Below are 57,671 nucleotides of genomic sequence, written 5' to 3' on the forward strand. Positions count from 1 at the left end.
CGCCCCGGAAAATTTATCCTCATTACCGGAGAAAAGCCGTCCCCAGCGGCTGGTGAAAACCCCCACCTGCACCGGTTCGCCGGCTTCATCCCGTAAAGTCTCTTTTTTGTCTGCTTCCGCTGCAGCCGTTGCGGTGGCGGCCGATAACAGCACGCAGGCCAGCAAGAATTTCTCACGCATACTGCCTTTCCTTAGTTAGGGATCCAGCGAGCGGCGACGTTGTATTTCGCCATCAGCCATAACACGCCCAGCGCGGCCGCGTGAATGAGGGTGTTTTCGATCCATGCCTGCCGCCATAAATCGAAGGTCACAAACTGGCTCACCAGCAGCACCACATAGACATGCAAAATGAAGGTATAAAGCGAGCGTTGTCCCAGCGGGATCAGAAACCACCCCGCCACACGATAGATCGGCAGCCAGCACCAGCTGAGCAGCAGATAGACCGTCACCATCAGACAAATATCGTTCAGCACCCGCACCGGCCCGAGGCCGTTTTTCGCCGCCCAGGTATGATAAAAGGCGTTGAAATCGGCAGGGGAAATCACATGCATCAGCAGGGCGTGCGGCATAAAGGGGTTGGTATGGTTCTGGGCGACAAAAGCGAGGATAAGGGCGATCACCACCATGGCAACCACCACCACTTTGCCGGAGGGCGTGCGGGCAAAAGAGAGCAACTCTTCTTTGTACCAGCCGCTGCACATGCCCAGCACAAAGATAAATTGCCAGGCCAGCAGCGGAAAGGCGAACTCAAATTCGGACGGCGTAACGCGCAGCGGCCAGCGCTGCCAGCAGCCGTACACCAGCAGTGAGAGGCTTAACAGCCAGTACACTTTCCCTTTACTCAGCATCCCCAGAAATAGTGGGCTTAACAGCAACAAAAAAATATACAGGCCGAGAATTTGCGTCTGATGCGGGCCTATCTGCAAATAGAGAATGATATTAAACCAGGTTTCTTTGATTTGCGGTGTGACCGGATAAAGGGACCAGGTGGTACCGGAAAAGCGATCGGTAAAATGGGTGACTTCAAAAACATTGATAAACGGCAAATACCCCAGCAATAAGAAGGAAACTATAATAATGATATTTACGCGATATATTTTCCATGCCCGCAGATAAAGTCCCCACGATACAGTAAGCAATACCACTTTCTGCAGACGGGCGCGATTTAACATGCCAAGCATAAATCCTGAAAGAATAACAAAGCCTTCAGCACCGGTAGTTAAGCCGAATCGTTCCCAGGTGAAAATATTAAAAACAGAGAGTAATTCGGTATGCGCCACCACCATCATTACCAGCGCAATGCCACGCATCAGGTCAATACGCAGATCGCGGTTGCCCGGGATCGCATAGCGCCATGACACTGATTTTTCAGTTTCTTTTTTTGGTAGCGCTGGCGCAATCTGGCTCATAGGTTTCCCTTACACTCATCCCAAAAAAATGTTTCAAATTATTTATTTAGCTTAAATAAATGGTTCTGGCAATTATTCATCGGCACTCATTCTTTATTTAGTGACAATGATAGTAAGTTAAGCCCGGCTAAATTATGGCAATTTATTCTGCTGGACACTTTTTTACGGGCTTCTACACTTAATTTACTTTTCGTTTTGTTTTGACTTTACTTTTCCGGGCAGGCCGGTGCCTGTAATGCATCAATAATTCATCATCACGGAAGCAGGATATCCACCGCTATGGATTTTTACTTTTCCCGTTTTGAAAATCGCAGGCCGCCTGAACCGCTTAAAACACCGCGCTGGGTGATGATGACCTGGCAGGTATTAGCGGTAGCGGCGCTTATTCTGGGCGGCAATTATATTTACTGGCGCTGGACTGCCTCTCTGAATACCGATGCGCTGTGGTACGCCGTGCCGCTGGTGCTGGCGGAAACTTTCGCCTGGATCGGCACAGTATTATTTACCATCAATATCTGGAAAGAAGAGGATCCGCCGCAGAACCCGCCGCCCGCGGAGATCAACGACTGCCTGCTGGCTGAAGACGCGGTGGAGCAGCGGCCGGTAAAAGTGGATCTGTTCATCGCCACCTATTCTGAGGACGTCGAGCTGGTCAGGCTGTCCATCCGCGATGCGATGAAAATGCAGTACCCCTTTCCGATGGATTATCAGGTGCATGTGCTGGACGACGGACGGCGGCCGGAGATGAAAGCCGTCTGCGATGAAGAAGGTGTCAATTACATCACCCGTCAGACCAATATCGGTTATAAGGCCGGCAATCTGCGTAACGGCCTTGAGCAAACCGACGGCGATTTTATTGTTATCTGCGATGCGGACACGCGGGTCTTCCCGACGCTGCTCAGCCATACGCTGGGCTATTTCCGCGATCCGGATGTCGCCTGGGTGCAGACGCCGCAGTGGTTTTACGACCTGCCGGAAGGGGAAAGCCTGGCGCGCTGGCTGGGGCGTAAAGCGGGCAAGCCTGGCTACGGCCTCGGCTGGCTGGCGCAAAAAATCGTCGGCCCGGTGACCATTGGCCGGGATCCTTTCTTTAACGATCCGCGCATGTTTTATGACGTGATCCTGCGGCGGCGTAACTGGGCTAACGCCGCTTTCTGCTGCGGCGCGGCGTCCATTCATCGCCGCGAAGCGGTGATGCAGGCGGCGTTACGCAGCTATGTATGGACGGTGGAAGAAGAGATTTCCCGCCACACCCGCGACATCCGCGATCCCGCCACGCGCGAAGCCTTGCAGGATGCCATGCGCCCGCACGTCGCCTTTGATACAGAGCTGACGCCCTATAAATTTCACGTCTCGGAAGATATTTACACCTCCATCCTGCTGCACGGCGATGCGGCGCGCAACTGGCGCTCCGTGATGCATCCGCGCATCGAATCCAAAATGCTCTCGCCGCAGGATATGCTGACGTGGATGATCCAGCGCTTTAAATACGCCGCCGGATCGCTGGATATTCTCTTCCATGACAACATCTTCAGCCGTCGCCGCTTTAAGCTGTCGCTGCCGCAAACGCTGATGTATGCCACCACCTTCTGGTCTTACATGGCCTGCGTGTGGAATACGGTATTTCTGATCTCGCCGATTATTTATCTGTTCACCGGCATTCCGCCGGTTTCCGCCTGGTCAACGCCCTTTTACCTGCACTTTTTACCTTTTTTCATTTTCTCGGAGCTGGCCTTTATGTTTGGCACCTGGGGGATTTCCGCCTGGGATGGCCGCGCCTCTTACCTCTCCTTCTTTTCCATGAACTTACGGGCGCTGGATACCGTGCTGCGCGGCGAGCAGATCAAATTCCACGTAACGCCGAAAGAGCGGCAGACCGGCCGTTTTCTCTATCTGGTGAAACCGCAGATCGCCATCGTGGTGTTAACCCTGGCGGGGCTGATCTGGGGCGGGATCCAGGTGGCGCGCGGCCAGGTGGATGACCCTTCCGGCTACGTGATCAATATTTTCTGGGGCGCGGTGAATATCGCCGCCATGTTGCCCCTGATCCTCGCCGCCATATGGACACCTGCTGAAGAGGAAGCCAGCCAATGAGAACGCGTGACGCCCTGCTTTCCGCCCGCAGCTATCTCACCATCCTGCTGGGTTTTCTGCTCGGGTTTGCCATTGTGGTATGGGTGGAGCACCAGATGCCCTCGCGCGTTGAAAGCAGCGGCGGGCTGAGTCTCAGCAAGGATTTTCCGCCGCTGCCCGCCTCCCGCGAGCTGACCTTTGATGAGGCGATCTGGGCGCGGGTGGCCTGGCAGTATTACGTCAACAACACCCAGCCTAATGGCCTGGCGAACGCCCACGATCGCGAACCCTGGTTCAGCCTGTGGAGTACCGGCAGCTACCTGTTTGCCCTGAGCGCGGCAAAACAGCTTAACATTCTGACTGCCGCCGAGTTTGACGAGCGCGTTACTGCCGCCCTCTTTACCCTCGGTCAGTTGCCGCTGAATCCGCAGGGCGTGCCCGCCGCTTATTACCACGCCGACACGCTGAAAATGCTGGGAAAACCGGATACCTCCGCCATCGGCATGGGACGATTGCTGAACGCCCTGCAAACGCTGCTGTGGCGCTATCCCCAGCACGCCCCCGCCATTCGCGATCTCTTTAACCAGTGGAACACCGGAGCGATGGTGATCACCAGCACCGCCACCCAGGCCGCCGCGCCGCTGCATCACTGGGCGCTGAACACCGACGAGCCGCGCAACAGCTACGGCTACCGGCTGTATGCCAGCCACACGCTGCGGCTGATCGACAGCGCCGCCGGGCTGGCGGTAACGAATCCGCCGGAAGGACAGCAGATGATCGACATCGATGGCGTGATGGTGCCGGACGAAGGGCTGCGCACCCCCTGGGGCAAACAGCCGTCGCTCATTAGCCTGCCCTATCTGTTAACCGGCCTCGAACTGGGCTTTGACGCGCAAAGCGCGGAAATCACCTGGCGCATTATGCAAATTCAGCAGCGCCGCAACAGCCTGCGGGTGCGTAAACCGCCCATCAGTACCGATTATGCCGAGCCTGCGCCGGACTACGTGAACGATCTGCCGGATCGCCAGCCGTTGCAAAACAGCGCCCTGCTCGATGCCACCCCGGAGCAGACTGCCATCACCTCCACCCGCTCCGCCTTTGCCTGGTATGCCCTGTTCCGCAACAGCTGGAGCGAGGCGTTACGCCAGCAGGTGCAGCCGTTACAGGTACCCGGCAAAGGCTGGCAGCGCGGCCTGAATCTGAATAACAGCGTGAATAAAGTGATTGACGCCGATACCAATGCGGTGGTCCTTGAAAGCCTGGCGTACATCGCCCACGGCCAGATGCTGTGCCTGGCCTGTTTTAACGACGCATCCCGATCCACTTCTTCAGCAGGAGCTACGCCATGAAGCTGAAATGCTTGTTCTTTTTCCCACTTTTGGCCGGATTGGTGGCGTTCTGGCTGGCGATCTCGGGCGCAAGGGCGGCTACTGAATTGCCTGCTTCCGGCTACGATCCCCGCAGCGGCGAGCTGAGCGCGCGGGAAATGGCCATCGCGAAAAACGCCTGGCAATATTTCGTCTCCAACTATCAGCCCACCACCGGGCTGGTGAACGCGGTAAACAAATACCCGTCCACCACCATGTGGGACAGCGCGTCTTATATGGCGGCGATGACCGCAGCCCGCGAGCTGGGGATTATTGATAAGGCGGAATTCGATCGGCGCATGATCAAATTGCTTGCCACGCTGAATAAACTGGTGCTGTTCCGTGATGAACTCCCTAACAAGGCCTACAACACCATCAGCGGGCAGAAGGTGAACTACCAGAACAAACCCGGCGAGATCGGCTTTTCAGCGCTGGACATTGGCAGGATGCTGATCTGGTTGAGGGTCATCAAAGAGCGTTATCCGGAATATGGCAACAGCGTGGATAATATCGTGCTGGGCTGGGACTTCAGCCATGCCGTGGATCCCTGCGGCATGTTATACGGCGCTTATCTGGAAAACGGCCAGCCCAAATATGTTCAGGAAGGACGTCTGGGCTATGAGGAATATGGCGCGGCGGGCTTCCGTTTATGGGGATTCAGCACCTGCCAGGCGAGCCGACCGGAACCCTATGAGCTGGCAGAAATTTACTGCGTGCTGGTGCCGTACGATTCACGCGATCCCCGTCGTACCAGTCAACATAACTATGTGGTAACCGAATCCTACCTGCTTTACGGCCTGGAGTTTGGTTTCGATAACCCGACGGATCGCGATAACAGCCCGCGCGATTATTCCCTCGCGTGGATGAAAGACTTCGCCGACCGTGTCTATCAGGCGCAGGAGAACCGCTACGCCATTACCGGCATTTTAACCGCCCGTTCGGAGCATCAGCTCGATAAATCGCCGTACTTTGTCTACGACACCGTATTCAGCGATGGCTTTAACTGGAACACCATAACCGATAAAGGACAATATGTTCCTAATACCGCTGCGGTGTCGCTAAAAGCGGCCCTCGGCATGTGGGCGCTATGGGATTCGCCTTACACGGATCGGTTACTCACCACCATTGAAAACGCCAACGAAGAGGGCAAAGGCTATTACGAAGGGCTGTATGAAAACGGCGACGGCCCGATTAAAGAGTTCACCGCCAACAATAACGGCATCATGCTGGAGGCGCTGCTGTTCAAAAAAGAGGGCAAGCTGCTGCAATTTAACAGCGATAACCCGAAAGATCGCCAGTTCGCGCCCTCCCTGTGGGAGAAGAAACTTGTCGATCAGTTTGAGGAGAACAACACCAAACGGAATCGTCCGTTCCTGGAGAGTACCCCGGCGGTGAAAACCTGGTGCGAACAGACCGGCACCAGCCAGCGCACTAAACCTGCGTGCCAGGCCTGCCAGTGCTCCTCCTGTAAGGCGGATGAGCCCGTGAAACTTCCTCCGGTGACGGCGCAATGTTTAAAACCCTGAGCCGCTGGCTGGCGGGAATTTTGATTGTCCTGCTTATCGCCTTTGCGCTTTTTAGTCGCGACGGGGCGGGATGGCGCTGGCTGACGAAAGGCGGCTGGCATAGCAGCGCGCGTATTGACCGTCTGACGCCGCAGGAGCAGGAGTGGGCGGGCATCGCCTGGCGCTATTTCGTCAATAACACCCAGCCGCAGACCGGGCTGGTCAACGGCAGCGATAAACAACCCCGCGTCACCCTGTGGCAGATGGGCGACACGCTGATCGCCCTGCTGGCTGCCCGCGAGCTGGATCTGATTAAGGAGGATGAGTTTGATGCCCGTCTGACGCGGCTGCTTGGCACCCTTAATCGCCTGATGCTCAGCGAGCAGCGTACGCCGGGCCGACTTTATTCCACCCAGAGCGCCACTCTTATCGACTTCAGCGGAAAACCGGTAAAAAGCGGCTGGTCCGCCAGAGATATGGCGCGCCTGATGCTGGCGCTGCGCCTCACCGCCGAGCGCGCGCCGCAGTATCGCGAGTATCTGGATAAAATTATCCTGCGCTGGAATTTCTGTCCGGTGATGGATAAAGAGGGCGAACTCTGGTCCTCGTCGCTGCAAAACGGCCAGCCGGTGGTGCGCGAAGAATTGCGGCTGGGGGAAAGTGAATATGCCGCCAGCGCGTTCCGCCTGTGGGGCTTCCCGGTCGGCAAAGCGTTCACTCCGCCATCGCGCAACGTCATCATCTACCAGCGCAGCCTCGCCGTTGACGCCCGGGATCCCCGTACCACCTGGCAGCCGTCGCTCATTACCACCCTGCCCTATATGCTGCCGGGGCTGGAATTCGGCTGGGAACCGCCGGGCCTGCCGTCTGAGTTCCAGAGTACCCTGCGCACGCGGGCCGAGCGGGTATGGCTCACCCAGAAATCACGCTGGGAAACAGACAAAGTGCTGACCGCCCGCGCCGATTTTTCACTCAGCCAGGCGCCCTGGCATGTCGAAGATACCGTGTGGGGTAACGGCTACGCCTGGAATACCCTGGGGGACGATGGCCGGGACTATCCGCGGCTGTCGCAGGTTTCGACCAAAGCGGTCTTTACCCTCTGGACGCTGTGGGACACCGAATATACCGACGCGCTGATGGCGGTGACCCGTCATCTTAACGATCCGCAAAAGGGCTGGTTTGAAGGCCGCGTCGAGGCCACCGGCGACATCAATAAATCCCTTACGCTCTCCACTAATGCCATGGTGCTGGAAGCGCTGCTCTATAAACACAATGCCGGGCCGCTGTTTAAACATGGCCTGATGGAGCAGGACAGCTACTTCTCACGCCGTCTGGCGGATGAATTTAACCCGCCCGGACTGTGCCTGCCGGGTGAACGTGCTGCGAGGGCCGCGCCATGAAGTTTTACCGCGATCTCTTTGAGGCGAGCCTCAACCGGGTGATCCCTGAAAACGATAAAAAGAGTTTTTTTCAGGCCTTTTACGACGCTTTCAAACACATGACGCCCGAGACGGAGCTGCACTTCTCCCGCCAGCCCGATGAGGAAGGGCCGCAGATGATGTACAAAACGTTTTTCGCCATGCTCGCCGTGGACGGCGTGCTGTTTGTACCGGATTTTCTCGAACGCCTCGCCCGCGAGCAAAGTCACGACGGCCTGCGTCTGCCGCCGCGCTTTTTTGCCCTCTGGCGCGAGGCGATGCTGAACACCGTTCACCTTCGGGATCCCGAGTGTGACGACGAGATCCTCACCGCCTGGGCGATGGCGATTGCGCCGGGGCTGGAGTATCTGCGCCGTCAGGCAGAGCTGCACTACCGGGCACAGGAGGTATGATGAACGCATCGTCCTGCTTCGATCTGAATGCGCTGCCGGTGGCGGTGATGATCTATGATTCTGCCGAACGACTGCAGGCCTGGAATGATAAGGTCACGCAGCTTTATCCGGTGATCGGCCCATGGCTTACCGCCGGTGCCACGCTGGAAGAGCTTGCCGAAAAATTTATCGATGCGGTGTACAACATCGACCCCGCCAAACGCCAGAGCCTGCGTGAAACCATTATCCGCAACTGCCGCCAGAAATATCATTATGAAGTGCGCCAGTCCGGGCAGCGGCAGTTATATGTGCAGCATCAGCGCCTGCCGGATGGCGGCATCGTCAGCCTGCACAGCGACATTACCCAGCTGGATCAGGCCCGCCGTTCCCGCCACCAGCTGCATGAAGATTTTTTACTGACCGCCGAGTCGATCCAGATCGGCATCTGGGACTGGCAGGTATCGCAGGATAACCTGCAGGTCAACGATACCCTGCTGGCGATGGTCGGGCAGTCCCGGGGGCAGTGGCAGCATCCGGTGCGTTTTCTGCTGAATCTGGTGCATGAGGAGGATCGCGCCACCCTGCGCCAGGCGCTGGCCTCCTCGAAAAAAGATCATATGCCCGTCTTCGAGTGCGAGATCCGTGTACGTCATCCCGACCAGGGATGGCGCTGGATGCTGCTGTCCGGCCAGGTGGTGACCATGACCATCGATCGTGAAGCGGAGCGGGTTATCGGCACGCTTCAGGATATTACCCGGCGTAAAGAAGCCGAGCTGCTCGCCATTGAAGCGGCAAAAGTCGCGCGCGAGGCGAACGAGGCGAAAAGCGCCTTTCTCGCCAATATGAGCCATGAGATCCGCACGCCGATGAACGGCATTTTAGGCATGACCCAGCTCTGCCTGGACACGCCGCTGACGGCGGATCAGCGGGAGTATCTTTCGCTGGTGATGAGCTCGGCCCAGTCGCTGTTGCATATCATCAACGACATTCTCGACTTCTCTAAAATCGAAGCGGGCAAGGTGGTGCTGGACGAAGCGCCGGTGGAAATTCGCCCGTTCGTCCAGTCGCTGATCCGCCCGCATATGCCCGCCGCCAGCGAAAAAAGCATCGAACTGCTGGTGGATATTGCCCCTACGGTGCCGGAAGTGCTGATGGCGGACGGTACCCGGCTGCGGCAGATCCTCACCAATTTACTGGGTAACGCGCTGAAATTTACCCCGCAGGGGGAAGTGCTGCTGGCCATCGAGCCTGCCGACAGCGCAGGTCACTGGCGCTTCCGGGTGCGCGACAGCGGCATCGGCATTCCGCCGGACAAGCAGAAAGCCATTTTTGAAGCCTTCAGCCAGGCCGATAGCTCAACCACCCGTCGCTATGGCGGCACCGGGCTGGGGCTGACCATCTCCGCCAGGCTGGTGAAGATCATGGGCGGTGAGCTGTCGGTCACCAGTGAACCCGGCGCGGGCAGCGAGTTTGCCTTCACCATTCCGCTCACCAGTCAGCAGGCCTCAACCGCCAGCCGCTCAACCCTGGCGCGCTTTAACGGCGAACGGGTACTGGTAGTGGATGATAACAGCACCAACCTGCGCCTGCTTGATACCATGCTCAGCCTGATGGGGCTGCAACCCACCTGCGTGAATAACGCCGCCGACGCCCTGCGACTGGCGGCGTCGGGAACGCCCTGGCCGCTGATCCTGCTGGATGCGCAGATGCCGGATATGGACGGCGTCTCCCTGGCGCTGGAGCTGTCGGTGCTGCCGCAGACCAGCCACAGCCATATCATTATGCTCAGCTCAATGAGCCGCCATTTCGACGCCAAAATGCTCAAACGCATCGGCATCTCGCACTATTTACACAAACCGGTTGCCCAGCATGAACTGCATCAGGTGATCGCCAGCGTGCTTGCGCCGGTGCCGCCTGCGGAGGAGACACCGCCGCCGCCCGCCCCACAGGCCGCGCCTGAAACCGCGCGCCAGGGGCTGCACGTATTGCTCGCGGAAGATAATCTCGTTAACCAGAAAGTTGCCCGGCGGCTGCTGGAGCGGCTCGGGCATGAGTGCGAGGTGGTGAATAACGGTCGTGAAGCGCTGGAACGCTGGCGCGCGGCCCGCTGGGATGTGCTGCTCATAGATTTACAGATGCCGGAGATGGACGGCGAAACCGCCATCCGCCTGCTGCGGGAAGAGCAGCAGACGCATCAGCCTGCCATCGCCATGACCGCTCACGCCATGCAGGGGGACAAAGAGCGCTGCCTGGCGATGGGCTTTGACGGCTATATCGCCAAACCCGTCACCCAGGACGCGTTGCAGGATGAGATCCTGCGTGTCTGCCGCCCGCCGGAACAGGGGCTGCCGGACGAGGCCCGCCTGCTGAAGCAGTGCGCCGACGATGCGGAGCTGGTGGACGAGTTATTAGCTCTGTTCCGCGAGGGACTGGATGAGGCGCTGGCAGCGATTGTACAGGCCATGAACAGCCATGACCGCGACGGCCTGCGCCGGGCTGCCCATAAACTGCGCGGCGAAGCCATGGCGCTGGATTTCGGGCATCTCACGCAACTGCTGCAACAGCTGGAAAGCGATGCGCAGACGCTGGATGAAGACGAACTGAAAACCCTGCGGGATGGCCTGTACGCCGAGGCCAGTCGCATTATGGCGTGGCTGCAACGCCGGGCGCAGGAGGTAAAAAATGGTGCGTAAGATCATGCTGTTGCTGGTCGCCCTCGTCCCGCTGGCCCGGGCGACCACGGTGCCTGTGACCTGGTCCCTCGCCGGACAGTGGCAGGTGCATGACGCCAATGACAGCGCTTTTGATGGCACCACCGCCTCCACCGCGGGCTGGCGGGCGCTAAAGGTTCCGGCTAACTGGTACAGCGCCGGGTACGATCATCAGGGGGCGCTGATGTACCGCCATGCCTTCACCCTGCCCGCGCAGCCTGCGGATACCATGGCCACGCTGGTGTTTGACGGCGTCGATTACTTTGCGGATGTGACGCTCAATGGTCAGGCGCTGACCCGTCATGAAGGCTATTTCCAGCGCTTCGCGGTGGATGTCACTAAATCACTGCGTCGTCATAATAAGCTGGCGGTAAAAGTGGATAGCCCGTTCGAAGATCCGAAGAAAATCTGGCCGCTGCATAAAGCCTTGATGAAGGGCGTGCTTAATCAGCACGATAGTCGGCCAGGCGGCGCCTGGTCGCCGGAGGGGCAGGATGCCAACTCAGGGGGTATCTGGGCACCGGTGAGACTGCATCTCAGCAGGGGCGCAACTATTGATGAAATCATCCTGCGCCCGGACTGGCGTCAGGGGCTGGACAATCCCGCGTTGCAGGCGACGATCCGCTACCGTGCCCTTGAAGGCGGCAGCGCCACACTGCGCCTGAACGCGGCTCCTGCTAATTTTAACGGCCAGCGCTTTCAGCAGGAATTTCCTGTCACCTTGGAGAAAACGGACGGCAGCGCCCGTACGCTGAATGTGGATCTGCCGATGAAAGCCGCAAAACTCTGGTGGCCGAAAGGCTCCGGCAAACCGCATTTATATCGGTTGCGCGCCTCGCTGACGGATAGCCAGGGGCTCATGGATACCGCCGTCACGCGCACCGGCCTGCGCAAAGTGGAAGAACAGCCGGAGAATAAAGGCTGGCTTATCAATGGTAAGCGGTTATTTATCAAGGGAACTAACTATATAGGCTCGCCGTGGCTCAGCACCATGACGCGGGAAAAATACCGCCGGGATTTCCAGCTGGTGGAGGAGATGAACGCCAACGCCATCCGCGTTCACGGTCATGTGGCGGGCCGCGGGCTGTATGAGGTGGCGGACGAGATGGGGCTGATGATCTGGCAGGATGTGCCGCTGCAATGGGGCTACGACGACAGCGCCGCCTTTGCCGACAACGCGGTACGCCAGACGCGGGAAATGGTGGAGCAGTTCGGCAACTCGCCTGCCATTATCGTCTGGGGCGGCCATAACGAACCGCCGTGGAACTCGCCGTGGATGGAAAAACGCTTCCCCGACTGGCATAAGGATTTAAACCGCGCCCTGACGGATAAAGTGGCGGATGCGCTGGCGACCGATAACTCGCGCATCGTGCACCGCTTCTCTGCGGTGGAAGAGCATTACTGGGCCGGATGGTATTTCGGCACCATCCGCGATCTGCTTGGCCCGGCCAAAACCGCCATTATTACTGAATTCGGCGCGCAGGCGCTGCCGCGGCTGTCGACCCTGAAGACCATTATTCCGCCAGAAGTGCGCTGGCCGAAAACCACCGCCGCCGACGATCCCGGCTGGACGCGCTGGAAATACCACAACTTCCAGCCTTTTCAGACCTTTAAGTTCGCCAAAATCCCGCGCGGCGATAATTTGCAGCAGATGATCGCCAATACGCAGGCCTATCAGGCGCAGCTGGTCACCACGGCGGCGGAGAGTTACCGCCGGCAGCGTTACCAGCCGGTAACCGCGCTGTTCCATTTTATGTTTGTCGAGACCTGGCCTTCCATCAACTGGGGCGTGGTGGACTATCTGCGCAAACCGAAAGCGGGCTATTACGCGCTGCAAAAAGCCTATCAGCCGCTGCTGCCGTCCATTGAACCTGTGACCGCCCAGTGGCAGCCCGGACAACCCGCCACCGTTGGCCTGTGGGCGATCAACGATACCTGGTCTGCCTGCGATCAGTGCCAACTGAAATGGCAGGTGAAGCAGAACAAGCGCGTGCTGGATAAGGGTGAAACCACCCTGACGCTTCCAGCCGATTCCGGGCAAAAGGTGCAGGAACTGACGGTGACGCCTGCGGATAAACAGGACGTGGAGATCAATTTCTGGATCGAAGACAGGCACGGGAAAAAGGTCGGGGAGAATCAGTTGAGGGTGCAGCCGGGGGTGATGAAAGAATAAATCTGGAGCGGGCGAAGGGAATCGAACCCTCGTATAGAGCTTGGGAAGCTCTCGTTCTACCATTGAACTACGCCCGCTTTGAGGTGCGTAGGGCATTATAAACCTTACGCACCGTCTGGCAAGCCGCATGGCGGCTAACCGGCGATATATTAATCGCTTAGCATTTAGGCGGACTGCCCTGCGGCGGCAGATAACGCGCCGGATCGATTGCCGTGGCGCGATAACGCAGCTGGAAGTGCAGCCGCACCGAGTCGGCATCGGTGCTGCCCATGGTGGCAATCTTCTGGCCGATCTTCACGCTCTGGCCGTTATTCACCAGCAGCGAATCATTATGGGCATAGGCCGTAATATAGTCTTCGCTGTGCTTGATCATAATCAGATTGCCGTAACCGCGCAGCTGGTTGCCGACGTACACCACTTTACCGGCACCGGCGGCGTATACCGGCTGTCCGCGCGTACCGGCAATATCCAGCCCCTTGTTACCGCCATCGGCGGAGGAGTACGGCAGGATAATTTTACCGTTCGTCGGCCAGCGCCAGCAGCGTTGACCCACCGGCGGCCAGGAGGCTAAGGGCACGGAAGCTGACGGTCTGGCGGACGCGGTTTTGCCGCCCTTACCCGAGCCGCCGGATTTGCCGCCGCTGTTAACCCGCAGACGCTGGCCGATTTCAATAGTGTAAGGCGGGGAAATCCCGTTCAGGCGCGCCAGCTCTTTGACGCTGGTACCGGTCATGCGCGAAATTTTAGATAAGGTGTCGCCACGCTTAACGGTGTAAGTCTCGCCGTCGGCGGCGTTTTTCGATGAGCATGCCGCCAGCAACAGGCTGAACGCCAGGCAGATAAGAAGTCGACACGGATTTTTCATCAGGCGTCCTGCAATCAAAACACTTCCCCGGAACAAATGAGCATGACTGCATATCATAGCAGCCACAGCCGCGATGCAAAATGCATTAGCGTCTATTACCCAATTCGCTGAATAAATGTCGCTGGTCGTGCCAGATTAAGCGCGCCAGAGCAAAACGTTTTATTGACCCTCACGTATAATAGAGCCGTTATTCTGGCTGGATTGAGAGTGGATAAAGATTATGTTGCAGGAACATGTGATTTTACTTGATGAGCAGGGCATGGCGGCCGGGACGCAGGAAAAATATGCCGCGCACCATGCCGAAACGCCCCTGCATCTCGCCTTCTCCAGCTGGCTGTTCAATGGGCGTGGCGAGTGCCTGCTTACCCGCCGCTCCCTGCACAAAAAAGCCTGGCCGGGCGTATGGACCAACTCGGTATGCGGGCATCCGCAAAGCGGGGAAGATTTTACCGCCGCGGTGATCCGTCGCTGCCAGTTTGAAGTCGGCGCGACCGTCGCCGCCATTGCGCCGGTGTATCCGGAATTCCGCTACTGCGAAACCGATCCTTCAGGCATTGTCGAAAATGAAATTTGCCCGGTGTTTGCCGCGCGCGTCACCACACCGCTGGCGGTGAATGCCGATGAAGTGATGGATCATCAGTGGGTAACACTGGAAGCGCTGTTCTGCGCCGTGGATGCCACGCCCTGGGCGTTCAGTCCGTGGATGGTGCAGCAGGTCGCCCGGCCCGAGGTGCGGGAACGGCTGCGCGTTTTCGCCGCCGCATAAAAAAAGCCCCGGCATCGCTGCCAGGGCTTGTTCGCGTTGCGTGTGATTATTTAACCGGACGCATGGCCGGGAAGAGGATCACGTCGCGGATGGTATGACGGTTGGTGAACAGCATCACCATACGGTCAATACCAATGCCCAGACCCGCAGTCGGCGGCAGACCGTGCTCCAGCGCGGTGACGTAATCTTCGTCAAAGAACATGGCTTCGTCGTCGCCCGCCGCTTTCGCGTCAACCTGATCCTGGAAGCGTTTAGCCTGATCCTGCGCATCGTTCAGCTCGCTAAAGCCGTTACCGATTTCACGTCCGCCGATGAAGAACTCAAAGCGGTCGGTGATTTCCGGGTTCTCATCATTACGACGCGCCAGCGGAGAGACTTCAGCCGGGTATTCAGTAATGAAGGTCGGCTGGATCAGATGCGCTTCGGCGGTCTCTTCGAAGATCTCGGTCACGATGCGGCCCAGACCCCAGCTCTTCTCAACTTTGATGCCCAGGCTTTCGGCGATGGCTTTCGCGCTGTCGAAGTTATCCAGATCTGCCAGATCCGTTTCCGGACGGTATTTCTTGATCGCTTCGCGCATGGTCAGTTTTTCGAACGGCTTACCGAAGTCAAACGTCTGGTCGTCGTACGGCACTTTGGTGCTGCCCAGAATATCCTGCGCCAGGGTGCGGAACAGGGATTCGGTCAGCTCGATCAGATCTTTGTAATCCGCATACGCCATATAGAGTTCCATCATGGTGAACTCTGGATTGTGACGTACGGAGATGCCTTCGTTACGGAAGTTACGGTTGATTTCGAACACGCGATCGAAGCCGCCAACCACCAGGCGCTTGAGGTACAGTTCCGGCGCGATACGCAGGTACATGTCCAGATCCAGCGCATTGTGATGGGTCACAAACGGACGCGCAGACGCGCCGCCCGGGATGACCTGCATCATCGGGGTTTCCACTTCCATAAAGTCGCGGCTTACCATGAACTGGCGAATACCGGCCATGATCTGCGAGCGAATTTTAAAGGTGTTGCGGGATTCTTCGTTAGCGATGAGATCCAGGTAGCGCTGACGATAGCGCGCTTCCTGGTCCTGCAGGCCGTGGAATTTGTCCGGCAGCGGGCGCAGGGCTTTGGTCAGCAGACGCAGCTCGGTGCAGTGAATGGACAGCTCGCCGGTTTTTGTCTTAAACAGCTTGCCGCGCGCGCCGAGGATGTCACCGAGATCCCACTTTTTGAACTGCTCGTTGTAGACGCCTTCAGCCAGATCGTCACGGGAGACGTACAGCTGGATGCGACCGCCAACGTCCTGCAGGGTGACGAACGAGGCTTTACCCATTACGCGGCGGGTCATCATACGGCCAGCCACGGCGACTTCGATACCGAGCGATTCCAGCTCTTCGTTCTCTTTGTCGTCGTAGGCGGCATGCAGCTGGTCAGAGGTATGATCGCGACGGAAATCGTTCGGGAACGCAACACCCTGCTCACGCAGTTGTGCCAGCTTTTCGCGGCGAGCTTTCAGTTCATTGTTCAGATCAACTACGGTTTCAGCGCCCTGTGCTTGTTGTTCAGACATGTTGGTTCCTCATAGCCCTGCTTTCAAACTTGCTTCAATAAATTGGTCCAGACTGCCATCCAGCACCGCCTGCGTGTTACGGGTTTCAACACCGGTACGCAGGTCTTTGATGCGGGAGTCGTCCAGCACATAAGAACGGATCTGGCTGCCCCAGCCGATGTCGGACTTGTTGTCTTCCATCGCCTGTTTCTCAGCGTTTTTCTTCTGCATTTCCAGTTCATAAAGCTTCGCTTTCATCTGCTTCATGGCCTGGTCTTTGTTCTTATGCTGAGAGCGGTCGTTCTGGCACTGCGTGACGGTATTGGTCGGGATGTGCGTAATACGCACCGCCGATTCCGTACGGTTAACGTGCTGACCGCCCGCACCGGAGGCACGGTAAACGTCGATACGCAGGTCCGCCGGGTTGATTTCAATATCAATATCGTCATCCACTTCCGGGTAAACGAACGCGGAGCTGAACGACGTATGGCGACGACCGCCAGAGTCGAACGGGCTCTTACGCACCAGGCGGTGAACGCCGGTTTCGGTACGCAGCCAGCCGTAAGCGTAATCGCCGGAAATCTTGATGGTCACGGATTTAAGACCCGCCACTTCACCTTCGGATTCTTCGATAATTTCGGTTTTGAAGCCGCGGGCTTCGGCCCAGCGTAGATACATACGGGTCAGCATGCTCGCCCAGTCCTGGGCTTCTGTGCCGCCGGAACCGGCCTGGATATCCAGGTAGCAGTCGGCGCTGTCGTATTCCCCGGAGAACATACGGCGGAATTCAAGCTGCGCCAGCTTCTCTTCCAGCCCGTCCAGCTCAGCCACGGCTTCGTTAAAGGTTTCTTCGTCGTCGGCTTCCACGGCCAGCTCAAGCAGGCCAGCGACGTCTTCCAGACCCTGGCGCATTTGATCCAGGGTTTCGACGATGGCTTCGAGGGAGGAACGCTCTTTACCCAGCGCCTGTGCGCGTTCAGGTTCGTTCCAGACGTCCGACTGTTCCAGCTCGGCGTTTACTTCTTCCAGACGCTCTTTCTTGGCATCGTAGTCAAAGATACCCCCTAAGAACGTCCGAGCGCTCCGTGAGGTCCTGAATGCGGTTTTTTACCGGATTGATTTCAAACATGGTCTGTTTTCTTTTATTGGACTTGTCAAAATGCGGTTATAAGAGCGGAATTCTACCGGAATTACGCCCTGTTTTATAGCGAATACTGGCGCTAAATTGGCCAGATGTCGTCGATAATCAGCTGAACGCTGCGATTGCCGCGAAACTCATTTACATCCAGTTTATAGGCGAGGCTTACTTCCCGCACGCCGTTATCCGGCCAGATGCTGGTGTCGACGTTAAAGGCGATGCCGTCCAGCAGCGGACCGCCGCCGACCGGCTCCACCATCACTTTCAGATGGCGTTCGCCAACGATGCGCTGCTGCAACAGGCGAAAACGTCCGTCGAACAGCGGCTCCGGGAACATCTGCCCCCATGGCCCGGCATCACGCAGCATTTCGGCGACGCCAAGCGTCATCTCCTGCGCGTCCAGCGGGCCGTCGGAGACGATCTCCCCCTGTAACAGCGCCGGATCCAGCCATTCGGTCACCAGCGCGCCAAAGCGCTGCTGGAACTCGTCGAAGCGCGCCACTTCCAGCGACAGCCCGGCCGCCATCGCGTGGCCGCCGAATTTGAGCATCATGCCCGGATAGAGCGTATCAAGCCGCTCCAGCGCATCGCGCATATGCAGCCCCTGGATAGAGCGACCCGAACCTTTCAGCAGGCCCTCACCCGCAGGGGCAAAGGCGATCACCGGGCGGTTAAAGCGTTCTTTCAGGCGGGAGGCGAGAATCCCCACCACGCCCTGATGCCATTCGGGGTGATACATTGCCAGCCCGCCGGGAAGGGCTTCGCTGCTGCGCTCCAGCTTTTCGCACAGCGCCAGCGCTTCCGCCTGCATCCCCTGTTCAATCTCTTTGCGCGTCTGGTTTAACGCATCCAGTTCGCTGGCCAGCACGCGGGCTTCGCCAACGTTATCGCACAGCAGCAATGCCACGCCGACCGACATGTCATCCAGTCGTCCGGCGGCGTTCAGGCGCGGACCGAGAGCAAAGCCCAGATCGCTGGCTGCAAGTTTTTGCGCGTCGCGGTTAGCGATTTCCAGCAGCGCTTTAATACCGGGACGGCACCTGCCCGCGCGGATCCGGCTTAAGCCCTGCCAGGTAAGAATACGGTTGTTGGTATCCAGGGGCACCACGTCGGCTACCGTACCCAGCGCCACCAGATCCAGCAGCTCGGCCAGATTGGGGATCGCTATCCCCTGCGCCTCAAACCAGCCCTGATCGCGCAGATGGGTGCGCAGCGCCAGCATCAGGTAAAAGGCCACCCCGACGCCCGCCAGCGATTTCGACGGGAAGGCGCAGTCGCGCAGATTCGGGTTAACGATGGCTTCTGCATCTGGCAGCGTGTCGCCGGGCAGATGGTGATCGGTCACCAGCACCGGAATACCCAGTTCATGGGCGCGCTCCACGCCCGCATGGGACGAGATGCCGTTATCCACGGTGAGGATCAGCTGCGCGCCACGGGCATGGGCCTGATCGACCACTTCCGGGCTTAAACCATAACCGTCGTCAAAGCGGTTCGGCACCAGATAGGCGACATTCGGACAGCCCATCGACTGCATCGCCAGCACGCTCAGCGCGGTGCTGGTAGCGCCATCGGCATCAAAATCGCCGACCACCATAATGCGCAGCCCCTGCTTAAACGCCTGATACAGATGCTCCGCTGCCTTCTCCACGCCGCTCAGTTGCTGCCAGGGCAGCATCCCTTTTACGCCGCGCTCCAGCTCCGCAGGCGATACCACGCCACGGCTGGCATACAGACGGCGTAACAGGGGCGGCAGGTTATCCGGCAGATTTGCCGCTGGATCCGGCTCGCGGCGGCGAAGTTGTCTCTGAAGTTTCACGAAAATTATTTACCGCCGGTCTGTTTTTTATGCTCGTCCAGGAAGGTTTTCATCTCCTGAGGGGCCTGATAGCCCGGCACGACATAGCCATTGCTCAGCACAATCGCCGGCGTGCCGCTCACGCCAAACTGCACGCCAAGGGCATACTGGTCGGCAATGTCGACATCACAGCTGGCGGCCTTCACGCCTTTGCCCGCCATCGCATCGTCAAAGGCTTTGTTGCGATCTTTGGCGCACCAGATGGCCTTCATGTTGTCTGCCGCTTCGCTCTGCATACCCTGACGCGGGAATGCCAGATAACGCACGGTAATGCCCAGCGCGTTGTAATCCGCCATCTGCTCGTGCAGCTTATGGCAGTAGCCGCAGGTGATGTCGGTGAATACGGTAATGACGTGTTTTTCGTTCGCCGCTTTATACACGATCATCTCTTTTTCCAGCGCGTTGAGATGCGTCATCAGCATGCTGTTGGTGGTGTTGATCGGCTGCGGACCGCTCACGTCATACAGCGGCCCCTGGATCATATGTTTGCCGTCTTCAGTGACGTACAGCACGCCGCTGTTAGTCAGCACGGTTTTCATACCGCTGATGGGTGATGGCTGAATTTCCGTGCTCTGCACGCCCAGCTTCGCCAGCGTCTGCTTAATAGCCGCATCGTCGGCCTGAACTGCGGTACTGAACGCCGCCAGCAGGGTGAACATCATCAAACTTTTTTTCATTTCACATCCTTAATAAATCAGCATCACGCGCGTGGGTGGTGCTGTTGATGGAGTTGCCGCAAACGTTCTGTCGCCACATGCGTATAAATTTGCGTGGTGGAGAGATCGCTGTGCCCCAGCAGCATCTGTACGACGCGCAAATCAGCGCCATGGTTTAACAGATGCGTGGCGAAGGCATGTCGCAACACGTGCGGCGAAAGCTTTTCACTGTCTATGCCCGCCTGGATGGCATAATGCTTAATACGATGCCAGAACGTCTGCCGGGTCATTTGTTGGGCGCGACTACTGGGAAACAGCACATCCACTGACGCGCCGTTTAAAAGCCAGGGCCGCCCGTGCTCCAGGTAGTTTTCCAGCCAGTAGACCGCTTCTTCCCCCAGCGGCACCAGCCGTTCTTTGTTACCTTTACCGATCACCCGCACTACGCCCTGACGCAAACTGATGTCGCTCATTGTCAGCCCGACCAGTTCCGACACGCGCAGGCCGGTAGCATACAACACTTCCAGCATGGCTTTGTCACGTAACTCCAGCGGCTGATCGGTAAGCGGCGCCTGCAACAGGCGCTCGACCTGCGCCTCGCTGAGATCTTTTGGCAGGCGCTGCGGCAGTTTTGGCGATGCCAGAACGGCGCTGGGATCGTCAGTACGCACCTTTTCCCGATAAAGATACTGGAAAAAACGCCGCATCGCGCTCAGTAAACGGGCGGAGCTGGTCGCTTTGTAGCCGCCGGTGACGCGCTCGGCCAGCAGCGCCTGTAAATCGTCATGCTGCACGCTGAGCACATCGCTGTTTCTGTGGTGCAGCCACTCGACAAGCATACGCAGATCGCGACGATAGGCGCTCAATGTGTTTTCAGCCACATTGCGTTCCAGCCACAGGGCATCGAGAAATTGTTCTATGCGTGCGAGATCCTGTTCCATCATTGCCCCTTATTTCAACGTCAGGGCATTATGCCTGATTGCGTATTGATTCTGGTACACTGTGCGCAAAGCCACATCAGGAATTGAGACGTTTACGCTATGAACATTGGTCTTTTTTATGGTTCCAGTACCTGCTATACCGAAATGGCAGCAGAGAAAATCCGCGACATTATCGGCCCGGAACTGGTGACGCTGCATAACCTTAAAGACGACGCGCCCACACTGATGGAGCAGTACGATGTGCTGATCCTCGGCATCCCGACATGGGATTTCGGCGAGCTGCAGGAAGACTGGGAAGCCATCTGGGATCAGCTGGATTCCCTTAACCTGGATGGCAAAATGATTGCCCTCTACGGCATGGGCGATCAGCTCGGTTACGGCGAATGGTTCCTTGACGCCCTCGGCATGCTGCACGACAAACTGTCCGCCAAAGCGGTGAAGTTTATCGGCTACTGGCCCACCGAAGGCTATGAGTTCACCAGCCCCAAACCCGTCATTGCGGACGGGCAGCTGTTTGTCGGCCTGGCACTGGATGAAACCAATCAGTACGATTTAAGCGAAGAACGCCTGCAAACCTGGTGCGAGCAAATTCTTGGCGAAATGGCGGAAAACTTCGCCTGAGCTTCAGTGCTTTTCCTGCGCCGGTTGCTGGAGCATCATCCGGCGCAGCTCCCGCCACTCCTGCGCGTCCATACTGTCCGCCGCCAGCCACAAATGCTGCCGTTTGCCGTCCGTACTGCGCCGTAAGCGCAGCATCATGCCGCTGTTTAACAACCAGGGCGCGCCTGTAATATCCCATTCATTGCCCTGCCAGCGCAGGCGCGAATCCATCAGCAGTTTAATTTCACCATGGCTGGCGTTAATTCGGCGCTGGCTGCGCACGCAGTCAAACACCACCAGCGAAAGCAGTAATAACCACAACGGCGTATAACTTAACGGCCAGGGGATAAGCAACACCAGCGCCGCCACCAGACCGTGCAGTAATAAAGAGAGCCATTGCGAGCGCCATGAGACGCGTAAATCAGATTGCCACAGGACCACGTTCCCGATTCCGTGTCTGAATTAACTGGACCATCCTCTGCAATTCCGAATCTGCAGGTTCGCCGTGATTCATCAGCCAGTTGAATAAATCCGGATCGTCGCTCTCAAGCAGGCGGATAAACAGCCGCTTGTCGTCATCGCTTAGCGTATCGTACTCATGTTCGAAGAAAGGCATGATGGAAATGTCGAGTTCACGCATACCTCTGCGGCACGCCCAGTGAATGCGGGCTTTGTTGGTAATATCCATGTTCTTTTCCTGCATAGCGACGTTAAAGATGGCTTCTAGTGTAACGCTTTTTCCGGCCAATCCTCACCGGAATGTTCGGCTTCGGAAGCAAGCTTCCAGAATAAACCTTTAAAAATGTAAGGATTACCATTTTTTGCGCGCAAACTCGCAAGCTGTGCGGTACGTGCGATTACCGCTTGCAATGAACCACGGCTCTTTTAACATTAAGCATTCATACAGCGTTAAGCTTACCAGGACATCACTATGGCTTTTACTCCGTTTCCTCCGCGTCTGCCCTGCGCCTCTGCGCGTTTGCCGCTGACGCTAATGACGCTCGATGACTGGGCGCTGGCCACGATCACCGGTGCCGACAGCGAAAAATATTTGCAGGGCCAGGTCACTAACGACGTGGCGCAACTCACTGAACATCAGCATCTGCTGGTTGCCCATTGCGATGCCAAAGGCAAAATGTGGAGCAACCTGCGCCTGTTCCGTCGCAACGATGGCTTTGCGTGGATCGAACGTCGCAGCGTGCGCGAGGCGCAGCTGACCGAGCTGAAAAAATACGCCGTCTTCTCGAAGGTCACCATTGCCGCCGACGACGAGCACGTGCTGCTTGGCGTGGCCGGATTCCAGGCCCGCGCGGCGCTGGCGAACCTGTTCTCCACCCTGCCCGATCAGCAAACGCAGGTGGTGCAGGATGGCGACACGCAAATTCTGTGGTTTGAGCAACCGGCGGAGCGCTTCCTGCTGGTAACCGATGTCGCCACCGCGGAGCGCATCACCGAAACCCTGCGCGGCGAAGCGCAGCTTAATAACAGTCAGCAGTGGCTGGCGCTGAACATTGAGGCCGGTCTGCCGGTGATCGATGCCGCCAACAGTGCGCAGTTCCTGCCGCAGGCTACCAATATTCAGGCGCTGGGCGGCATCAGCTTTAAAAAAGGCTGCTATACCGGCCAGGAGATGGTAGCGCGGGCGAAATTCCGCGGCGCGAATAAGCGCGCAATGTGGTATCTGGCGGGCAAAGCCAGCCGGGTACCGGAAGCCGGTGAAGATCTGGAAATGAAACTGGGTGAAAACTGGCGCAGAACCGGCACGGTGCTCGCCGCCGCTCAGCTGGAAGACGGGCGTTTGCTGGTGCAGGTAGTGATGAATAATGATATGGAGCCGGACAGCGTGTTCCGTGTGCGCGATGACAGCTTTACGCTGGCCATCGAGCCGCTGCCCTACTCGTTAGAAGAAGAAGCCTGATCCAGGCTGGTTGGCCCGGCGGCGCGTTGCTTGCCGGGCATACATTGCTTTTCCGGCAGTAATTACACTGTGCCGATATACAAATAAATTGCCAGAAAGTGGCAGACGCTGCCGCCCAGTACAAAGCCGTGCCAGATAGCGTGGTTATACGGAATGCGCTGGCAGGCGTAAAAGATCACCCCCAGCGTATACACCAGGCCGCCCACGGCCAGCAGCGTTACGCTGCCAACGGCCAGCTTCATCACCATTTCATAAATCACCACCAGCGACAGCCAGCCCATCGCCAGATAGGTAATTAGCGACAGCACCTCAAAGCGGTGCGCAATGGTCAGCTTAAACAGGATCCCCAGCAGCGCCAGGCTCCAGATAACAATCATCAGCCCCCGCGCCAGCGGTGAATCCAGCCCGACCAGTAAAAATGGGGTATAGGTGCCGGCGATTAATAAATAGATGGCGCAGTGGTCAAATTTCTTTAACCAGACTTTAGCCCGCGGATGCGGAATGGCGTGATACAGCGTGGAGGCCAGATACAGCACAATCATACTGCTGCCGTAAACGCTGAAGCTGGTGATGGCGGTGGCGCTGGCGTTGTTATCCACTGCCTGTACCAGCAGCAGTACCAGGCCGACGATCCCAAACACCAGCCCGATGCCGTGACTGATGCTGTTGGCTACTTCCTCAGCCACTGAATATCCCTTCGTGATAAGCGGTTTTTCAACCATTGGCGTACTCCAGGAAACAAAGGTTACTCACCGCCACTCTGACGCACGATGATGACAAACGCGCGACACTGACGATGACCTCACCAGAGTAACTGAGAATGATTCCAGTGCACACCTGTTCGCTAAAATATATTTCCAGCCGCTTCGCTTCCAGGCATTGCGGGCATTGTTAAGTTTACAGTTGTTCATTTTTCCCGGTGACTGCACCCGGCGTTATGCGATTCCTGTTTTGTCCGTTTTGTGGCAGCATAGAGCCGTTCAGTTGCCCGGAAAGGATCCTGCAAGCCCGTGACCCTGTTTACTCACTCCGCTGTCGCCAGCCTCAATAATCTTGAGATGATGGTTTATCACTACGTCATCAAGAATCGCGACAAGGTGATGTACATGACCATTCGCGAGCTGGCCGACGCTGCTGGCGTCTCCACCACCACCGTACTGCGCTTCTGCCGCAAGCTGAATTGCGAAGGCTATTCGGAATTTCGCGTACGCTATAAATTATATTTAGAGCAGAACGAACCGCCGCAGGCGAATTTTGGCGCCGGGGAAATTATCAGCTTTTTTAAAAGCGTCAATAACGATGAGTTTGATACGCTTCTGGATCAGGCGGTTGATATTATTCTCGCTTCCGAACGTATTATTTTTGTGGGCGCGGGAACCTCCGGATCGCTGGCAAAATATGGCGCAAGATTTTTCTCGAATATCGGAAAATTCAGCAACCATATTGACGATCCTTATTTCCCGGTAACTAACGACATGGCGAAAAACGCGCTGGCTATCGTGCTGTCGGTGTCCGGTGAAACTGAAGAGATCCTGCGCTTCGCCAGCCAGTTCAGCCTGCATAACTGTAAAGTGATGACCATCACCAGCCATGAGCATTCGCGGCTGGCAAAACTGGCGGATTTCAATATCTCCTGGCATGCGCCGCAAATGCGTATCGCCGGGGTTTATGATGTCACCACGCAAATCCCGGTAATTTATATTCTCGAATCCTTAGGCCGTAAACTGGCGAAGAAATTAGCATAAAAAAACAGGCTGTTTTTTCCATGTAACAAGTCACCGCAGCGGTGATTTGTTATATCGTGACATTTCCCCGCCCTTTGTTAGACTCATTTTCAGAGTGAAACTGCCCGGTAACCTTTATTTACCGCACACAAGAGAAAATGATCGATGAAAAAGCTGACATTACCAAAAGACTTTTTATGGGGCGGCGCGGTTGCGGCGCATCAGGTTGAAGGCGGCTGGAACAAAGGCGGCAAAGGCCCGAGCATTTGCGACGTGCTGACCGGCGGCGCGCACGGCGTACCGCGCGAGATCACCAGCGAAGTGGTGCCGGGCAAATACTACCCGAACCACGAAGCGGTGGAGTTTTACAGCCACTATAAAGAAGACATCAAGCTGTTTGCCGAGATGGGCTTCAAATGCTTCCGCACCTCCATCGCCTGGACACGCATCTTCCCGAAAGGCGATGAGGCCGAGCCGAACGAAGAAGGCCTGCAGTTTTACGACGACATGTTTGATGAGCTGCTCAAATACAACATTGAGCCGGTGATCACCCTATCCCACTTTGAAATGCCGCTGCATCTGGTGCAGGAATACGGCGGCTGGACCAACCGTAAAGTGGTGGATTTCTTTGTGCGTTTCTCGGAAGTGGTATTCGAGCGCTATAAGAACAAAGTTAAATACTGGATGACCTTTAACGAGATCAACAACCAGCGTAACTGGCGCGCGCCGCTGTTCGGCTACTGCTGCTCCGGCGTGGTCTATACCGAGCATGATAATCCGGAAGAGACCATGTACCAGGTGCTGCATCACCAGTTCGTAGCCAGCGCCATGGCGGTGAAGATTGGTCATCGCATTAATCCGGAGATGAAAATCGGCTGTATGCTGGCGATGGTGCCGCTGTACCCGTTCTCCTGTAAGCCGGAAGATGTAATGTATGCCCAGGAATCCATGCGTGAGCGTTATGTCTTTACCGACGTGCAGCTGCGCGGCTACTACCCATCCTATGTCCTGAACGAGTGGGAACGCCGGGAATTCAACATCAAAATGGAAGCGGGCGATGAGCAGATCCTGCGTGAAGGCACCTGCGATTATCTGGGCTTCAGCTACTACATGACCAACGCCGTGAAAGAAGAAGGCGGCAGCGGCGATGCGATCTCCGGTTTCCAGGGCAGCGTGCCGAACCCGCACGTGAAGGCCTCCGACTGGGGCTGGCAGATTGACCCGGTTGGCCTGCGCTATGCGCTGTGCGAACTCTATGAGCGTTACCAGAAACCGCTGTTCATCGTGGAAAACGGCTTTGGCGCTTACGACAAAGTGGAAGAAGACGGCAGCATCAACGACGATTACCGCATCGACTATCTGCGGGCGCACGTGGAAGAGATGGTCAAAGCGGTGACTTATGACGGCGTGGATCTGATGGGCTATACCCCGTGGGGCTGCATCGACTGTGTGTCCTTCACTACCGGGCAGTACAGCAAGCGCTATGGCTTTATTTATGTGAATAAGCACGACGACGGCACCGGCGACATGTCCCGTTCCCGTAAGAAGAGCTTTAACTGGTACAAAGAAGTGATCGCCAGCAACGGCGAGAATCTCTGAATCCCCTCACCCTAACCCTCTCCCCAGGGAGAGGGAACAGATCGGCGTGTGTTCTCCCCCTCTCCCTCAGGGAGAGGGCCGGGGTGAGGGTGGCCTTATTTCCCGCCCGCCAGCTCAAGAAAACTTCCCGTCACATAGGACGCCTTTTCGCCGAGCAGCCAGACTATCGCCTGCGCCACTTCTTCGGGCTGGCCGCCGCGCTGCATTGGTAATACCGTCTTCACCCGATCCACGCGCCCCGGCTCGCCGCCGTCGGCATGCATCTCCGTGTAGATAAAACCCGGCCGTACACAGTTCACGCGGATCCCCTGTGCCGCCACTTCCAGCGCCAGGCCGGTCGTCAGCGTATCCACTGCCCCTTTCGAGGCGGCATAATCCACATACTCACCCGCAGCACCTAAGCGTGATGCGGCGGAAGATACATTCACAATCGCACCACCTGCCCCGCCGTGCTTATGGGACATGCGTTTTACCGCCTCGCGGCTGCAAAGAAAATAGCCGGTGACGTTGGTCGCAAGGACGCGGTTGATGCGTTCGGCACTCAGGTTTTCGATAGTGCTCTGTTCAAACAAAATGCCCGCGTTATTCACCAGTGCGGTCAGCGGCGCGCCTTCCCGATCGATACTCTCGAACATCGCCAGCACCTGCGCTTCATCGCTGATGTCCGCCCGCAGCGCAAAGGCGTTGCCGCCTGCTGCGACGATCTCGTTAACCACGTCGGTGGCGGCCTGAATATTGTGGTGATAGTTCACCGCCACGGTATAACCCTCGCGCGCCAGTTGCAGCGCCGTTGCTTTGCCGATCCCACGGCTGCCGCCGGTAACCAGTGCTATTGCCATTACGTTTTCCTTATAAAAAAGCCGGGTGCGCATACGCTTACCCGGCCTACAGAACAGAACGGATCAATTACTCATAGTCGCTCATCGGCACGCAGGAGCAGAACAGATTGCGGTCGCCGTACACATCGTCAAGACGCTTCACGGTCGGCCAGTATTTGTTGTTCAGCCCTGCCGGGAAGACCGCCTGCTCGCGGCTGTAACCGTGCTGCCATTCCGCCACCAGCTCGCGCTGGGTGTGCGGCGCGTTGACCAGCGGGTTATCTTCCAGTGTCCACTCACCGGCCTGCACGCGGTCGATTTCCCCACGGATCGCCAGCATCGCATCAATAAAGCGGTCCAGTTCGACTTTGCTTTCGGATTCTGTCGGCTCAACCATCAGCGTGCCCGCCACCGGGAAGGACATAGTCGGCGCATGGAAACCGTAGTCGATCAGGCGTTTGGCGATGTCCAGCTCGCTGATGCCGATCTCTTCTTTCAGCGGACGAATATCCAGAATACATTCGTGCGCCACACGACCGTCGCGACCGGTGTACAACACAGGATAGGCGTCTTTCAGACGGCTGGCGATGTAGTTGGCATTGAGGATCGCCACCTGGCTTGCCTTTTTCAGCCCTTCCGCGCCCATCATGCGGATATACATCCAGCTGATCGGCAGAATAGAGGCGCTGCCGAACGGGGCCGCGGATACCGCGCCCTGACGGGTCAGCATCCCTTCGATTTGCACCACGCTGTGTCCCGGTACAAAAGGCGCCAGATGCGCTTTCACGCCGATCGGCCCCATGCCAGGACCGCCGCCGCCGTGCGGAATGCAGAAGGTTTTATGCAGGTTAAGGTGCGACACGTCCGCGCCGATAAAGCCCGGCGAGGTGATGCCCACCTGGGCGTTCATGTTCGCGCCATCCAGATACACCTGGCCGCCGAACTGGTGCACGATCTCGCAGACTTCGCGGATGGTCTCTTCATACACGCCGTGGGTGGACGGGTAGGTCACCATAATGCAGGAGAGATTGTCGCCCGCCTGCTCTGCTTTGGCGCGCAAATCGTTCAGATCGATGTTGCCGTTTTTATCACAGGCCACAACCACGACCTGCATCCCCGCCATCTGTGCCGACGCCGGGTTAGTACCGTGCGCGGAGCTCGGGATCAGGCAAATATCGCGATGCCCTTCGTTACGGCTTTCGTGATAGTGACGGATCGCCAGCAGACCGGCATATTCGCCCTGCGCGCCGGAGTTCGGCTGCATACACAAGGCATCGTAACCGGTGAGTTTGACCAGCCAGTCGGAGAGCTGGTTGATCATCTGGTGATAGCCTTCCGCCTGCTCCGGCGGGCAGAACGGGTGCAGTTCCGAGAATTCCGGCCAGGTGATGGGGATCATTTCGGCCGCGGCGTTCAGCTTCATGGTGCAGGAGCCGAGCGGGATCATCGCCTGGTTAAGGGCCAGATCTTTGCGCTCCAGACTGTGCATGTAGCGCATCATTTCGGTTTCGCTGTGATAGCGGTTAAACACCGGATGCGCGAGGATCGCGTCTTCGCGCAGCATAGCCGGCTGAATGGAACGGCTGTCGTGAGCGACGTTTTTATCCAGCGCGTCAATGTCGTGCTGCTCAACGCCGGTGAGCACGGCAAGCAACAGCTGCACGTCTTCGCGGGTGGTGGTTTCATCGAGCGTAATGCCGACCGCGTTAATGATGTCGCTGCGCAGGTTGATTTCACGGGCTTCAGCACGCGCCAGCACTTCGGCTTTATCCGCCACTTCCACGCACAGGGTGTCGAAGTAGTGGGCGTGGCGCAGTTTCAGGCCGTGCTGTTGCAGGCCCGCCGCCAGAATATCCGCCAGGCGGTGAATACGACTGGCAATACGCTTCAGGCCGACCGGACCGTGATACACGGCGTACAGGCTGGCAATGTTCGCCAGCAACACCTGCGAGGTACAGATGTTGGAGTTCGCTTTCTCGCGGCGGATATGCTGCTCGCGGGTCTGCATCGCCATGCGCAGCGCGGTGTTACCGGCGGCATCTTTGGACACGCCGATAATACGGCCTGGCATGGAGCGTTTGAATTCATCTTTCGCAGCGAAGAAGGCCGCGTGCGGGCCGCCGTAGCCCATAGGCACGCCGAAACGCTGGGCAGAGCCGAAGACGATGTCCGCGCCCTGTTTGCCCGGCGCGGTTAACAGCACCAGCGCCATAAAGTCGGCGGCTACGCTGACAATCACTTTGCGCGCTTTCAGTTCGGCGATCAGCGCGCTGTAGTCATGCACTTCGCCGGTGGTGCCCACCTGCTGTAACAGCACGCCGAACACATCCTGATGATCGAGCACTTTGTCGGCATCATCGACGATCACGTCAAAACCAAAGGTTTCAGCGCGGGTACGTACCACGTCCAGCGTCTGCGGGTGTACGTCGGCCGCCACGAAGAAACGGTTGGCGTTTTTCAGTTTGCTGACGCGCTTTGCCATTGCCATGGCTTCCGCGCCTGCGGTGGCTTCATCGAGCAGCGAGGCGGAGGCAATATCCAGTCCGGTCAGATCCAGGGTCACCTGCTGGAAGTTAAGCAGCGCTTCCAGACGGCCCTGGGAAACTTCCGGCTGATACGGCGTATAGGCGGTGTACCAGCCCGGATTTTCCAGCATGTTGCGCAGGATCACCGGCGGCAGTTGCACGGCGGTGTAACCCATGCCGATATAAGTCTTAAAGCGTTTATTGCGGGCGGCGATGGCTTTTAACTCTGCCAGCGCGGCAAATTCGGTTGCGGCGTCACCCACCTGCGGCGGGGTATCCAGCTGAATATCTTTCGGCACAATCTGGCCGATCAGCGCGTTAAGGGACTCTGCGCCCACGGCGTTCAGCATTTCCTGCTGCTGCGTGGCATCCGGTCCGATGTGGCGTTCAATGAATGCGCCGCTATTTTCAAGCTGGCTTAGCGTCTGTGTCATGGGCGAGGGTTCCTGAAACGGTCTGGCTGATTTGCCCGGTGGCGCTGGCGCTCACCGGGCCTGCAAAGTAATGAAATATCCGGCGGAGATTTACTCGTCTTCTAACAGCGCTTCATACGCGCTGGCGTCCAGCAGAGCGGCAACTTCGCTTTCATCGCTGGCTTTAATTTTGAAGATCCAGCCGCCGCTGTACGGCTCGCTGTTGACCAGCTCCGGCGTGTCGCTCAGCGCGTCGTTGACGGCCAGGATCTCGCCGCTGACCGGCGCATAAATATCGGAAGCGGCTTTTACGGATTCGGCAACGGCACAGTCGTCGCCCGCGCTGACGGTCGCGCCCACTTCAGGCAGATCGACAAACACCATATCACCCAGCAGCTCCTGCGCGTGCTCGGTAATGCCAACGGTGTAGCTGCCGTCCGCTTCTTTGCGCAGCCATTCATGTTCTTTACTGTATTTCAGTTCAGCCGGTACATTGCTCATAAAGGTTTCTCCACAATAAAATGCGTTACGCGACAGGTTTACCCATGCGCACAAAAACAGGTTTGGTAACGGTAACCGGCATTTCGCGGTTACGGATCTGTACGATGGCGGTTTCGCCAATGCCTGCCGGTACGCGGGCCAGCGCGATGCTGTAGCCCAGCGTCGGTGAGAAGGTACCGCTGGTGATAACGCCTTCCTGCTGATTGCCGTCGTGGTCAGTGAAACGCACCGGCAGTTCATTACGCAGCACGCCTTTTTCGGTCATCACCAGACCAACCAGCTGTTCGGTGCCTTTTTCACGCTGTGCTTCCAGCGCTTCGCGGCCGATAAAGTCGCGGTCAGCGGGTTCCCAGGCGATGGTCCAGCCCATATTGGCGGCCAGCGGAGAGACGCCTTCATCCATCTCCTGCCCGTAAAGGTTCATGCCCGCTTCCAGACGCAGCGTATCGCGCGCGCCCAGGCCGCAGGGTTTCACGCCCGCTTCCACCAGCGCATGCCAGAATTCGGCGGCCTTTTCATTCGGCATGGCGATTTCATAGCCCGCTTCGCCGGTGTAGCCGGTGGTGGCAATAAAAAGTCCGCCTGTTTCCACGCCAAAGAATGGCTTCATGCCGCTGACGGCTTCACGTTGTTCATCGCTGAACAGCGTGGCGGCTTTGGCTTTGGCGTTCGGGCCCTGCACGGCGATCAGCGATAGATCGTCGCGCACGCTGATGTCGATGGCGTAAGGCGCGGCGTGTTCGGTGATCCAGGCGAGATCTTTTTCGCGGGTGGCGGAGTTGACCACCAGGCGGAAGAAGTCTTCGCTGAAGAAGTAGACGATCAGGTCGTCAATCACGCCGCCGGAGGCGTTAAGCATGCCGCTGTAGAGCGCCTTGCCGGGGGTGGTAAGTCTGGCTACGTCGTTAGCCAGCAGGTAACGCAGGAAGTCGCGGGTACGGGTGCCTTTCAGATCGACGATGGTCATGTGGGACACATCGAACATGCCTGCATCGCGGCGTACGGCGTGGTGCTCGTCAAGCTGGGAGCCGTAATGCAGCGGCATCATCCAGCCGTGGAAATCCACCATGCGCGCGCCACATAGCGTGTGTTGTTCAAACAAAGGAGTCTGCTGAGCCATCTTTTCCTCATTGAATAAGCGGGGCTGTTAAGGATTTCCCGGGTCATAAAAACCGCCACGACCCCCGGCGTCAGCCTCCTTTCAGGTTGCCGACGCAAACGTTACCTTTCGCCTGAACTTATCACTGAAAAGCGCCCTAAACCATAAGTAAAAATGCGCCATCACATTAGCTTATGACCTGAAAACCCGCAGAGCCGCACAGCGTAAAAAACTTAATAACGAGTAATTAACATTCTCTTTATAGGGAGAATTGAACTTCCCGACCCTGTAAAGTGACATTTTTCACCAAAAATCATGAGAATTTCCCGACGCTGAAAATTCATGACATGAGAAAAAGTAATCTGAAAAAGCGGGTGAAATTAGATTATTTCAAATGAGGAGACGCTGCCCTTCCCGGAACCGGGAAGGGAAAGTGTGACGCGGATCTTAGTTCAGGCGGAAGGCTAAAAAATGATTATTTCAGCCAGTCGGGAAGGTCGTTGAGACCCATCGCCTGACGGATAAGTTGCGGCTTCACGCCAGGGAGGGTGTCGGCCAGCTTGAGACCAATATCACGCAGCAATTTTTTCGCCGGGTTGTTACCCGCAAACAGCCCACGGAAGCCCTGCATCCCGGCGAGCATCACCGCCGCGCTGTGCTTGCGGCTGCGCTCGTAACGGCGCAGATAGAGATGCTGCCCGATGTCTTTGCCCTCGCGATGCAGACGACGCAGCTCGTTAACCAGCACTGCCGCATCCATAAAGCCCAGGTTGACGCCCTGCCCGGCCAGCGGATGAATGGTGTGCGCCGCGTCGCCAACCAGCGCCAGACGATGACCGGCAAACTGACGGGCGTAGCGTCCGGTAAGGGGATAAACCTGACGCTCGCTCTCCACCTGACACAGGCCAAGGGCATTGTCGAAGGCCACGCACAGCGCCTGATTGAAGTCTTCAGTGCTGGCCTGCTGCATTTTTTCCGCCTCACGCGGTGGCAACGACCAGACAATAGAGCACAGATGCGGATCCGCCAGCGGCAGGAATGCCAGAATGCCGTCGCCGTAAAACACCTGACGCGCGGTGGCGTTGTGCGGTTCGGCGGTACGGATGGTCGCCACCAGCGCGTGATGGCCGTAATCCCAGTAAGTAAGCGGAATATCGGCTTTGCTACGCAGCCAGGAGTTAGCGCCGTCAGCGCCCACCACCAGGCGCGCCGTCAGCATGCTGCTGTCCTGCATGGTAAGGAAGGCGTCGTTTTCGCCCCAGGCGACCTGTTGCAGCGTGGCCGGGGTAATCAACGTGATGTCGCTGCTCTGCTGCGCTTTTTGCCACAGCGCCTGATGCACCACGGCGTTTTCGACGATGTGTCCCAGATGGCTGTAGCCCATGCTTTCGTCGTCAAAGGCGATGCGGCCAAAGCTGTCTTTGTCCCACACTTCCATGCCGTGATAGCAGCTGACGCGGTGCGCCAGAATGTCAGACCAGACGCCCAGATGCGTCAGCAGTTTTTCACTGGCGGCGTTGATGGCGGATACGCGCAGTTCAGGCGGCGCATCCGGGGCCAGCGGCACCGGCGCGTTCTGTTCCAGCACCGCCACGCGCAGCCCGCTGCCCTGTAATCCACAGGCCACAGCCAGCCCGACCATGCCCCCGCCAACAATTGCTACATCTACACTTTGCACAATTCACTCCAGCAGCCTGGCTTAGCAGGCGTAATTGTTGCAGCCAGTTTGAACACGGACAGCGCGGAAAAACCGGAGCGTACTTGCAGTACGTGAGGATTTACTCGCTTCGCTCGCCCAGAGGGCCGCCCTTTTGGGCGTTCAAAACACTGACGTGTTTTGTTGAGCACTGCCCAGGTTCAAAATGGCAAATAAAATAGCCTGGTAAGACAGGCTTAGCGCGCGACCCAGCCCAGCGTCCGCTGCGCCAGCACATCACGTGCCGGGGTAAATAATTCCATTGCCATCAGACCGGCATTGCGCCCGGCGACCAGCGGCGCCCAGCGGTTGGCGAACAGGTGCACCAGCCCGTCGGTGACGCCGATGGTCGCCTCTTTGTCGGCCTGGCGGCGTTTTTGATACTGGCACAGCACCGAATAAATACCCACGTCCGTCTGACTGGCCCATGCGCTGGTCAGGGTTTCGGCCAGCGTCATCACGTCGCGCATGCCGAGGTTAAACCCCTGCCCGGCGATAGGATGCAGCGTCTGGGCGGCATTGCCCACCAGCACCACGCGATGGGAAATGGACGACGAGGCGGTGGTCAGCGACAGCGGATAGGCGCTGCGCGTTCCGGCGTGAAGGATACGCCCGAGCCGCCAGCCGAAGGCTTTTTGCAGCTCGTGACAGAATTTTTCGTCAGACCAGGCGAGCACCTCGTCACGCTTGTTTTCTGCGTGGCACCACACCAGCGAGTAGCGCCCCTGCGTCATCGGCAGCAATGCCAGCGGGCCATGCTCGGTAAAGCGCTCGAAGGCGCGGCCAGCTTGTTTCGCGGACACCGTGACGTTGGCGATCACCGCCACCTGATGATAGGGCGTCTGCTGCCAGGTAATGCCGCTTTGCGATCCCAGCGACGAACGGGAGCCATCGGCGGCAACCAGCAGCGTGCCGTCGATCTGATCGCCATTTTCCAGCATCACGCTGACGCCGTTTTCCGTGCGGGAAAAGGTATTGACCCGCGCGGGACAATGCAGCGTCACGCCGGGGGCGTTTTTCAGCATGGCAAACAGGCGCTGGCCGATATCATGCAGCTCGACCACCTGACCCAGCGCGTCCACGCGGTAATCCTGCGCCTCTAAAGTGACAAAACCCGCATGGCCGCGATCGCTGACGTGTACGGTGGTAATAGGTGTAGCGCAGTCGGCAAGGCGTTGCCAGATACCGACCCGCGCCAGCTGCTGACAGGTGCCCTCCGCCAGCGCAATGGCGCGGGCATCAAACCCCGGATGGCGCGTGGCGTCCGGGGCGATGGCTTCCACCACATGCACCGGCAGCGTTCCCTTTGATAAGCGTGAAATGGCCAGCGCCAGGGTCGCGCCTGCCATGCCGCCGCCCACGATAATCACGCTCATGCGCGTTTCGCTGCCGCCATCAGCGCCTCGATGTCATCGGCTTTTTTAACCACGCTGGCGGTGAGGTTTTCGTTGCCGTCTTCAGTGATCAGAATATCGTCTTCAATACGCACGCCAATGCCGCGGTATTCTTCCGGCACGTCGGCGTCCGGGGCGATGTACAGACCCGGCTCGACGGTGATCACCATGCCCGGCTCCAGCACGCGGGAGCGATCCGCGCCGTAAACGCCCACGTCATGCACATCCAGCCCCAGCCAGTGGCTCAGGCCATGCATAAAGAACGGACGGTGCGCGTTGTCGGCAATCAGCTGGTCGATTTCGCCTTTCAGGATGCCGAGCTTCACCAGGCCGGTGATCATGATGCGCACCACGTCGGCAGTCACGTCCTGAATGGAGACGCCCGGCCGGAAGCGTTGCAGGGCCGTCTCTAAAGATTCCAGCACGATGTCATAGATGGCGCGCTGGGCGGGGGTGAATTTGCCGTTTACCGGGAAGGTACGGGTAATGTCGCCCGCGTAGCCCTGGTATTCGCATCCGGCGTCAATCAGCACCAGATCGCCGTCGCGCATTTCACTTTCGTTTTCGGTGTAGTGCAGGATGCAGGCGTTTTCACCGCTGCCGACGATGGTGTTGTAGGACGGGAAGCGCGCGCCGTGGCGGGAAAACTCGTGCAGGATCTCACCTTCCAGCTGGTATTCGAACATTCCCGGACGGCAGACCTGCATGGCGCGGGTGTGCGCCAGGGCGGTGATCTCCCCGGCGCGACGCATCACTTCGATCTCTTCGGCGGATTTGAACAGGCGCATTTCGTGCACCATCGGACGCCAGTCGGTCATGGTGGCTGGCGCGGTGAGGTTCTGCCGCGCGCTTTTACGCAGTTTATCCAGCGCGGCAAAGACGATCTCATCAGCCCAGGCGTATTCGCCCTGCGCGTGATAGACCACGTCGAGGCCGTTCAGTAACTGATAGAGCTGCTCGTTGATTTCGCTGAACGCCAGCGCGCGATCGACGCCCAGTTTTTCCGGGGCGGCTTCCTGCCCGAGACGGCGGCCAAACCAGATCTCGGCGGTTTTATCGCGCAGGCGGTTAAACAGCACGCTGTGGTTATGGGTGTCATCGCTTTTAATCAGCACCAGCACGGCCTGCGGCTCGTTAAAGCCGGTGAAATACCAGAAGTCGCTGCTCTGCCGGTAGGGATATTCACTGTCGGCGCTGCGGGTCACTTCCGGCGCGGCGAAGATTAGAGCCGCGCTGGCAGGCGCCATCTGCGCCAGTAAGGCCTGACGGCGACGAAGAAATTCAAGCTGTGTCATGACACCTCCATATTCAACAAGACAGTTTAGTGTAGCGTGGGCTTACGCATTTCCGGTGCGGTTGGCTGTGGTCGGGTGAACGTATCGTGGCACAGCAGCGCGGCGATGCGCACATACTCGACGATCTCTTCCAGCGACATCTCCAGCTCCTCCTGGTCTTCGTCTTCTTCGTAGCCCAGCTGCGCGATGTTGCGCAGATCGTCAATCGCCTCGCCGGTTTCGCCGGTCACTTTATCCAGCTTCGGCTGAGTAACGCCCAGGCCCAGCAGGAAGTGGTTGACCCAGCCCGCCATGGCGTCGGCACGTTCGAAAACCGTGGTGTCGTCGCCATCCGGCAGAAACAGCTGGAACTGGAAGCCATCGTCTTCCAGCGCGTCGCTGGTGGCGGCATGCAGCTTGCGTAAGGCTTCCGCCAGCTCGTGCCCAAAGGCCAGACCTTCGTTTGTCAGGTCGTGCAACAGCGGCTGCCAGGAGGCGTCTTTGTTGCCGCCGCAGAGCATCCCGCCGATCAGACCGTGCATTTCCGCCGCGGTTAAGCCAACGCCCTGTTGATTGAGTAACTGGTTAAGTTCATTGTAACCAGGCATTTCGTTCTGTATTGACATGCGCATTCGTCGTCGTTGGGAGGAATATTCATGGTATGCTACCACTTTGGACCCTGGTGATATACCCGTCAGGCCTTACCTCAGGCAATGTATTTGTGCCGTTAAAGGGCTTGAATCCTCTCATCAGGGTAGCTATAGTGACGCCCCTTCGCAGCCAGGGCTCGGCTGGGAAGGCAGAGCGCAGTCAAACAGCAGGAAGGTGGCATGTCTGCAGAACCCGTCGATATCCAAATTTTTGGCCGTTCACTGCGAGTGAATTGCCCACCTGAACAAAGGGATGCTTTGAATCAGGCTGCGGAAGATCTGAATCAGCGGTTGCAAGATCTGAAAGTACGCACTAGAGTCACAAATACTGAGCAGCTGGTTTTCATCGCCGCGTTGAACATCAGCTACGAACTTGCTCAGGAAAAGGCAAAAACCCGCGACTACGCCGCCAACATGGAGCAGCGTATTCGGATGTTACAGCAGACCATCGAACAGGCATTGCTTGATCAGGGTCGCATAACAGAAAGACCGGGGCCGAAGTTTGAATAACACTTCAGGGTCTACTATGGTAGAGTGACCATGAAGAAAAAATTTCTCTGAGATGTTCGCAAGCGGGCCAGTCCCCTGAGCCGATATTTCATACCACAAGAATGTGGCGCTCCACGGTTGGTGAGCATGCTCGGTTCGTCCGAGAAGCCTTAAAACTGTGACGACACATTCACCTTGAACCAAGGGTTCAAGGGTTACAGCCTGCGGCGGCATCTCGGAGATTCCCCTTCTTCTACCACTACCTGTACCAGCCGTTATCATGACGCAAACAACACTCCCGGTTTCACCCCGTCAGACCATTCGCCAGCAAATTCGTCTGCGCCGTCGCGCATTGACCACCGATCAACAATTACGCTTTGCCGAACAGGCCGCCTCCCGCATGATGGCGTTTCCGCCCGTGGTGATGGCCCGCACCGTCGCGCTGTTTTTATCCTTTGATGGCGAGCTGGATACCCGTCCGCTTATCGAACAGCTGTGGCGCAGCGGCAAACAGGTTTATCTGCCCGTGCTTCACCCCTTCAGCCCCGGCAACTTGCTGTTTCTGCATTACCATCCGCAAAGCGATCTGGTAATGAACCGGCTGAAAATCTATGAGCCGAAGCTGGATGTGCGCGACGTGCTGCCGCTCAGCAAGTTGGATGTGCTGATCACGCCGCTGGTGGCCTTTGACGCGCAGGGGCAACGGCTGGGTATGGGGGGCGGCTTTTACGACCGCACGCTGCAAAACTGGCAGCAGTACGCGCTGACGCCGGTGGGTTACGCCCATGATTGTCAGTTTGTGGAGAAACTGCCGGTGGAAGAGTGGGATGTGCCGCTGCCGGCGGTGGTGACGCCGTCGAAAGTCTGGATGTGGTAACCCCTCTCCCTGGGGAGAGGGTCAGTGTGAAGGAAAATCAGTACAGCAGTCGGGCGCGGATGGTGCCCGGGATCGCCTTCATGCTGTAGAGCGCTTTCTCTGCCACATCCTCTTCCGCTTCAATATCAATGACCACATAGCCCATCTGCGGCGAGGTTTGCAGATACTGCGCGGCGATGTTCACGCCCTGCTCGGCAAAAATCTGGTTGATCGCAGTCAGCACGCCGGGACGGTTTTCATGGATGTGCAGCAGGCGACGACCGCCGTGCAGCGGCAGGGATACTTCCGGGAAGTTAACCGCCGACAGCGTGGAGCCGTTATCGGAGTATTTCACCAGTTTACCCGCCACTTCGAGGCCGATATTTTCCTGCGCTTCCTGGGTGGAGCCGCCGATGTGCGGCGTCAACAGCACGTTATCGAATTCACATAGCGGAGAGTTAAACGGATCGCTGTTAGTGGCCGGTTCCGTCGGGAAGACGTCGATAGCCGCCCCCGCCAGATGTTTGCTGCGCAGCGCTTCGCATAATGCCGGAATATCCACCACCGTGCCGCGTGCGGCGTTGATCAGCAGCGAACCCGGTTTCATCAGCGCCAGCTGTTCCGCGCCCATCATATCTTTGGTGGAGGCGTTTTCCGGTACGTGCAGGCTTACCACGTCGCTCATGTTCAGCAGGTCGGAGAGATGCTGAACCTGGGTCGCATTGCCGAGCGGCAGTTTGCTTTCAATGTCGTAGAAAAAGACGTGCATCCCCAGCGATTCCGCGAGGATCCCCAGCTGCGTACCGATATGGCCGTAACCGATAATCCCCAGCTTTTTGCCGCGCGCTTCATAGGAGCCGGTCGCCAGCTTGTTCCAGATGCCGCGGTGCGCTTTGGCGTTCGCTTCCGGAATGCCGCGCATCAACAGCAGCAGCTCGCCGATCACCAGTTCCGCTACCGAGCGGGTATTTGAGAAGGGCGCGTTAAACACCGGAATGCCGCGTTTTGCCGCCGCGTTCAGATCCACCTGGTTGGTGCCGATGCAGAAGCAGCCCACGGCGACAAGTTTTTCTGCCGCCGCGAAAATCTCTTCTGTCAGGTTGGTACGGGATCGCAGGCCGATGAAATGCGCATCACGGATGGAGGCTTTCAGCTGTTCGCTGTCCAGCGCCCCTTTGTGGAATTCGATATTGGTGTAACCCGCGGCGCGGAGGCTATCGATTGCTTTTTGATGCACCCCTTCCACCAGCAGAAACTTAATTTTGTCTTTTTCCAGTGATACTTTTGCCATTTCCCCGACCCTGTTTGTCATAACTTATGTGTGTGTTCGCCTTAGCCAACATATCAAAAAAAACTATTGCAGCAATATGAACCTTTGCGGCGGCGCTCTGAAGAAAAGTCATACAGCGGAATTTGGCAGAGGAAAATGCTGGAAAAGAAAACGATTGCGGAAGGAAAATCAGAGCGGAATAAAAAACGTGATAGATGTCACCAAAATCTGTCACGCAAAATTTTTTTAACGGGGAGGCAGGCTCCCCGCCAGATCATTTTACGATGGTTTTCACGCCGTCGGCGGTGCCAATCAGCGCGACATCCGCGCCACGGTTGGCGAACAGCCCGACCGTCACCACACCCGGCAGGCCGTTGATGGCGTTTTCCAGCGCGATGGGATCGATGATCTCCAGGCCGTGCACGTCGAGGATCACGTTGCCGTTATCGGTCACCACGCCCTGACGGTATTCCGGACGCCCGCCCAGCTTGACCAGCTCACGCGCCACGGCGCTGCGCGCCATCGGGATCACCTCAACCGGCAGCGGGAATGCGCCGAGGATCGCCACTTCTTTGGAGGCATCGGCGATGCAGATAAATTTGTCGGCCACCGAGGCGATAATTTTCTCGCGGGTCAGGGCCGCGCCACCGCCTTTGATCATCTGCATCTGACCGTTGATTTCGTCAGCGCCGTCAACGTACACGCCCAGACGGTCCACTTCGTTGAGATCAAAAACGTGAATGCCGAGACTTTGCAGTTTGGCGGTGGAGGCATCGGAGCTGGATACCGCGCCTTCGATCTGGCCTTTCATGGTGCCGAGCGCATCAATAAAATGCGCCGCCGTGGAGCCGGTGCCCACACCCACGATAGTGCCGGGTTCAACGTATTTGAGCGCCGCCCATCCAACTGCTTTTTTCAGTTCATCCTGCGTCATGATCATTGGCCTGTGGTGAGAAAATCCTGCCCGCATTATAAATGCATCCCGCCAGGACGCCAAAATTATGTCATAGTGCGCCTAATCACAAACGGGGATAAGTTATAGCAATGAAACGTCCTGACTACAGAACATTACAGGCGCTTGACGCGGTCATCCGGGAGCGTGGCTTCGAGCGCGCCGCGCAAAAGCTGTGTATCACTCAGTCCGCCGTTTCTCAGCGCATTAAACAGCTTGAGAACATGTTTGGTCAGCCGCTGCTGGTGCGTACCGTGCCGCCGCGCCCGACCGAACAGGGGCAAAAACTGCTGGCGTTGCTGCGTCAGGTAGAACTGCTGGAAGAGGAGTGGCTCGGGGATGAGCAGATCGGTTCCACGCCGTTGCTGCTGTCGCTGGCGGTCAACGCCGACAGTCTGGCGACCTGGTTGCTACCGGCGCTGGCCCCGGTGCTGGCCGATTCGCCGATCCGCCTGAATTTACAGGTGGAAGATGAAACCCGTACCCAGGAGCGGCTGCGACGTGGCGAAGTGGTGGGCGCGGTCTCCATTCAACCGCAGGCATTGCCAAGCTGCCTGGTGGACCAACTGGGCGCGCTCGATTACCTGTTTGTCGGCTCGAAAGCCTTTGCTGAGCGCTATTTTCCGAACGGCGTAACCCGCCAGGCCTTGCTGAAAGCGCCTGCCGTGGCGTTCGACCATCTGGATGATATGCATCAGGCCTTTTTACAGCAGAATTTCGACCTGCCGCCGGGCAGCGTGCCCTGCCATATCGTGAACTCGTCGGAAGCCTTCGTGCAGCTGGCGCGTCAGGGCACCACCTGTTGCATGATCCCGCATTTGCAGATTGAAAGAGAGTTAGACAGCGGTGAGCTGATTGATCTCACGCCGGGCCTGTTCCAGCGCCGGATGCTCTACTGGCACCGCTTTGCGCCGGAGAGCCGCATGATGCGCAACGTCACCGATGCGCTGTTAGCGCACGGTCATCGGGTATTGCGTCAGGATTAGGATTTTGCCCGGCGGCGCTGCGCTTGCCGGGCCTACGTATGGATGTAGGCCGGGTAAGCGTAAGCGCCACCCGGCACACAACCAACCTTACTGTGCTGCCGGAGCCGGCTGGCTGGCTGGCGTGGACTGCGCCGGTGCCGCGTTTGCGCCCGGTTGCAGTTCAAACACCACGTCAACCTGATCGTCAAACTGAATGGTCGGCTGCTCGTAGGTTTCCTGGGCTGATACCGGGGCGGCATCCGCTTTCATCATCCGTACCATCGGGGTCGGCTGATAGTTGGAAACGTGGTAGCGTACGCTGTACACCTGACCGAGCTTGCTGTTAAAGCCTGCCGCCAGCTGTTCAGCCTGATGCTTCGCATCGTCAATCGCCGCTTTACGCGCTTTGTCTTTGTACTCTTCCGGCTGCGCCACGCCCAGGGTGACTGAACGTACTTCGTTCAGGCCCGCTTTCAGCGCGCCATCCAGCAGGGAGTTAAGTTTATCCAGCTCGTGCAGGGTCACTTCCACGCTGCGTACCGCGCGGTAGCCTTTCAGAATGCTTTTGCCGTCCTGATAGTCGTAATCCGGCTGAGTGCGCAGGTTGGCGGAGTTGATGTCTTTTTTGGCAACGCCGTTTTTCTCGAGGAAGCCTAAATACTGCGCCACGCGATCGTCTGCCTGTTTCTTGGCAGAGGCGGCATCCTTGGCCGCTACGTTGACCTCAATTGCCAGGGTGGCAATATCCGGAACCGCATCGACGCTCGCCGTGCCCGAAGTAACGATGTGCGGCCCGTTCGGCAATTCGCTTGCCTGTACCGACATCGCACCTAATCCAACCATTGCTGCCAGGGCTATAACGTTAAACTTCACTGTAGTTCCTCCATGTCATGACAATCGCCCAAAAATACAGGCTTCTGCCAGCAAGCTTAGCGTTTTCAGCACGCTTGTCCATAAGGTATGGTCTGATTACCACAGCGCCTGTAAGTGATGGACACCTTCGCGGGCCAGCTGAAAGGCAATGAACCACATCACGCCGCCCACCAGCGTATTAATAATGCGCTGGGCAGTGGCGGTACGCAGACGCGGGGCGAGCCAGGCCGCCAGCAGCGCCAGGCTGAAAAACCACAGGAAGGAGGCGCTGATGGTGCCGAGCGCAAACCAGCGTTTCGGCATTTCGGCCAGTTGCCCGCCCAGACTGCCGAGCACCACGAAGGTATCGAGATAGACATGGGGATTAAGCCAGGTGACCGCCAGCATGGTGGCGATGATCCGCCCGCGGCCCTGTTTTGATACTTCCCCACTGGCAAGCTCTGGCTGGCTGCCGAGCGCCGTTTTCAGCGCGCCAAAGCCGTACCACAGCAAGAACGCCACGCCGCCCCAGGTGACGATGGCCAGCAGCCACGGCGACTGCATCAGCAATGCGCTGCCGCCAAAGATCCCGGCACAAATCAGCAGTAAATCGCTCACCGCGCACAGCGAGGCGACCAGCAAATGATGGTGGCGGCGAATGCCCTGATTCATGACAAACGCATTTTGCGGGCCGAGGGGTAAAATCATAGCCGCGCCGAGGGCAAGCCCCTGAATATAATAAGTTAACACCTGGAATTACTCACGCTAATAAGGAATGCGCCGACTATACCGGGCGGCAGTTATTAGCGGAAATGGATAATTTTAATCGGGGATAAGTGGAGTTAATAATACTCTGCCCGGCCAGGGTACCACCTGTAGGCCGGGCAGGACGAAGTCGCCGCCCGGCAACGTAGCCGGGCATTGATGCTCAGGTCAGGCTTCCGCTTCCGCCTGCTTTTCCGCTTTTTCGCGTTTCAGATGCACATCCATCTGCGGATACGGGAAGTTAATGCCGTTGGCATCGAAGGTTTTCTTGATGCGTTCCAGCACGTCCCAGTAAACGTTTTGCAGATCGCCGCTGTTGCTCCAGACGCGGATCACAAAGTTCACGCTTGAGGCGCCCAGCTCGTTCATGCGAACGGTCATCTCGCGATCTTTAAGAATGCGGTCGTCCGATTCGATGATCTCCGTCAGCAGTTTTCTCACCAGATCGATATCCGCGTCGTAATCCACGCCGATGATAAATTCGTTGCGGCGTACCGGCTCACGGGAAAAGTTGATGATATTCCCGGCGATGATTTTACCGTTCGGGATCACCACATAGCGGCCATCGGCAGAGCGCAGCGTGGTAGAGAAAATCTGCACATGCAGCACGGTACCGGCCACACCGCCCAAATCAACATATTCGCCGGAGCGGAACGGGCGGAAGGTTACCAGCAGCACGCCCGCGGCCAGGTTCGACAGCGACCCCTGTAATGCCAGACCAACGGCCAGACCGGCGGCGCCCAGCACGGCGATCACCGAGGCGGTTTGCACCCCGACACGCCCCAGCGCGGCAATCAGCGTAAAGGCGATAATGCCATAGCGCACCAGCGCCGATAAAAAGTCCGCCACGGTGGCGTCAATATGTCGCGCCAGCATCAGGCGATTGAGGCCGTTGGAAATGATACGCGCGATGATCATCCCGATGATGATAATGGCGATAGCCGCCACGATATTCACCGCATAACTCAGCAGTAATGCCTGGTTATGTACCAGCCATCCCCCTGCGCTATTGATGCTGCCAACCACGTTAAGATCGTCCATTTACGGTTCCTTTTTTTCTTGCCAAAACGGCGTAACACTCACGTTGCAGGCGTGAGACAGGTCAACAAAGGGTAACCATAAAAAAGATCATCTGCCAGATTTCAACGGATTAACGGAGAGGTTTCCCTCTCCGTCGTGGCATTTTTAGCCGATCAAAATAGTTTGTAGAGGATGTTGAGAATGGCCAGCAGGCCGATCAGGGTAACGAACAGGTTGTCGGCTTTGCCCTGATATTTCGCAAGCTGCGGGACTTTGCGCACGGCATACATCGGCAATAAACACAGCAGCGAAGCGATAATAGGCGCGCCCATGGCTTCGATCAGATCGAGAATATTCGGATTCGCATAGGCCACAATCCAGGTGGAACCCATGATAAACAGCATGCTGATGGTATTCAGCTTGCCGGTGGAGACGCGGGTTTTATCGCCTTTGTAAGCAAACTTGACTACCAGGCCGTTCAGCCCTTCCAGGGTGCCAAGGTAATGGCCAAAGAAGGATTTAAAAATAGCCACCAGCGCAATAATGGACGCGCCATACTCCAGCACGGTGGCAAAGGTGGATTTACTGCCGCTCATGGCGGCGAAGTGGTTTGCCAGATAAGAGAGCACCGGAATATTTTGCGCTTTGGCGTCCGCCATATCCTGCGGCGACAGGGTAAACAGGCAGCTGAAGGCGAAAAACATCACCACCGCCACCATCAATACGCTGGCGCGGGAGATAATTTGTGAACATTTGCGTTCAGTAAATTCCCGGCCAAAATCCGCTTCATACTCCTCGCGTTTGGAGACCACGAAAGAGGAGACAATGGGTGAGAAGTTAAAGGAGAACACCATAATGGAGATACCGAGCCACACCGTCACCAGAATACCGTCATGACCGGCCAGCGAAATCTCGCTCAGGTTAACCTGGTCAATTACCGCGCTGTTCCAGTAGGGGATCAGCGACAGGGAGATCAGTACCAGGCTGGCGATAAACGGAAATACCAGCCAGCTCATCACCCTGACCATCAGATCCTTACCGAAGCAGATCACCACCGCCATTAACAGCAGCAGCGCCAGCGCCACCAGGCCACGGTTTAGCGGCATCAACTGGAGCTGATTTTCCCAGAAGGTCATAAAGGTGTTGGTAATGGTAACGCCGTAAATCCACAGCAGCGGGCAGATGGCGAAGAAGTAGAGAAAGGTGATCACCACGCCGCCGGTCCTGCCGAAGTGCTCTTCCACCGTTTCGGTGATATTGCCCGATACCTTGCTGCCGGACAGGCACAGCCGGGCCAGCGCGCGGTGACAGAGAAAGGCAATCGGGTACGCCAGCAGCAGCATACAAAGAATAGGAATTAAGCCGCCGAATCCGGCGCGGATCGGGAAGAATAATACCCCTGCGCCAATGGCCGTGCCGAATAATCCCAGCGTCCAGGTGGTGTCGGATTTACGCCATAGCGCTTTGTCCTGCTGGCTGAGAATGGTGCTGTCAGTTGTGCTCATAAAATATCCTTTTTATGCCTTCAGAATTCACCGGCGCCGGTAATAGCGGAGACCCGCGAAAGATCGATATTCCCGCCGGAAATAAGGCTGACGGTTTTTCGCCCTTTGATAATATCGTCGAGCTTGCCGCTTAATAATGCAGCGGTGGCCAGCGCCCCTGCCCCTTCGGCGATAATCTTATTACGCTGGATCAGCGCTAACATGCTGTGGCGAATGTCATCTTCGCTGACCAGAATCATATCTGAGACTAATGCATTGACGATCTCAAAGGTTAAATCGCCGGGACGTGAAACATCGCAGCCGTCCGCCAGCGTACCTGCGTTGCGATGGCTGGTTATTTTCCCGGCGCGAAACGAGGCGGTCATACCGTGAACATTTTCCGCCTGCACGCCGATAATATTGATAGTGGGGTTAATAGATTTGATAGCCAGCGCGACCCCGGCAATTAAACCGCCGCCGCCGACCGGTAAAATGACGTTATCGACATCATAGAGATCCTCTAAAATCTCAAGGCCAATCGTTCCCTGCCCGGCAATGACCTTTTCATCGTTGTATGGCGGAATGAAAATACGTCCTTCCATTTCGACAATTTCGCTGACTTTGGCGATGGTATCGTTAAAATTTTCACCGTGCATCACCACCTGGGCGGAATAATCGCTGGTGGCGGCGACTTTCGATTTCGGCGCGCTGACGGGCATCACCACTTTGCCGTTGATACCAAGCATGGCGCAGGATAGCGAGACACCCTGCGCATGATTACCGGCGGAACAGGCTACCACCCCGCGCTGACGTTCCTCGTCGGTAAGCGAACTGAGTTTATTGAACGCACCGCGAATTTTAAACGAGCCGGTACGCTGCATATTTTCAAATTTTAAATAAATTTCGCCGTGGCAGCATTCACTTAGGTAATTTGAGCGGGGCATCCCGGTTTTGTAGATATGTCCGGTGAGCCTTTTCTTAGCGTCTAAAATATCGTCAATAGTGACGGGCAGATCGTGTTGAATGTGCATCCTTTCCTCGCAATAACCAGAGATAAATTACAGCGCGCTGTAATTTACGTTTTACGAAGATATTCGCCTGAATACCCTCGCGACTCATTATGGTTATTGTGTTTGCAATAGCTTCATTATTATTTTCAACGCAACGACAACGATCATACTTATCCCACACGGCAGGTTATGTGCCTTGACTCACAATTAGCGGATGAATAAGTGTGATGAATGTTTTAAAGCGAAATAATAGCCCGGAAATAAAAATGGCTTCCCGGAGGAAGCCATTTACACAGCTTATTTCAGATTACAGAACGTCAATCGCGTTCAGTTCTTTGAAAGCCTGCTCCAGACGGGTGATCATGGACGTCTGTGCAGCGCGCAGCCATACGCGCGGATCGTAGTATTTCTTGTTCGGCTGGTCTTCGCCTTTCGGGTTGCCCAGCTGGCCCTGCAGATAGGCTTCGTTTTCTTTGTAGTAGTTCAGGATACCTTCCCATGTTGCCCACTGGGTATCGGTATCGATGTTCATTTTGATAACGCCGTAGCTTACGGAGTCTTTGATTTCCTGCGCAGTAGAACCGGAACCGCCGTGGAACACGAAGTTCAGAGCGTTGTGCGGCAGGTTGTGTTTCTTGCTGACGTATTCCTGAGAATCACGCAGGATGGTCGGAGTCAGTTTCACGTTACCCGGCTTGTAAACGCCGTGTACGTTACCGAAGGACGCCGCAATGGTGAAGCGCGGGCTGATAGCGTTCAGTTTGGTGTACGCGTAATCAACGTCTTCCGGCTGGGTGTACAGTGCAGAAGCGTCCATGTGGCTGTTGTCCACGCCGTCTTCTTCGCCACCGGTGCAACCCAGTTCGATTTCCAGGGTCATGCCGATTTTGGACATGCGCTCCAGGTATTTGGAGCAGATTTCGATGTTCTCTTCCAGAGACTCTTCAGACAGGTCGATCATGTGGGAAGAGAACAGCGGTTTGCCGGTCGCCGCAAAGTGTTTTTCACCCGCGTCCAGCAGACCGTCGATCCACGGCAGCAGTTTCTTCGCGCAGTGGTCAGTGTGCAGGATCACCGGCACGCCGTAGTGCTCAGCCATCTGGTGTACGTGATGCGCGCCAGAGATAGCGCCCAGGATTGCCGCGCCCTGCGGAATATCAGTCTTCACGCCTTTACCAGCGATGAAGGCTGCGCCGCCGTTAGAGAACTGAACGATTACCGGCGCTTTCACTTTCGCAGCGGTTTCCAGAACGGCGTTGATGGAGTCGGTACCAACGCAGTTAACTGCCGGCAGAGCGAAGTTGTTTTCTTTAGCTACCTGGAACACTTTCTGAACGTCATCACCAGTGATCACGCCAGGTTTTACGAAATCGAAAATTTTAGACATGTTACGTAGTCCTGTATCTTGGCCGTTAGAAAAAGGGAGCGCGTGCTTTAGCAAAGCGCGCTGAAAATCAGGCGGGTTTCCCCGCCTGATCAAACTTACTGCTTAGCGCGCTCTTCGAGCATAGCTACTGCAGGCAGCACTTTGCCTTCCACGAATTCGAGGAACGCACCGCCGCCAGTGGAGATGTAGGAAATTTTGTCAGCGATACCGAACATATCGATGGCTGCCAGGGTATCACCACCACCGGCGATGGAGAACGCTTCGCTGTCGGCGATAGCGTGCGCCACGATTTCGGTACCTTTACGGAAATTCGGGAACTCGAACACACCTACCGGGCCGTTCCACAGAATAGTTTTAGCGTTTTTCAGGATTTCAGCCAGTTTCTGTGCGGAAACATCGCCCATATCGAGGATCTGCTCTTCATCTTTGATGTCGCTGGCAGATTTCAGGGTCGCGGTCGCGGTTTCAGAGAACTCGGTCGCTACGCGAACATCCGTCGGAACCGGGATGTCACAGGTGGTCAGCAGACGTTTTGCTTCGTCAACCAGGTCTGGTTCGTACAGGGATTTACCTACGTTATTACCCTGAGCGGCGACGAAGGTGTTCGCAATACCGCCGCCCACGATCAGCTGGTCAGCGATTTTGGACAGGGAATCCAGAACGGTCAGTTTGGTGGAGACTTTAGAACCACCGACGATAGCTACCATCGGGCGAGCCGGTTCTTTCAGCGCTTTACCCAGCGCGTCCAGTTCTTCCGCCAGCAGCGGACCTGCGCACGCCACGTCCGCGAATTTCGCGATGCCGTGGGTGGAAGCCTGCGCGCGGTGCGCCGTACCGAAGGCGTCCATCACGAATACGTCGCACAGCGCGGCATATTTTTTAGACAGGGTTTCGTCGTCTTTCTTTTCGCCTTTGTTAAAGCGAACGTTTTCCAGCACCACCAGCTCACCGGCGGCAACTTCAACGCCGTCCAGGTAGTCTTTTACCAGGCGAACCGGGCTGGACAGTTTGTCTTTCAGGTAGTTAACTACCGGCAGCAGAGAGAATTCTTCGTTGTACTCGCCTTCGGTAGGACGGCCCAGGTGAGAAGTAACCATCACTTTCGCACCCTGTTTCAGCGCCAGCTCAATCGTCGGCAGAGAAGCACGGATACGCGCGTCGCTGGTGACTTTGCCATCTTTAACCGGTACGTTCAGATCCGCACGGATAAAAACACGTTTACCAGCCAGATCCAGATCGGTCATCTTAATTACAGACATGGTGAATCCTCTCGTTTTTTTTAAAGTTTGGCAGATGCAATGTGCATCTCACCTGAAACCAGTCGCTGCCATGGCTAACGTCGTGTCGAGCATTCGGTTAGCAAAGCCCCATTCATTATCACACCACACCAGCGTTTTGATGAGGTGCGCCCCACTGACCCGCGTCTGCGTACCATCCACAATGGCACTGTGCGGATCGTGGTTAAAATCTGCTGAGACCAACGGTAATTCCGTATAGTCAACTATACCATGAAATGCACCCTGTGCCGCTTTTTGCAGCAACAGGTTGACTTCTATGGCTTTTACCGGTTGCTTCACCGTGACGCTTAAGTCGATTGCGGTGACGTTTATCGTCGGCACACGCACGGAAATGGCTTCGAATTTATCTTCAAACTGCGGGAAGAAACGGGTGATGCCCGCCGCGAGTTTGGTATCGACCGGGATGATGGACTGGCTGGCGGCGCGCGTGCGGCGCAGATCCGCGTGCCAGGCGTCGATCACCGGCTGATCGTTCATCGCCGAATGGATCGTCGTTACCGTGCCGGAATCAATGCCGTAAGCGTCATCAAGAAGTTTGATCACCGGAATAATGCAGTTAGTGGTACAGGAGGCGTTAGATACAATGCGGTCATCTTCACGCAAGGTATGCTGATTTACGCCAAAGACCACGGTGGCGTCGAGATCGTGGCTGCCGGGATGCGAAAACAGCACCTTTTTAGCGCCTGCCGCCAGATGCGCTTCGCCGTGCTGGCGATTGCCGTACACGCCGGTGCAGTCGAGCACCACATCCACGCCCAGCTCACGCCAGGGCAGCGCCTCAATGGTTTCCTGATGCAGCAGGCGGATGGCGTCATCGCCGATATACAGCAGTTCGCGTTCCTGACGGACATCCCATGCGAAACGCCCGTGGGTGGTGTCATATTTCAACAAATGCGCCATGCCCGCAGCATCCGCCAGTTCATTGATTGCCACCACGCTCACTTCCGCACGACGCCCGGATTCATATAAAGCACGAACCACGTTACGCCCGATGCGACCGAAGCCATTTATCGCCACGCGTACGGTCATAGATCTCCTGCAAGGCTGTCCCTGATTTGCTGTGGCTGACAGAATAATGCAGCGGCACAACAAGGGAAACCTTACCTGTCGCAAACTGCGACCTGTTAATATTTTGTCGAAAATTTAATCGACTGAAACGCTTCAGCTAGAATAAGCGAAACGCGGAATAAAAGGAATCGACGCCCGGCGATGAACGACAGTAATCTGATCTGCATCACACTTTTACCCCCTCACGCTGCGGCCATCCTTTCCCGTAACGGGCATTTCTAAAGAATAAAAGCGTCATAACGGCGGAATATTTTAATGATATACATCAGTACACAGAACCGCCGTCACTCTTAATATTCGGCTCACGTCCGAGTTTCGGAGTTTACTCATCCCATGAATCAGTCCATTGCCTCTGCGGCGCGGTTTTACGCGCTGCGCCTCGCTCCCGGTCAGGAGCTGTTAACGGAATTACGTCAGTTTATGGCCCTTCACGGGCTACAGGCCGCATGGATTGCCGGCGCTACCGGCAGCCTGACGGAGGTCGCCCTGCGCTATGCGGGCCGCGATGAAAGCACCCGGCTTACCGGCACCTACGAACTCATCTCGCTGTCCGGCACGCTGGAATTAACGGGGGAGCATCTGCACCTGAGCATTGCCGACGAACAGGGCACGCTGCTGGGCGGTCACGTTATGTCCGGCTGCACGGTGCGCACCACCCTGGAACTGGTGATTGGCGAACTGACGGCGCTGTCGTTTTCGCGCCAGCCCTGCCCGCTCTCCGGCTATGACGAACTCGTTGTCCATTCCTGTTAACTGTCGCTTAAATCAAAGAGGTTGCTATGGCGCGTCGCCCACTCTCCAGCCAGACGCTGGTTCTGATCGTTATTTCCGTCGCCATCAATATGATCGGCGGGCAGCTTATCAGTATGCTCAGGCTGCCGATTTTTCTTGATTCCATCGGCACGCTGCTGAGCGCTGTCCTGCTGGGGCCGGTTGTCGGCATGCTGACCGGTTTACTCACTAACCTGCTGTGGGGATTATTAACCGATCCCATTGCCGCCGCCTTTGCACCGGTGGCGATGGTGATAGGCCTGACGGCAGGCTGGCTGGCGCGGCTCGGCTGGTTCCGCACCCTGCCCAGGGTCATTGTCAGCGGGATCCTGATCACCCTGGCGGTCACGATAGTGGCGGTGCCGATCCGCACCGCGCTGTTTGGCGGCGTCACCGGCAGCGGCGCGGATCTGGTTGTCGCCTGGGCGCGATCCATGGGGAACGATCTGATCGAATCCGTGGCGCTGACGGTGGTGGGCGCGAATCTGGTGGATAAGATCCTCACGGCGGCGATCGTCTGGATCCTGCTGCGTCAGTTGCCGCTGCGCACCACGCGCCGTTTCCCGACCATGTCGGCTGTGCGCTGAATGCATCCTTTTACCTCCCTGACGCTGTGGAGTCTGGTGGCCTGCACGGCTCTGCTGCTCCCCGCCGGGCCGTTGCTGACGGTGGTAAGCGGCGCGGCTTTCATCAGCCTGCTGATGTTTCGCGCCACCCGCCCCCGCGCCCGCTATGTGGCCTGGCTGATGGCGTCCCTCGGCGTCGGCATGTGGCTGGTGCACGGCGGCTGGCTGGTGGCCTGGCTGAGCGGTGAGCCGCGCGATGCCAGCCACTGGGCGCAGGCGATCGTCCTGTGGCAGCGCATTCTGACCATCGTCGCCACGTCGCAACTGTGGATGGCTTTCGTGCCGGTACGTCAGTTTATCCGCGCGCTTTTTGCCAGCCGACTGCCGCCGGGCGTGGCATATCTGTTTTCCGGGCCGCTGCTGATTGCCGAACAGCTTAAACACCGGCTGGCGGGCATTCATGAAGCGCAGCGCGCCCGCGGCGTCCCGCTGGATGGTCGCTGGTATCAGCGGTTGCGCGCCATCCCGGCGCTGATCGTGCCGCTCGTCCAGGGGGCGCTTAACGATCTGCCGGTACGCGGCGCGGCGCTGGATATGCGGGCCTTTCGCCTGCACCGCACCCGCACCACCTTATGGTCGCCCCCCGACAGCCGCCGCCAGCGTGCGCTGCGTTATACCCTGCTCGCGCTGATGCTGGCAGAAACCGGAGCCTGGCTATGGTTACGCTAGAAAACCTCTGCTTTCAGCCCGCGCGCAGCGCCGCGCCGCCGCGCAGCCTGAATTTGCAGATCGCGCAGCCGGGCATGGTGGCGATCCTCGGCGGTAATGGCAGCGGCAAAAGCACCCTCGCGCAGCTGCTTGCGGGATGGTATCCGGATTATCTGCCCGGCACCCTTAGCGGAACCGGGCGGATCCTGGGCCAGCCGCCGGGTGAACGGTCGCTGCCCGAACAGGCGCAGACCGTCCAACTGGTGCAGCAGTCCCCTGCCCTGCAACTCTCCGGCTGTACCTTCAGCGTGGAAGAAGAAATTGCCTTCGGGCCGGAAAACCTGTGCCTTGCGGAAGGTGAGATCCGCGCCCGGCTTGAAGCCGCCCTGACGCTTACCGATTGCCTGCCGCTGCGTCACCGGCACCCCGCCACGCTCTCCGGCGGCGAAGCCCAGCGGGTGGTGATCGCCTGTGCGCTGGCGATGCAGCCGCGCCTGCTGCTGCTCGACGAGGCCTTCAGCCGTCTGACGCCGCAGGCCACGCAACAAATGCTTAGCCGCCTGGCGGAATGGGCGAATGCTAGCGGGGCACTGGTGATGCTCTTTGAACGTCACCGCCAGCCAGCGCAGGCGTTTTGCCGCCAGATGTGGCAGCTCGATGAAACAGGACTGATCGCTCTATGATCGCTTTGCATAACCTTACCTTTCGCTGGCCCGCGGCCGCTGAAAACTGTCTGCATCACCTCACGCTGAACATTGAGCGCGGCGAATGGGTGGCGTTAACCGGCGATAATGGCGCCGGAAAATCCACGCTACTGCGCCTGATGGCGGGTCTGCTGACTCCGCAGCAGGGTGAGGTTTTACTGAAAGGGCAGCGGCTGTCAGCGCTCAACGCCCCACAGCGCGCCGCACAGATCGGCGTGCTGTTTCAGGAGGTGGAAAACCAGATCCTGCACAGCACGGTGCTGAGTGAAGTGGCTTTTGGCCTGAGGCTGCAACAGCTCCCCGCCGCTATTATAGAGCAACGCGCCCGCGCGGCGCTTGAGTTGTGCGGCCTGGCGGACGTGGCGCAGGCGCATCCGCTGGATCTGCATGCTGCCCAGCGGCGAATGGTGGCGGTCGCAAGCCTGGAGGCGATGGCCCCGCCGGTGCTGCTGCTGGATGAGCCGAGCCGGGATTTTGACGCACGCTGGTTAGCACGCTTTGAAGCGTGGCTGGCGGTCTGTCGCCAGCGGCAGACGACGTTACTCGCCATCAGCCATGATTATGATTTTACCCGCCGACACTTTCCCCGCGTTATTCGCCTGGCTGACGGGCAAATCAGCGCCGATGGTCTGCCCGCGCCATCCCTTTCCTGATAACGAAACCGCTAATAATGCCGTGAACCGCGGCATCTTTTGCTTACAAATATCCTCTGCATTGATAGCGTTACGCTGTTCACATCACAAAATCCGCGCCGTTAAATCGTTATATTCGCGCTCGTCAGCCTGATAATAAATAATTATTTTCAGGAGAAGAAAGAAAATAGCGCAATAGTAATTACCGCAGTCAATATCACACAAAATAAATAAACCGGGATGCTTCAATACATTATTCAAATGAATAATTAAAGCCCGTAAAAAAGGATTTTTATGAAGCAAACAATGCAAATGATTGGCCAGGCGATGCTGGTGCCAATCTCCATCATTACCGTCGGCTCAATGTTTATGGGCTTTGGCAGCGCCTTCACCAGTAGCGGCACCATCGAAGCGCTGCATTTACAGAACATCATTACCAAAGGCTCGCTTTTATTTACGACCTTCAGCGTGATGAAAGCCACCGGCGACGTGGTATTTCGCAACCTGCCGCTGTTCTTCGCCATTGGCGTGGCCTTCGGTCTGGCGAAAAAAGAAAAAGGCTGGGCGGCGTTTTCCGGCGCGGTCTGTTTTATGGCGATGCATTTTATTATCGCCACCCTGCTGGAATTAAATGGTATTACGCCGCAAACCACCAGCGTTGAATTTTTCCGGCAGCAACAGCATTTGAATGACATTGCCGCCGTACAGCGCGCCTCGATTTATACCAGCGAGCTGGGGATGTTCTCCTACCGCATGAGCGTATTCGGCGGTATGGCGGTGGGCCTGATCACCGCCGGGCTGCATAACCGCTTATATAACGTCAAACTGCCGCTGGTGCTCTCCTTTTTTGCCGGTACGCGCACGGTGCCTATCGTCACGCTGATGGCCGGATCGCTGCTCGGCGTGCTGCTTTATTTTATCTGGCCGCCGCTGGGCGGCATGCTGGCGCAGTTCAGCAGGCTTATCGGCAATTCAGGTCTGTTCGGCACCTTTATCTGGGCGGTGGCGGATAAATCCTTGCTGCCCGTCGGCCTGCATCATCTGATCACCACGCCGATCCGGCTGACGGAGCTGGGCGGCTCCATGAACGTCTGCAACCAGTTGGTAAGCGGCACCACCAATATCTATATGGCGCAGCTCGGTTGCGAGGAGACGCCGCAGCTGCTGGTGCGCGGCTTTCAGTCCGGCCGCGTGGTGGTGCATTTTGGCGCGCTGCCGGGGGCGGCGCTGGCCATCTACCAGTGCGCGAAATCGCCGCATAAAAAAGTCGTGGCGGGCTTATTGATCCCGGTGGTGGCCACCATGATCCTGTTTGGCGTCACCGAACCCATCGAATACACCTTTCTGTTTGTCGCTCCCTGGCTGTTTTATCTGGTGCATGTGCCGCTGACTGGCCTCGCCTTTGTGCTTACCGAAATGGCGAACGTGTCCATCTACGGCGGCAGCCTGAAAGACATCCTGCCGGTGCTGCTCCAGCCCGCGAAACTCAATTTATGGGGCTATCTGTGGCTGGTACCGCTGTTTTTTGTTCTCTACTACGCACTGTTTCGCTTTTTGATCCTGCGCTTCAACGTCATGACGCCGGGGCGCGAAGAGGATGAGGCAACGACCCGGCTTTACAGCAAACAGGATTTTAACGAGCAACAGGGAATGCGCTTCGCCCGGCACATCATCGAGGCTTTCGGCGGCAAAGAGAATATCGAGCAGTTCGACAACTGCATCTCCCGCCTGCGCGTGCAGGTGAAAGACGGCTCCCGCGTCGCCCCTGAAGCGGTGTGGAAGAAAACGCTGCGGGCGAAAGGCTATGTGCAGGTCAGCGAACGGGCCTTCCAGATTATTTATGGCGCCGAGGTGGTGATGATCGCCGGTGACTGCAAGGAACTGTTAGACGAAGGAGAAACAGCATGAATACCGAGCCGGTGACACTGACCCGAATCCTGAAGGTTTCACCCCATGAGGAAAAAACTCTGCGCCGCCTGGAGTTCGATCCCGGTCTGAATACCGAGCGCATCGACATCAGCTACCGCTTCACGCCGGGTAACGTGGTGGATATGGGGCTGATGATCAATGACCGCATCAACGGCTGGAGCGGCGGCGCGCGTAAAACCATCACGCTGAGCGAAAATTTCGCCTCGCCCGGCTATCAGCGCACCAGCATCGTTAACGGCAAATGGCACGTGCTGCTCGGGCTGCATAAGATCCGCCGCCTCTGCGAAGTGGTGGTGGAGATCACCCTGTACCCGAAATTTCCGCGCTGGCTGAAAGGCGACACGCATGTGCATTCTGTGCACAGCGACGGCAGCTTAACGGTGAACGAACTGATTGCCCGCGCCCGCCAGATGGAGTTCGATTTCCTCTGTTTTTCCGACCACAACACCATTTCGCAGAACCATGAAATCGCGGGCATTAACGCCTCACTGTGCCTGATCCCCGGCATGGAGCTGACCAGCGAGCGCGGCCACGCCAACCTGCTGGGCGTCACCCGGCCGGTGGTGAACTTTCTGCCGCATTTTACCGAAGATGACATCGCCGGGCGCATTGCCGAAGCCCGCCGCAACGGGGCGCGCATCGGTATTAATCACCCTTTCTGCCACTACTGCCCGTGGCAGAACCGTTTTGCGGACCACGACTGGCTGGAGATCTGGAACGGGCCGTGGGACGGGCAGACCGGCAACGAAGACGCTTTTAACTACTGGCATCACCAGCTCTGCCAGGGCGAAAAAATCAGCGCCGTGGCGGGCAGCGATTTTCATAAAGAAAAAGGGCTGCGCTGGCCGTACATGTGGGTACGCGCCATCAGCCGCGAGCGCCAGGACATCCTCTCTGCGCTGGTCGCCGGGCGCAGCTATATGCAAAGCGATGACCAGACGCAGTTGCACCGCTTCTGTATTGGCGAGGCAGGCCCGGGCGACACCACCAGCGGCGGGATCCTGCACGTCAAGCTCCGCACCCATAAAGACAACAGCGTGCTGCTCTACACCGACAACACCGTCATCGTGGTGCCCAATCGCTACGGCGATGTGAACCAGGAAATTGACGTGCAGGATGCGGCCTTCGCCCTGCTGCGCATCAACCGCGGCCCGGTGGCGCAATTGCTGACCAACCCTATTTATCGAGGATAATCCCGTGCAACGTGTACATATCATCTACAAAACGCATCTGGATATTGGCTTTACCGATCTGGCCCGCACCGTCGAAGATAAATACCTGCATGAGTTTATCCCGGCGGTGATCCAGCTGGCGCAGAAGGTGAACCGGCCGGGGACGAAAAACTTTATCTGGACCTGCGGGGCCTGGCTTATCACCCGCTTCTTACAGACGGCAGACGACCAGGGGCGACGAGCGCTGACTGACGCCATCCTGCGCGGCGACATCGTCTGGCATGGCCTGCCTTTTACTTCCCACAGCGAACTGCTCAGCGCCGGCACCCTGCAATCCGGGCTCGACTATGCGATGGATTTGGATCTGCGTTTCAATAAGCGCACTATTGCCGCCAAAATGACCGACGTGCCCGGCTATACCCAGGCGATCATCCCCTGGCTGGCCGAGGCCGGTATCGCTTATTTGCACCTCGGCGTTAATGAAGCCTCCACCGCACCGGACGTGCCGCGGCTGTTCCGCTGGCGACTCGGGGAGGCGGAAATTATCGTCAACTATTCGCCAGGAGGCTATGGCAACGAATACTGGTGCGAGCCGCTCGACGAGTTACTGGTGTTCTGTCACGCCGCCGATAACTGCGCCCCGCCCGACGCCGCGCAGGTTTATGCCACTCTCGCCCGCTACCACGCGCGTTATCCCGACGCCGAGGTCAGCGCCTCCACGCTGGATGCGTTTGCTGCCCGCGTGGAAAC

The 57,671-nt window shown here is 57.4% G+C and carries 52 protein-coding genes, 1 tRNA gene and 1 other RNA gene (2 of these 54 only partly in view); 24 read left to right on the forward strand and 30 right to left on the reverse strand.

From position 1 onward, the window contains the following. Positions 1 to 180, reverse strand: the beginning of a protein-coding gene (locus tag ACQUTD_RS01305; RefSeq protein ID WP_473274673.1) for a hypothetical protein. Its footprint begins 720 nt before the window's first position; 180 of the gene's 900 nt are visible here — the first part of the coding sequence; the start codon lies at positions 178 to 180; the stop codon falls past the left edge of the window. Positions 181 to 191: 11 nt separating this feature from the next. Beyond that, on the reverse strand, positions 192 to 1,409 hold the full coding sequence (gene opgC, locus ACQUTD_RS01310; RefSeq protein ID WP_072569855.1) for an OpgC domain-containing protein: 1,218 nt from the start codon (positions 1,407 to 1,409) through the stop codon (positions 192 to 194). 279 nt (positions 1,410 to 1,688) lie between these two features. Between opgC and ACQUTD_RS01315 the strand changes: the two genes are divergently transcribed. Genes ACQUTD_RS01315 through ACQUTD_RS01345 form a run of 7 tightly spaced genes read left to right on the forward strand, consistent with a single transcriptional unit; the run spans position 1,689 to position 13,048 of the window. Next, positions 1,689 to 3,503: a glycosyltransferase gene (locus tag ACQUTD_RS01315; RefSeq protein ID WP_473274669.1), complete on the forward strand. Its 1,815-nt coding sequence runs from the start codon at positions 1,689 to 1,691 to the stop codon at positions 3,501 to 3,503. Next, positions 3,500 to 4,831, forward strand: a complete 1,332-nt coding sequence (locus ACQUTD_RS01320) for a DUF3131 domain-containing protein (RefSeq protein WP_473274665.1) — start codon at positions 3,500 to 3,502, stop codon at positions 4,829 to 4,831. The genes ACQUTD_RS01315 and ACQUTD_RS01320 overlap by 4 nt, the downstream gene beginning before the upstream one ends. Next, entirely contained in the window at positions 4,828 to 6,375 is a 1,548-nt protein-coding gene (locus ACQUTD_RS01325; RefSeq protein ID WP_473274664.1) for a DUF3131 domain-containing protein, read from the forward strand. The genes ACQUTD_RS01320 and ACQUTD_RS01325 overlap by 4 nt, the downstream gene beginning before the upstream one ends. Further along, positions 6,360 to 7,754 carry a DUF3131 domain-containing protein gene (locus tag ACQUTD_RS01330; RefSeq protein ID WP_473274662.1) on the forward strand — a complete coding sequence of 465 codons (1,395 nt, stop codon included), beginning with the start codon at positions 6,360 to 6,362 and terminating at the stop codon, positions 7,752 to 7,754. The genes ACQUTD_RS01325 and ACQUTD_RS01330 overlap by 16 nt, the downstream gene beginning before the upstream one ends. Then, entirely contained in the window at positions 7,751 to 8,185 is a 435-nt protein-coding gene (locus ACQUTD_RS01335) for a globin (protein WP_072569850.1), read from the forward strand. The genes ACQUTD_RS01330 and ACQUTD_RS01335 overlap by 4 nt, the downstream gene beginning before the upstream one ends. Beyond that, complete coding sequence (locus ACQUTD_RS01340; protein WP_473274697.1) at positions 8,185 to 10,857, forward strand: response regulator; 2,673 nt, start codon at positions 8,185 to 8,187, stop codon at positions 10,855 to 10,857. The genes ACQUTD_RS01335 and ACQUTD_RS01340 overlap by 1 nt, the downstream gene beginning before the upstream one ends. Then, a complete protein-coding gene (locus ACQUTD_RS01345) occupies positions 10,847 to 13,048 on the forward strand; it encodes a glycosyl hydrolase 2 galactose-binding domain-containing protein (protein ID WP_473274661.1) in 2,202 nt (733 codons plus the stop codon). The genes ACQUTD_RS01340 and ACQUTD_RS01345 overlap by 11 nt, the downstream gene beginning before the upstream one ends. A 3-nt stretch (positions 13,049 to 13,051) precedes the next feature. Here ACQUTD_RS01345 and ACQUTD_RS01350 read toward each other — a convergent pair. Both ACQUTD_RS01350 and actS read right to left on the reverse strand, forming a co-directional pair. Then, a tRNA-Gly gene (locus ACQUTD_RS01350) sits at positions 13,052 to 13,125 on the reverse strand. Between the two features lie 80 nt (positions 13,126 to 13,205). Further along, positions 13,206 to 13,970, reverse strand: a complete 765-nt coding sequence (gene actS, locus ACQUTD_RS01355) for an amidase activator ActS (protein ID WP_199775941.1) — start codon at positions 13,968 to 13,970, stop codon at positions 13,206 to 13,208. A 160-nt stretch (positions 13,971 to 14,130) separates the two neighbouring features. Between actS and idi the strand changes: the two genes are divergently transcribed. Beyond that, entirely contained in the window at positions 14,131 to 14,679 is a 549-nt protein-coding gene (idi, locus tag ACQUTD_RS01360; protein ID WP_473274696.1) for an isopentenyl-diphosphate Delta-isomerase, read from the forward strand. A gap of 46 nt (positions 14,680 to 14,725) precedes the next feature. On the opposite strand, the gene lysS is transcribed toward idi, so the two are convergent. The 5 genes from lysS to xerD all read right to left on the reverse strand — a co-directional run bounded on the left by lysS (position 14,726) and on the right by xerD (position 20,812). After that, complete coding sequence (lysS, locus tag ACQUTD_RS01365; protein ID WP_473274658.1) at positions 14,726 to 16,243, reverse strand: lysine--tRNA ligase; 1,518 nt, start codon at positions 16,241 to 16,243, stop codon at positions 14,726 to 14,728. A gap of 9 nt (positions 16,244 to 16,252) precedes the next feature. Then, positions 16,253 to 17,351 (reverse strand): peptide chain release factor 2 gene (gene prfB / locus ACQUTD_RS01370; protein WP_099458802.1). Its coding sequence is split into 2 segments (ribosomal slippage): positions 16,253 to 17,275 and positions 17,277 to 17,351, totalling 1,098 coding nucleotides; the frame shifts between segments, so codons are not numbered across the junction. A 91-nt stretch (positions 17,352 to 17,442) separates the two neighbouring features. Then, positions 17,443 to 19,176: a single-stranded-DNA-specific exonuclease RecJ gene (gene recJ / locus ACQUTD_RS01375; RefSeq protein ID WP_473274655.1), complete on the reverse strand. Its 1,734-nt coding sequence runs from the start codon at positions 19,174 to 19,176 to the stop codon at positions 17,443 to 17,445. Positions 19,177 to 19,181: 5 nt separating this feature from the next. Beyond that, a complete protein-coding gene (gene dsbC / locus ACQUTD_RS01380; protein ID WP_072569843.1) occupies positions 19,182 to 19,892 on the reverse strand; it encodes a bifunctional protein-disulfide isomerase/oxidoreductase DsbC in 711 nt (236 codons plus the stop codon). 23 nt (positions 19,893 to 19,915) lie between these two features. Then, positions 19,916 to 20,812 carry a site-specific tyrosine recombinase XerD gene (gene xerD, locus ACQUTD_RS01385; RefSeq protein ID WP_072569842.1) on the reverse strand — a complete coding sequence of 299 codons (897 nt, stop codon included), beginning with the start codon at positions 20,810 to 20,812 and terminating at the stop codon, positions 19,916 to 19,918. A 99-nt stretch (positions 20,813 to 20,911) separates the two neighbouring features. Between xerD and fldB the strand changes: the two genes are divergently transcribed. Beyond that, positions 20,912 to 21,433, forward strand: coding sequence for a flavodoxin FldB (gene fldB, locus ACQUTD_RS01390; protein ID WP_072569841.1), 522 nt, complete (start codon positions 20,912 to 20,914; stop codon positions 21,431 to 21,433). Between the two features lie 3 nt (positions 21,434 to 21,436). On the opposite strand, the gene ACQUTD_RS01395 is transcribed toward fldB, so the two are convergent. Then, positions 21,437 to 21,853 carry a protein YgfX gene (locus tag ACQUTD_RS01395; protein ID WP_072569840.1) on the reverse strand — a complete coding sequence of 139 codons (417 nt, stop codon included), beginning with the start codon at positions 21,851 to 21,853 and terminating at the stop codon, positions 21,437 to 21,439. Beyond that, complete coding sequence (gene sdhE, locus ACQUTD_RS01400; protein ID WP_318363777.1) at positions 21,834 to 22,100, reverse strand: FAD assembly factor SdhE; 267 nt, start codon at positions 22,098 to 22,100, stop codon at positions 21,834 to 21,836. Before sdhE ends, ACQUTD_RS01395 begins: the two co-directional genes overlap by 20 nt. 243 nt (positions 22,101 to 22,343) lie before the next feature. On the opposite strand from sdhE, the gene ygfZ reads away from it, so the two are divergent. Beyond that, positions 22,344 to 23,330 carry a tRNA-modifying protein YgfZ gene (gene ygfZ, locus ACQUTD_RS01405; RefSeq protein WP_473274652.1) on the forward strand — a complete coding sequence of 329 codons (987 nt, stop codon included), beginning with the start codon at positions 22,344 to 22,346 and terminating at the stop codon, positions 23,328 to 23,330. Between the two features lie 62 nt (positions 23,331 to 23,392). Here the strand turns inward: ygfZ and trhA are convergent, their stop codons facing one another. Next, positions 23,393 to 24,052, reverse strand: coding sequence for a PAQR family membrane homeostasis protein TrhA (gene trhA, locus ACQUTD_RS01410; protein WP_072569837.1), 660 nt, complete (start codon positions 24,050 to 24,052; stop codon positions 23,393 to 23,395). Positions 24,053 to 24,346: 294 nt separating this feature from the next. On the opposite strand from trhA, the gene ACQUTD_RS01415 reads away from it, so the two are divergent. Beyond that, on the forward strand, positions 24,347 to 25,075 hold the full coding sequence (locus ACQUTD_RS01415; protein WP_318363827.1) for a MurR/RpiR family transcriptional regulator: 729 nt from the start codon (positions 24,347 to 24,349) through the stop codon (positions 25,073 to 25,075). 144 nt (positions 25,076 to 25,219) lie between these two features. Continuing rightward, positions 25,220 to 26,653, forward strand: coding sequence for a 6-phospho-beta-glucosidase (locus tag ACQUTD_RS01420; RefSeq protein ID WP_072569836.1), 1,434 nt, complete (start codon positions 25,220 to 25,222; stop codon positions 26,651 to 26,653). 95 nt (positions 26,654 to 26,748) lie between these two features. On the opposite strand, the gene ACQUTD_RS01425 is transcribed toward ACQUTD_RS01420, so the two are convergent. The 8 genes from ACQUTD_RS01425 to ACQUTD_RS01460 all read right to left on the reverse strand — a co-directional run bounded on the left by ACQUTD_RS01425 (position 26,749) and on the right by ACQUTD_RS01460 (position 36,999). Then, positions 26,749 to 27,492 carry an SDR family oxidoreductase gene (locus tag ACQUTD_RS01425; protein WP_473274650.1) on the reverse strand — a complete coding sequence of 248 codons (744 nt, stop codon included), beginning with the start codon at positions 27,490 to 27,492 and terminating at the stop codon, positions 26,749 to 26,751. A 67-nt stretch (positions 27,493 to 27,559) separates the two neighbouring features. Beyond that, a complete protein-coding gene (gene gcvP, locus ACQUTD_RS01430) occupies positions 27,560 to 30,430 on the reverse strand; it encodes an aminomethyl-transferring glycine dehydrogenase (protein WP_473274647.1) in 2,871 nt (956 codons plus the stop codon). Between the two features lie 90 nt (positions 30,431 to 30,520). Continuing rightward, the gene (gene gcvH / locus ACQUTD_RS01435; protein ID WP_072569833.1) at positions 30,521 to 30,910 is read right to left on the reverse strand and encodes a glycine cleavage system protein GcvH; all 390 of its coding nucleotides are present in this window, start codon (positions 30,908 to 30,910) and stop codon (positions 30,521 to 30,523) included. A 25-nt stretch (positions 30,911 to 30,935) separates the two neighbouring features. Continuing rightward, a complete protein-coding gene (gcvT, locus tag ACQUTD_RS01440) occupies positions 30,936 to 32,030 on the reverse strand; it encodes a glycine cleavage system aminomethyltransferase GcvT (RefSeq protein ID WP_473274645.1) in 1,095 nt (364 codons plus the stop codon). Between the two features lie 454 nt (positions 32,031 to 32,484). Further along, positions 32,485 to 33,687 (reverse strand): FAD-dependent 2-octaprenylphenol hydroxylase, encoded by a 1,203-nt coding sequence (gene ubiI, locus ACQUTD_RS01445; protein ID WP_473274644.1) that lies wholly within the window; start codon positions 33,685 to 33,687, stop codon positions 32,485 to 32,487. 215 nt (positions 33,688 to 33,902) lie between these two features. Next, complete coding sequence (gene ubiH / locus ACQUTD_RS01450) at positions 33,903 to 35,081, reverse strand: 2-octaprenyl-6-methoxyphenyl hydroxylase (RefSeq protein ID WP_473274642.1); 1,179 nt, start codon at positions 35,079 to 35,081, stop codon at positions 33,903 to 33,905. After that, entirely contained in the window at positions 35,078 to 36,394 is a 1,317-nt protein-coding gene (gene pepP, locus ACQUTD_RS01455) for a Xaa-Pro aminopeptidase (protein ID WP_072569828.1), read from the reverse strand. Before pepP ends, ubiH begins: the two co-directional genes overlap by 4 nt. A gap of 26 nt (positions 36,395 to 36,420) precedes the next feature. Further along, positions 36,421 to 36,999: a YecA/YgfB family protein gene (locus ACQUTD_RS01460; RefSeq protein WP_158684869.1), complete on the reverse strand. Its 579-nt coding sequence runs from the start codon at positions 36,997 to 36,999 to the stop codon at positions 36,421 to 36,423. Between the two features lie 204 nt (positions 37,000 to 37,203). Here ACQUTD_RS01460 and zapA point away from each other — a divergent pair, with 204 nt between their 5' ends. The 3 genes from zapA (at position 37,204) to ACQUTD_RS01475 (ending at position 38,389) form a co-directional block, all read left to right on the forward strand. Beyond that, a complete protein-coding gene (zapA, locus tag ACQUTD_RS01465; RefSeq protein ID WP_072569826.1) occupies positions 37,204 to 37,533 on the forward strand; it encodes a cell division protein ZapA in 330 nt (109 codons plus the stop codon). A 41-nt stretch (positions 37,534 to 37,574) separates the two neighbouring features. After that, a non-coding RNA gene (ssrS, locus tag ACQUTD_RS01470) (6S RNA) lies at positions 37,575 to 37,758 on the forward strand. Positions 37,759 to 37,792: 34 nt separating this feature from the next. Beyond that, positions 37,793 to 38,389, forward strand: a complete 597-nt coding sequence (locus tag ACQUTD_RS01475; RefSeq protein ID WP_473274639.1) for a 5-formyltetrahydrofolate cyclo-ligase — start codon at positions 37,793 to 37,795, stop codon at positions 38,387 to 38,389. A gap of 37 nt (positions 38,390 to 38,426) precedes the next feature. Here the strand turns inward: ACQUTD_RS01475 and serA are convergent, their stop codons facing one another. Both serA and rpiA read right to left on the reverse strand, forming a co-directional pair. Next, positions 38,427 to 39,659, reverse strand: coding sequence for a phosphoglycerate dehydrogenase (gene serA / locus ACQUTD_RS01480; RefSeq protein ID WP_318373491.1), 1,233 nt, complete (start codon positions 39,657 to 39,659; stop codon positions 38,427 to 38,429). 253 nt (positions 39,660 to 39,912) lie between these two features. Next, entirely contained in the window at positions 39,913 to 40,572 is a 660-nt protein-coding gene (gene rpiA, locus ACQUTD_RS01485; protein ID WP_072570136.1) for a ribose-5-phosphate isomerase RpiA, read from the reverse strand. A 110-nt stretch (positions 40,573 to 40,682) separates the two neighbouring features. On the opposite strand from rpiA, the gene argP reads away from it, so the two are divergent. Beyond that, entirely contained in the window at positions 40,683 to 41,576 is an 894-nt protein-coding gene (gene argP / locus ACQUTD_RS01490; RefSeq protein ID WP_072569822.1) for a DNA-binding transcriptional regulator ArgP, read from the forward strand. 87 nt (positions 41,577 to 41,663) lie between these two features. Here the strand turns inward: argP and ACQUTD_RS01495 are convergent, their stop codons facing one another. The 8 genes from ACQUTD_RS01495 to epd form a co-directional block, all read right to left on the reverse strand. Beyond that, on the reverse strand, positions 41,664 to 42,428 hold the full coding sequence (locus ACQUTD_RS01495; protein WP_072569821.1) for an oxidative stress defense protein: 765 nt from the start codon (positions 42,426 to 42,428) through the stop codon (positions 41,664 to 41,666). Between the two features lie 96 nt (positions 42,429 to 42,524). Continuing rightward, the gene (gene argO / locus ACQUTD_RS01500) at positions 42,525 to 43,157 is read right to left on the reverse strand and encodes an arginine exporter ArgO (RefSeq protein WP_072569820.1); all 633 of its coding nucleotides are present in this window, start codon (positions 43,155 to 43,157) and stop codon (positions 42,525 to 42,527) included. Positions 43,158 to 43,340: 183 nt separating this feature from the next. Continuing rightward, positions 43,341 to 44,213, reverse strand: coding sequence for a small-conductance mechanosensitive channel MscS (gene mscS, locus ACQUTD_RS01505; protein ID WP_072569819.1), 873 nt, complete (start codon positions 44,211 to 44,213; stop codon positions 43,341 to 43,343). A gap of 152 nt (positions 44,214 to 44,365) precedes the next feature. After that, positions 44,366 to 45,697, reverse strand: a complete 1,332-nt coding sequence (tdcC, locus tag ACQUTD_RS01510) for a threonine/serine transporter TdcC (RefSeq protein ID WP_473274637.1) — start codon at positions 45,695 to 45,697, stop codon at positions 44,366 to 44,368. 20 nt (positions 45,698 to 45,717) lie between these two features. Beyond that, entirely contained in the window at positions 45,718 to 46,707 is a 990-nt protein-coding gene (gene tdcB, locus ACQUTD_RS01515; protein WP_473274636.1) for a bifunctional threonine ammonia-lyase/L-serine ammonia-lyase TdcB, read from the reverse strand. Between the two features lie 286 nt (positions 46,708 to 46,993). After that, positions 46,994 to 48,073 carry a class II fructose-bisphosphate aldolase gene (gene fbaA, locus ACQUTD_RS01520; RefSeq protein WP_318363767.1) on the reverse strand — a complete coding sequence of 360 codons (1,080 nt, stop codon included), beginning with the start codon at positions 48,071 to 48,073 and terminating at the stop codon, positions 46,994 to 46,996. Positions 48,074 to 48,168: 95 nt separating this feature from the next. Continuing rightward, positions 48,169 to 49,332 (reverse strand): phosphoglycerate kinase, encoded by a 1,164-nt coding sequence (gene pgk / locus ACQUTD_RS01525; RefSeq protein WP_072569815.1) that lies wholly within the window; start codon positions 49,330 to 49,332, stop codon positions 48,169 to 48,171. Positions 49,333 to 49,380: 48 nt separating this feature from the next. Continuing rightward, positions 49,381 to 50,400 (reverse strand): erythrose-4-phosphate dehydrogenase, encoded by a 1,020-nt coding sequence (gene epd, locus ACQUTD_RS01530; RefSeq protein WP_318363766.1) that lies wholly within the window; start codon positions 50,398 to 50,400, stop codon positions 49,381 to 49,383. 372 nt (positions 50,401 to 50,772) lie between these two features. On the opposite strand from epd, the gene ACQUTD_RS01535 reads away from it, so the two are divergent. The 8 genes from ACQUTD_RS01535 to ACQUTD_RS01570 all read left to right on the forward strand — a co-directional run. Further along, a complete protein-coding gene (locus ACQUTD_RS01535; RefSeq protein WP_473274634.1) occupies positions 50,773 to 51,192 on the forward strand; it encodes a PCC domain-containing protein in 420 nt (139 codons plus the stop codon). Positions 51,193 to 51,218: 26 nt separating this feature from the next. After that, positions 51,219 to 51,797 (forward strand): ECF transporter S component, encoded by a 579-nt coding sequence (locus ACQUTD_RS01540; protein ID WP_473274633.1) that lies wholly within the window; start codon positions 51,219 to 51,221, stop codon positions 51,795 to 51,797. After that, positions 51,798 to 52,505, forward strand: a complete 708-nt coding sequence (locus ACQUTD_RS01545; RefSeq protein ID WP_473274632.1) for an energy-coupling factor transporter transmembrane component T — start codon at positions 51,798 to 51,800, stop codon at positions 52,503 to 52,505. After that, positions 52,493 to 53,167: an ATP-binding cassette domain-containing protein gene (locus ACQUTD_RS01550; protein ID WP_473274631.1), complete on the forward strand. Its 675-nt coding sequence runs from the start codon at positions 52,493 to 52,495 to the stop codon at positions 53,165 to 53,167. Before ACQUTD_RS01545 ends, ACQUTD_RS01550 begins: the two co-directional genes overlap by 13 nt. Further along, positions 53,164 to 53,841, forward strand: a complete 678-nt coding sequence (locus ACQUTD_RS01555) for an ATP-binding cassette domain-containing protein (protein WP_473274630.1) — start codon at positions 53,164 to 53,166, stop codon at positions 53,839 to 53,841. Before ACQUTD_RS01550 ends, ACQUTD_RS01555 begins: the two co-directional genes overlap by 4 nt. Before the next feature lie 273 nt (positions 53,842 to 54,114). Beyond that, the gene (locus ACQUTD_RS01560; protein ID WP_473274629.1) at positions 54,115 to 55,728 is read left to right on the forward strand and encodes a PTS transporter subunit EIIC; all 1,614 of its coding nucleotides are present in this window, start codon (positions 54,115 to 54,117) and stop codon (positions 55,726 to 55,728) included. Continuing rightward, on the forward strand, positions 55,725 to 56,942 hold the full coding sequence (locus tag ACQUTD_RS01565; protein ID WP_072569806.1) for a CehA/McbA family metallohydrolase: 1,218 nt from the start codon (positions 55,725 to 55,727) through the stop codon (positions 56,940 to 56,942). The genes ACQUTD_RS01560 and ACQUTD_RS01565 overlap by 4 nt, the downstream gene beginning before the upstream one ends. A gap of 4 nt (positions 56,943 to 56,946) precedes the next feature. Next, a protein-coding gene (locus tag ACQUTD_RS01570) for a DUF5054 domain-containing protein (protein WP_473274628.1) crosses the window boundary here: on the forward strand, positions 56,947 to 57,671 show its 5' end (the start). Its footprint extends 1,300 nt past the window's final position; 725 of the gene's 2,025 nt are visible here — the first part of the coding sequence; the start codon lies at positions 56,947 to 56,949; its stop codon lies beyond the right edge, outside the window.

It is taken from the genome of Enterobacter sp. K510 (assembly GCF_055804875.1).

Coding starts and splice junctions, on each gene's coding strand:
- opgC (WP_072569855.1), bottom strand. CDS start 1,409: ATGAGCCAGATTGCGCCAGCGCTACCAAAAAAAGAAACTGAAAAATCA.
- ACQUTD_RS01315 (WP_473274669.1), top strand. CDS start 1,689: ATGGATTTTTACTTTTCCCGTTTTGAAAATCGCAGGCCGCCTGAACCG.
- ACQUTD_RS01320 (WP_473274665.1), top strand. CDS start 3,500: ATGAGAACGCGTGACGCCCTGCTTTCCGCCCGCAGCTATCTCACCATC.
- ACQUTD_RS01325 (WP_473274664.1), top strand. CDS start 4,828: ATGAAGCTGAAATGCTTGTTCTTTTTCCCACTTTTGGCCGGATTGGTG.
- ACQUTD_RS01330 (WP_473274662.1), top strand. CDS start 6,360: ATGTTTAAAACCCTGAGCCGCTGGCTGGCGGGAATTTTGATTGTCCTG.
- ACQUTD_RS01335 (WP_072569850.1), top strand. CDS start 7,751: ATGAAGTTTTACCGCGATCTCTTTGAGGCGAGCCTCAACCGGGTGATC.
- ACQUTD_RS01340 (WP_473274697.1), top strand. CDS start 8,185: ATGAACGCATCGTCCTGCTTCGATCTGAATGCGCTGCCGGTGGCGGTG.
- ACQUTD_RS01345 (WP_473274661.1), top strand. CDS start 10,847: ATGGTGCGTAAGATCATGCTGTTGCTGGTCGCCCTCGTCCCGCTGGCC.
- actS (WP_199775941.1), bottom strand. CDS start 13,970: ATGATATGCAGTCATGCTCATTTGTTCCGGGGAAGTGTTTTGATTGCA.
- lysS (WP_473274658.1), bottom strand. CDS start 16,243: ATGTCTGAACAACAAGCACAGGGCGCTGAAACCGTAGTTGATCTGAAC.
- dsbC (WP_072569843.1), bottom strand. CDS start 19,892: ATGAAAAAAAGTTTGATGATGTTCACCCTGCTGGCGGCGTTCAGTACC.
- xerD (WP_072569842.1), bottom strand. CDS start 20,812: ATGGAACAGGATCTCGCACGCATAGAACAATTTCTCGATGCCCTGTGG.
- fldB (WP_072569841.1), top strand. CDS start 20,912: ATGAACATTGGTCTTTTTTATGGTTCCAGTACCTGCTATACCGAAATG.
- sdhE (WP_318363777.1), bottom strand. CDS start 22,100: ATGGATATTACCAACAAAGCCCGCATTCACTGGGCGTGCCGCAGAGGT.
- ygfZ (WP_473274652.1), top strand. CDS start 22,344: ATGGCTTTTACTCCGTTTCCTCCGCGTCTGCCCTGCGCCTCTGCGCGT.
- trhA (WP_072569837.1), bottom strand. CDS start 24,052: ATGGTTGAAAAACCGCTTATCACGAAGGGATATTCAGTGGCTGAGGAA.
- ACQUTD_RS01420 (WP_072569836.1), top strand. CDS start 25,220: ATGAAAAAGCTGACATTACCAAAAGACTTTTTATGGGGCGGCGCGGTT.
- ACQUTD_RS01425 (WP_473274650.1), bottom strand. CDS start 27,492: ATGGCAATAGCACTGGTTACCGGCGGCAGCCGTGGGATCGGCAAAGCA.
- gcvP (WP_473274647.1), bottom strand. CDS start 30,430: ATGACACAGACGCTAAGCCAGCTTGAAAATAGCGGCGCATTCATTGAA.
- gcvH (WP_072569833.1), bottom strand. CDS start 30,910: ATGAGCAATGTACCGGCTGAACTGAAATACAGTAAAGAACATGAATGG.
- gcvT (WP_473274645.1), bottom strand. CDS start 32,030: ATGGCTCAGCAGACTCCTTTGTTTGAACAACACACGCTATGTGGCGCG.
- ubiH (WP_473274642.1), bottom strand. CDS start 35,081: ATGAGCGTGATTATCGTGGGCGGCGGCATGGCAGGCGCGACCCTGGCG.
- pepP (WP_072569828.1), bottom strand. CDS start 36,394: ATGACACAGCTTGAATTTCTTCGTCGCCGTCAGGCCTTACTGGCGCAG.
- ACQUTD_RS01460 (WP_158684869.1), bottom strand. CDS start 36,999: ATGTCAATACAGAACGAAATGCCTGGTTACAATGAACTTAACCAGTTA.
- zapA (WP_072569826.1), top strand. CDS start 37,204: ATGTCTGCAGAACCCGTCGATATCCAAATTTTTGGCCGTTCACTGCGA.
- ACQUTD_RS01475 (WP_473274639.1), top strand. CDS start 37,793: ATGACGCAAACAACACTCCCGGTTTCACCCCGTCAGACCATTCGCCAG.
- serA (WP_318373491.1), bottom strand. CDS start 39,659: ATGGCAAAAGTATCACTGGAAAAAGACAAAATTAAGTTTCTGCTGGTG.
- rpiA (WP_072570136.1), bottom strand. CDS start 40,572: ATGACGCAGGATGAACTGAAAAAAGCAGTTGGATGGGCGGCGCTCAAA.
- argP (WP_072569822.1), top strand. CDS start 40,683: ATGAAACGTCCTGACTACAGAACATTACAGGCGCTTGACGCGGTCATC.
- mscS (WP_072569819.1), bottom strand. CDS start 44,213: ATGGACGATCTTAACGTGGTTGGCAGCATCAATAGCGCAGGGGGATGG.
- tdcC (WP_473274637.1), bottom strand. CDS start 45,697: ATGAGCACAACTGACAGCACCATTCTCAGCCAGCAGGACAAAGCGCTA.
- tdcB (WP_473274636.1), bottom strand. CDS start 46,707: ATGCACATTCAACACGATCTGCCCGTCACTATTGACGATATTTTAGAC.
- fbaA (WP_318363767.1), bottom strand. CDS start 48,073: ATGTCTAAAATTTTCGATTTCGTAAAACCTGGCGTGATCACTGGTGAT.
- pgk (WP_072569815.1), bottom strand. CDS start 49,332: ATGTCTGTAATTAAGATGACCGATCTGGATCTGGCTGGTAAACGTGTT.
- epd (WP_318363766.1), bottom strand. CDS start 50,400: ATGACCGTACGCGTGGCGATAAATGGCTTCGGTCGCATCGGGCGTAAC.
- ACQUTD_RS01535 (WP_473274634.1), top strand. CDS start 50,773: ATGAATCAGTCCATTGCCTCTGCGGCGCGGTTTTACGCGCTGCGCCTC.
- ACQUTD_RS01540 (WP_473274633.1), top strand. CDS start 51,219: ATGGCGCGTCGCCCACTCTCCAGCCAGACGCTGGTTCTGATCGTTATT.
- ACQUTD_RS01545 (WP_473274632.1), top strand. CDS start 51,798: ATGCATCCTTTTACCTCCCTGACGCTGTGGAGTCTGGTGGCCTGCACG.
- ACQUTD_RS01550 (WP_473274631.1), top strand. CDS start 52,493: ATGGTTACGCTAGAAAACCTCTGCTTTCAGCCCGCGCGCAGCGCCGCG.
- ACQUTD_RS01555 (WP_473274630.1), top strand. CDS start 53,164: ATGATCGCTTTGCATAACCTTACCTTTCGCTGGCCCGCGGCCGCTGAA.
- ACQUTD_RS01560 (WP_473274629.1), top strand. CDS start 54,115: ATGAAGCAAACAATGCAAATGATTGGCCAGGCGATGCTGGTGCCAATC.
- ACQUTD_RS01565 (WP_072569806.1), top strand. CDS start 55,725: ATGAATACCGAGCCGGTGACACTGACCCGAATCCTGAAGGTTTCACCC.